The sequence below is a fragment of the Streptomyces cyslabdanicus genome (assembly GCF_052663305.1).
This window is the reverse complement of sequence record NZ_JBQRUW010000063.1, coordinates 1-55855: the sequence shown is the minus strand read 5'-3', so window position 1 is coordinate 55855 and position 55855 is coordinate 1. Positions and strand designations below refer to the sequence as shown.

Annotated in this window: 53 protein-coding genes and 2 pseudogenes (1 of these 55 cut by a window edge); 18 read left to right on the top strand and 37 right to left on the bottom strand. The window is 71.5% G+C overall.

What is annotated here, in order from left to right:
• From ACTYVM_RS32230 to ACTYVM_RS32220, 3 genes are all read right to left on the bottom strand, one after another.
• On the bottom strand, window positions 1-475 hold the start of the coding sequence (locus ACTYVM_RS32230; RefSeq protein ID WP_445529362.1) for a serine/threonine kinase C-terminal domain-containing protein. Its footprint begins 2267 nt before the window's first position; only the first 475 of its 2742 coding nucleotides appear in the window; it begins with the start codon at window positions 473-475; its stop codon lies off the left edge, out of view.
• A 182-nt stretch (window positions 476-657) separates the two neighbouring features.
• Window positions 658-2592 (bottom strand): serine/threonine-protein kinase, encoded by a 1935-nt coding sequence (locus ACTYVM_RS32225; RefSeq protein WP_445529361.1) that lies wholly within the window; start codon window positions 2590-2592, stop codon window positions 658-660.
• A 255-nt stretch (window positions 2593-2847) separates the two neighbouring features.
• Window positions 2848-4554, bottom strand: coding sequence for a glycerol-3-phosphate dehydrogenase/oxidase (locus ACTYVM_RS32220; protein ID WP_445529360.1), 1707 nt, complete (start codon window positions 4552-4554; stop codon window positions 2848-2850).
• 300 nt (window positions 4555-4854) lie between these two features.
• On the opposite strand from ACTYVM_RS32220, the gene ACTYVM_RS32215 reads away from it, so the two are divergent.
• A complete protein-coding gene (locus tag ACTYVM_RS32215) occupies window positions 4855-6063 on the top strand; it encodes a nucleotide sugar dehydrogenase (RefSeq protein ID WP_445529359.1) in 1209 nt (402 codons plus the stop codon).
• A gap of 214 nt (window positions 6064-6277) precedes the next feature.
• Here the strand turns inward: ACTYVM_RS32215 and ACTYVM_RS32210 are convergent, their stop codons facing one another.
• From ACTYVM_RS32210 to ACTYVM_RS32195, 4 genes are all read right to left on the bottom strand, one after another.
• On the bottom strand, window positions 6278-7402 hold the full coding sequence (locus ACTYVM_RS32210) for a GuaB3 family IMP dehydrogenase-related protein (RefSeq protein ID WP_445529358.1): 1125 nt from the start codon (window positions 7400-7402) through the stop codon (window positions 6278-6280).
• A gap of 105 nt (window positions 7403-7507) precedes the next feature.
• Window positions 7508-9010, bottom strand: coding sequence for an IMP dehydrogenase (gene guaB / locus ACTYVM_RS32205; RefSeq protein WP_445529357.1), 1503 nt, complete (start codon window positions 9008-9010; stop codon window positions 7508-7510).
• A gap of 223 nt (window positions 9011-9233) precedes the next feature.
• The gene (locus ACTYVM_RS32200) at window positions 9234-9821 is read right to left on the bottom strand and encodes a sigma-70 family RNA polymerase sigma factor (RefSeq protein ID WP_100569800.1); all 588 of its coding nucleotides are present in this window, start codon (window positions 9819-9821) and stop codon (window positions 9234-9236) included.
• Between the two features lie 451 nt (window positions 9822-10272).
• Window positions 10273-10884, bottom strand: a complete 612-nt coding sequence (locus tag ACTYVM_RS32195; RefSeq protein WP_003948568.1) for a response regulator transcription factor — start codon at window positions 10882-10884, stop codon at window positions 10273-10275.
• A gap of 380 nt (window positions 10885-11264) precedes the next feature.
• Here ACTYVM_RS32195 and ACTYVM_RS32190 point away from each other — a divergent pair, with 380 nt between their 5' ends.
• Entirely contained in the window at window positions 11265-11594 is a 330-nt protein-coding gene (locus ACTYVM_RS32190) for a WhiB family transcriptional regulator (protein ID WP_358733963.1), read from the top strand.
• A 95-nt stretch (window positions 11595-11689) separates the two neighbouring features.
• Here ACTYVM_RS32190 and ACTYVM_RS32185 read toward each other — a convergent pair whose 3' ends face one another.
• On the bottom strand, window positions 11690-12586 hold the full coding sequence (locus tag ACTYVM_RS32185) for a LysR family transcriptional regulator (RefSeq protein ID WP_445529356.1): 897 nt from the start codon (window positions 12584-12586) through the stop codon (window positions 11690-11692).
• A gap of 81 nt (window positions 12587-12667) precedes the next feature.
• Between ACTYVM_RS32185 and ACTYVM_RS32180 the strand changes: the two genes are divergently transcribed.
• The 3 genes from ACTYVM_RS32180 (at window position 12668) to ACTYVM_RS32170 (ending at window position 15065) form a co-directional block, all read left to right on the top strand.
• On the top strand, window positions 12668-13384 hold the full coding sequence (locus tag ACTYVM_RS32180) for an MOSC domain-containing protein (protein WP_445529355.1): 717 nt from the start codon (window positions 12668-12670) through the stop codon (window positions 13382-13384).
• Window positions 13385-13486: 102 nt separating this feature from the next.
• Window positions 13487-14260, top strand: coding sequence for an SDR family NAD(P)-dependent oxidoreductase (locus ACTYVM_RS32175; protein ID WP_445529354.1), 774 nt, complete (start codon window positions 13487-13489; stop codon window positions 14258-14260).
• Between the two features lie 97 nt (window positions 14261-14357).
• On the top strand, window positions 14358-15065 hold the full coding sequence (locus ACTYVM_RS32170; RefSeq protein WP_445529353.1) for an ester cyclase: 708 nt from the start codon (window positions 14358-14360) through the stop codon (window positions 15063-15065).
• Between the two features lie 31 nt (window positions 15066-15096).
• Here the strand turns inward: ACTYVM_RS32170 and ACTYVM_RS32165 are convergent, their stop codons facing one another.
• From ACTYVM_RS32165 to ACTYVM_RS32145, 5 genes and pseudogenes are all read right to left on the bottom strand, one after another.
• Window positions 15097-15813 carry an MBL fold metallo-hydrolase gene (locus tag ACTYVM_RS32165; RefSeq protein ID WP_445529352.1) on the bottom strand — a complete coding sequence of 239 codons (717 nt, stop codon included), beginning with the start codon at window positions 15811-15813 and terminating at the stop codon, window positions 15097-15099.
• 158 nt (window positions 15814-15971) lie between these two features.
• The gene (groL, locus tag ACTYVM_RS32160) at window positions 15972-17597 is read right to left on the bottom strand and encodes a chaperonin GroEL (protein WP_445529351.1); all 1626 of its coding nucleotides are present in this window, start codon (window positions 17595-17597) and stop codon (window positions 15972-15974) included.
• Window positions 17598-17723: 126 nt separating this feature from the next.
• Window positions 17724-18032, bottom strand: a complete 309-nt coding sequence (groES, locus tag ACTYVM_RS32155) for a co-chaperone GroES (protein WP_100569792.1) — start codon at window positions 18030-18032, stop codon at window positions 17724-17726.
• A gap of 343 nt (window positions 18033-18375) precedes the next feature.
• Window positions 18376-19211, bottom strand: a pseudogene (locus ACTYVM_RS32150) (polysaccharide deacetylase family protein).
• Window positions 19208-20146 carry a polysaccharide deacetylase family protein gene (locus ACTYVM_RS32145; protein WP_445529350.1) on the bottom strand — a complete coding sequence of 313 codons (939 nt, stop codon included), beginning with the start codon at window positions 20144-20146 and terminating at the stop codon, window positions 19208-19210. The pseudogene ACTYVM_RS32150 and the gene ACTYVM_RS32145 overlap by 4 nt, the downstream one beginning before the upstream one ends.
• Before the next feature lie 90 nt (window positions 20147-20236).
• Between ACTYVM_RS32145 and ACTYVM_RS32140 the strand changes: the two genes are divergently transcribed.
• Window positions 20237-21430, top strand: coding sequence for a class I SAM-dependent methyltransferase (locus ACTYVM_RS32140; protein ID WP_445529349.1), 1194 nt, complete (start codon window positions 20237-20239; stop codon window positions 21428-21430).
• A 6-nt stretch (window positions 21431-21436) separates the two neighbouring features.
• Here the strand turns inward: ACTYVM_RS32140 and ACTYVM_RS32135 are convergent, their stop codons facing one another.
• A complete protein-coding gene (locus ACTYVM_RS32135) occupies window positions 21437-22573 on the bottom strand; it encodes an LCP family protein (protein ID WP_445529348.1) in 1137 nt (378 codons plus the stop codon).
• 94 nt (window positions 22574-22667) lie between these two features.
• The gene (locus tag ACTYVM_RS32130) at window positions 22668-23693 is read right to left on the bottom strand and encodes a LacI family DNA-binding transcriptional regulator (protein ID WP_445529347.1); all 1026 of its coding nucleotides are present in this window, start codon (window positions 23691-23693) and stop codon (window positions 22668-22670) included.
• 131 nt (window positions 23694-23824) lie between these two features.
• On the opposite strand from ACTYVM_RS32130, the gene ACTYVM_RS32125 reads away from it, so the two are divergent.
• Genes ACTYVM_RS32125 through ACTYVM_RS32110 form a run of 4 tightly spaced genes read left to right on the top strand, consistent with a single transcriptional unit; the run spans window position 23825 to window position 29318 of the window.
• Window positions 23825-25132, top strand: coding sequence for an ABC transporter substrate-binding protein (locus tag ACTYVM_RS32125; protein ID WP_445529346.1), 1308 nt, complete (start codon window positions 23825-23827; stop codon window positions 25130-25132).
• Window positions 25129-26025: a carbohydrate ABC transporter permease gene (locus ACTYVM_RS32120; RefSeq protein WP_445529345.1), complete on the top strand. Its 897-nt coding sequence runs from the start codon at window positions 25129-25131 to the stop codon at window positions 26023-26025. The genes ACTYVM_RS32125 and ACTYVM_RS32120 overlap by 4 nt, the downstream gene beginning before the upstream one ends.
• Before the next feature lie 4 nt (window positions 26026-26029).
• Window positions 26030-26935 (top strand): carbohydrate ABC transporter permease, encoded by a 906-nt coding sequence (locus tag ACTYVM_RS32115; protein ID WP_445529344.1) that lies wholly within the window; start codon window positions 26030-26032, stop codon window positions 26933-26935.
• Window positions 26936-26993: 58 nt separating this feature from the next.
• A complete protein-coding gene (locus ACTYVM_RS32110; protein ID WP_445529343.1) occupies window positions 26994-29318 on the top strand; it encodes a beta-xylosidase/alpha-l-arabinosidase in 2325 nt (774 codons plus the stop codon).
• 10 nt (window positions 29319-29328) lie between these two features.
• Here ACTYVM_RS32110 and ACTYVM_RS32105 read toward each other — a convergent pair.
• The 5 genes and pseudogenes from ACTYVM_RS32105 to tsaB all read right to left on the bottom strand — a co-directional run.
• Window positions 29329-29760 (bottom strand): annotated as a pseudogene (locus ACTYVM_RS32105) (IS200/IS605 family accessory protein TnpB-related protein); the annotation flags it as partial.
• A gap of 279 nt (window positions 29761-30039) precedes the next feature.
• Window positions 30040-30306 (bottom strand): hypothetical protein, encoded by a 267-nt coding sequence (locus ACTYVM_RS32100; RefSeq protein ID WP_445529342.1) that lies wholly within the window; start codon window positions 30304-30306, stop codon window positions 30040-30042.
• Window positions 30303-31421, bottom strand: coding sequence for a tRNA (adenosine(37)-N6)-threonylcarbamoyltransferase complex transferase subunit TsaD (gene tsaD, locus ACTYVM_RS32095; protein WP_445529341.1), 1119 nt, complete (start codon window positions 31419-31421; stop codon window positions 30303-30305). Before tsaD ends, ACTYVM_RS32100 begins: the two co-directional genes overlap by 4 nt.
• Window positions 31414-31944, bottom strand: a complete 531-nt coding sequence (gene rimI / locus ACTYVM_RS32090; RefSeq protein ID WP_445529340.1) for a ribosomal protein S18-alanine N-acetyltransferase — start codon at window positions 31942-31944, stop codon at window positions 31414-31416. Before rimI ends, tsaD begins: the two co-directional genes overlap by 8 nt.
• Window positions 31941-32594 (bottom strand): tRNA (adenosine(37)-N6)-threonylcarbamoyltransferase complex dimerization subunit type 1 TsaB, encoded by a 654-nt coding sequence (gene tsaB / locus ACTYVM_RS32085; protein ID WP_400032866.1) that lies wholly within the window; start codon window positions 32592-32594, stop codon window positions 31941-31943. Before tsaB ends, rimI begins: the two co-directional genes overlap by 4 nt.
• Before the next feature lie 112 nt (window positions 32595-32706).
• Between tsaB and ACTYVM_RS32080 the strand changes: the two genes are divergently transcribed.
• Window positions 32707-33264 (top strand): hypothetical protein, encoded by a 558-nt coding sequence (locus ACTYVM_RS32080; RefSeq protein WP_445529339.1) that lies wholly within the window; start codon window positions 32707-32709, stop codon window positions 33262-33264.
• Window positions 33265-33399: 135 nt separating this feature from the next.
• Here ACTYVM_RS32080 and ACTYVM_RS32075 read toward each other — a convergent pair whose 3' ends face one another.
• The 9 genes from ACTYVM_RS32075 to ACTYVM_RS32035 all read right to left on the bottom strand — a co-directional run bounded on the left by ACTYVM_RS32075 (window position 33400) and on the right by ACTYVM_RS32035 (window position 40946).
• Entirely contained in the window at window positions 33400-33600 is a 201-nt protein-coding gene (locus tag ACTYVM_RS32075; protein ID WP_445529338.1) for a hypothetical protein, read from the bottom strand.
• 127 nt (window positions 33601-33727) lie between these two features.
• Window positions 33728-34249 (bottom strand): tRNA (adenosine(37)-N6)-threonylcarbamoyltransferase complex ATPase subunit type 1 TsaE, encoded by a 522-nt coding sequence (tsaE, locus tag ACTYVM_RS32070; protein ID WP_445529337.1) that lies wholly within the window; start codon window positions 34247-34249, stop codon window positions 33728-33730.
• Window positions 34215-35471 carry an alpha/beta fold hydrolase gene (locus tag ACTYVM_RS32065; protein WP_445529336.1) on the bottom strand — a complete coding sequence of 419 codons (1257 nt, stop codon included), beginning with the start codon at window positions 35469-35471 and terminating at the stop codon, window positions 34215-34217. The genes tsaE and ACTYVM_RS32065 overlap by 35 nt, the downstream gene beginning before the upstream one ends.
• A 131-nt stretch (window positions 35472-35602) precedes the next feature.
• Complete coding sequence (gene alr, locus ACTYVM_RS32060; protein ID WP_445529335.1) at window positions 35603-36829, bottom strand: alanine racemase; 1227 nt, start codon at window positions 36827-36829, stop codon at window positions 35603-35605.
• A gap of 298 nt (window positions 36830-37127) precedes the next feature.
• The gene (locus ACTYVM_RS32055; protein ID WP_445529334.1) at window positions 37128-38582 is read right to left on the bottom strand and encodes an NAD(P)H-hydrate dehydratase; all 1455 of its coding nucleotides are present in this window, start codon (window positions 38580-38582) and stop codon (window positions 37128-37130) included.
• 69 nt (window positions 38583-38651) lie between these two features.
• Window positions 38652-39023, bottom strand: coding sequence for a holo-ACP synthase (locus ACTYVM_RS32050; protein WP_445529333.1), 372 nt, complete (start codon window positions 39021-39023; stop codon window positions 38652-38654).
• Window positions 39024-39134: 111 nt separating this feature from the next.
• Window positions 39135-39599: a type II toxin-antitoxin system VapC family toxin gene (locus tag ACTYVM_RS32045; protein ID WP_445529332.1), complete on the bottom strand. Its 465-nt coding sequence runs from the start codon at window positions 39597-39599 to the stop codon at window positions 39135-39137.
• A complete protein-coding gene (locus tag ACTYVM_RS32040; protein ID WP_445529331.1) occupies window positions 39586-40362 on the bottom strand; it encodes a hypothetical protein in 777 nt (258 codons plus the stop codon). Before ACTYVM_RS32040 ends, ACTYVM_RS32045 begins: the two co-directional genes overlap by 14 nt.
• A 170-nt stretch (window positions 40363-40532) precedes the next feature.
• Window positions 40533-40946, bottom strand: coding sequence for an ATP-binding protein (locus tag ACTYVM_RS32035; RefSeq protein ID WP_445529330.1), 414 nt, complete (start codon window positions 40944-40946; stop codon window positions 40533-40535).
• A gap of 236 nt (window positions 40947-41182) precedes the next feature.
• Between ACTYVM_RS32035 and ACTYVM_RS32030 the strand changes: the two genes are divergently transcribed.
• From ACTYVM_RS32030 to ACTYVM_RS32015, 4 genes are all read left to right on the top strand, one after another.
• Window positions 41183-42034 (top strand): helix-turn-helix domain-containing protein, encoded by an 852-nt coding sequence (locus tag ACTYVM_RS32030; protein ID WP_445529329.1) that lies wholly within the window; start codon window positions 41183-41185, stop codon window positions 42032-42034.
• 9 nt (window positions 42035-42043) lie between these two features.
• Complete coding sequence (locus tag ACTYVM_RS32025) at window positions 42044-42244, top strand: DUF397 domain-containing protein (RefSeq protein WP_445529328.1); 201 nt, start codon at window positions 42044-42046, stop codon at window positions 42242-42244.
• A gap of 8 nt (window positions 42245-42252) precedes the next feature.
• Entirely contained in the window at window positions 42253-42936 is a 684-nt protein-coding gene (locus ACTYVM_RS32020) for a formylglycine-generating enzyme family protein (protein ID WP_510187052.1), read from the top strand.
• Window positions 42937-43183: 247 nt separating this feature from the next.
• The gene (locus ACTYVM_RS32015; RefSeq protein WP_445529376.1) at window positions 43184-43654 is read left to right on the top strand and encodes a DIP1984 family protein; all 471 of its coding nucleotides are present in this window, start codon (window positions 43184-43186) and stop codon (window positions 43652-43654) included.
• 535 nt (window positions 43655-44189) lie between these two features.
• Here ACTYVM_RS32015 and glmS read toward each other — a convergent pair.
• Both glmS and ACTYVM_RS32005 read right to left on the bottom strand, forming a co-directional pair.
• Entirely contained in the window at window positions 44190-46037 is a 1848-nt protein-coding gene (gene glmS, locus ACTYVM_RS32010) for a glutamine--fructose-6-phosphate transaminase (isomerizing) (protein WP_445529327.1), read from the bottom strand.
• A 100-nt stretch (window positions 46038-46137) separates the two neighbouring features.
• Entirely contained in the window at window positions 46138-46920 is a 783-nt protein-coding gene (locus ACTYVM_RS32005; protein ID WP_445529326.1) for a hypothetical protein, read from the bottom strand.
• Between the two features lie 218 nt (window positions 46921-47138).
• On the opposite strand from ACTYVM_RS32005, the gene coaA reads away from it, so the two are divergent.
• Both coaA and ACTYVM_RS31995 read left to right on the top strand, forming a co-directional pair.
• The gene (gene coaA / locus ACTYVM_RS32000) at window positions 47139-48107 is read left to right on the top strand and encodes a type I pantothenate kinase (protein WP_445529375.1); all 969 of its coding nucleotides are present in this window, start codon (window positions 47139-47141) and stop codon (window positions 48105-48107) included.
• Window positions 48108-48123: 16 nt separating this feature from the next.
• Window positions 48124-49077 carry a DUF389 domain-containing protein gene (locus tag ACTYVM_RS31995; protein ID WP_445529325.1) on the top strand — a complete coding sequence of 318 codons (954 nt, stop codon included), beginning with the start codon at window positions 48124-48126 and terminating at the stop codon, window positions 49075-49077.
• A gap of 212 nt (window positions 49078-49289) precedes the next feature.
• On the opposite strand, the gene glmM is transcribed toward ACTYVM_RS31995, so the two are convergent.
• The 3 genes from glmM to rplM form a co-directional block, all read right to left on the bottom strand.
• Complete coding sequence (glmM, locus tag ACTYVM_RS31990) at window positions 49290-50648, bottom strand: phosphoglucosamine mutase (RefSeq protein WP_445529324.1); 1359 nt, start codon at window positions 50646-50648, stop codon at window positions 49290-49292.
• A gap of 204 nt (window positions 50649-50852) precedes the next feature.
• Window positions 50853-51365 (bottom strand): 30S ribosomal protein S9, encoded by a 513-nt coding sequence (rpsI, locus tag ACTYVM_RS31985; RefSeq protein WP_445529323.1) that lies wholly within the window; start codon window positions 51363-51365, stop codon window positions 50853-50855.
• A gap of 42 nt (window positions 51366-51407) precedes the next feature.
• Window positions 51408-51851, bottom strand: a complete 444-nt coding sequence (rplM, locus tag ACTYVM_RS31980) for a 50S ribosomal protein L13 (protein WP_030173943.1) — start codon at window positions 51849-51851, stop codon at window positions 51408-51410.
• A gap of 390 nt (window positions 51852-52241) precedes the next feature.
• On the opposite strand from rplM, the gene ACTYVM_RS31975 reads away from it, so the two are divergent.
• Entirely contained in the window at window positions 52242-53120 is an 879-nt protein-coding gene (locus tag ACTYVM_RS31975) for a hypothetical protein (RefSeq protein WP_445529322.1), read from the top strand.
• A 69-nt stretch (window positions 53121-53189) separates the two neighbouring features.
• Here the strand turns inward: ACTYVM_RS31975 and truA are convergent, their stop codons facing one another.
• The 3 genes from truA to ACTYVM_RS31960 form a co-directional block, all read right to left on the bottom strand.
• Window positions 53190-54044 (bottom strand): tRNA pseudouridine(38-40) synthase TruA, encoded by an 855-nt coding sequence (gene truA / locus ACTYVM_RS31970; RefSeq protein ID WP_445529321.1) that lies wholly within the window; start codon window positions 54042-54044, stop codon window positions 53190-53192.
• A gap of 91 nt (window positions 54045-54135) precedes the next feature.
• A complete protein-coding gene (gene rplQ, locus ACTYVM_RS31965) occupies window positions 54136-54627 on the bottom strand; it encodes a 50S ribosomal protein L17 (RefSeq protein ID WP_445529320.1) in 492 nt (163 codons plus the stop codon).
• A 206-nt stretch (window positions 54628-54833) separates the two neighbouring features.
• Window positions 54834-55853 (bottom strand): DNA-directed RNA polymerase subunit alpha, encoded by a 1020-nt coding sequence (locus tag ACTYVM_RS31960; protein WP_445529319.1) that lies wholly within the window; start codon window positions 55851-55853, stop codon window positions 54834-54836.
• Window positions 55854-55855: the final 2 nt, after the last annotated feature.

Below are 55855 nucleotides of genomic sequence, written 5' to 3'. Positions count from 1 at the left end.
CGGCCCGGTACGGCGTCAGCGGCTTCTCGGCGAGCAGCGCGGCCAGCGGCCGCGCGGCGACCAGTTCACTGACGACCCACAGCGAGCCGCCCTCCGCGAACACGTCGAAGACCTGGTCGAGCCGGGGATGGTCGGGGATCCGCGCCGCGGCCTGCGCGGCCTCCACCGCCCGCCGCACCGCCGGATCGGCGGGCCGCCGCGACGCCGTACGCGCACCGCGCGCCTCGCCCGCCGAACGCCCGCTACGGGCCGGTCCCCGCCGAAAGGCTCCGTCGCGCGCGGTGAAACCGTCGGGCAGCCCGTCCGCGTCGAGCACCTCCGCCTCGACCACCTCGGGCAACGGCACCTGCCGCAGGAGGACTTCCTGTCCGCTGTAGGTGTCGAAGGCCCGGGTCTCGGTCAGTTCGTACTCGTCGGACGGAGGCAGCGGCAGGCGGTAGCGGTCGGCGAGAACCCGACCCGCATAGTCGTCCACGTTGCCTCCCCCGGCCGCACGGTCGGTCAATTCCGTTCGCCACGCGTCCCGTTCCCGATGCTTACGGTCCGCAACCACTCACGATACGTGCCGGAGGCAACCCGCAATGACGGGATGCCGGATCTCGCACGCCGAACCCGGGGCCGGGGCCCCGGGGGTGGGCGGCGGGACCGGTCCGCTCACTACTTCTTCGGCTGGAAGGTCTCCGTCAGCGTCTTCCAGGTGCTCTTGCGCAGGTCGCTGTCCCATGCCGCGGCCTTCGCGCCGTACATCAGCGCGTACCCGAGGTGGTCGTTCACCACGAACCCGCGGTCTATGGTGCGGTACTTGGTCCCGCCGTCGACGTAGGTGAACTCCCAGTCGGCGGTGTTCCAGTCGCGGTAGTCCACCTTCTCTATGCGCACCCGCTTGTACTGGGAGCGCACCATGTACTTCTCCTGGTTGGTCCAGTCGGCGACCGGGTCGCCCTTGGGCGTGGACGTCCAGGCGACGAGCAGCCGCTGCCCGTCGGGGCCGGTGAAGCGGACCCCCGCGGAGTCGGTGCTCGCGTAACTCCAGCCCGCGGGCAGCCCGATGGAGAAGCCCTGGGCACCCTTGTACGTCGAGGCCACGGGGGCACCGCCGTCGTCCCCGGACCTGTCCCCGCCGGACCCGGAGCTGGAATCGGAGTGGGAACCGGAATCGGAACCGGAAGGGGAGTCCTCACCCGACGTCCCGGCGTCGGCGGCCGTGGCCGGCGTGCCACTGGAGCCGTCGGCCTCCGTCGCGGAGCCGGACCGGTCCCCGCCCGTGCGGGCACCGTCGGTCGCGTCCTGCCGGGTGGAGGCGTCCGCGGACGCACCGGCGGTGGCGGCCGTACGACCGGCCGCGTTCTTGTCGTCGCCGCCCTTGTCGTCACCGCCGAGCGTGAAGGCCAGCACGGCGCCGACCACGGCGAGCACCACGACCACCGCGACGATCAACAGCGTCCGCCGCGGCACCACGTCGGTGAGCGACGCCCTGGGCGCCGGGCGCGGCGGCAGGTCCAGGTCCGGCGGGGTCATCACGGGCCACCCGGAACTGGGCCGCCCGGCCCGGTCGCCCGCCTCCTCGCCCCGCCTGCCTCCGGAACCCGAACCGGAGCCGGAACCCGAACCGAAGCCCGCCGAACCGCCCTTGCGGGTACGCCGGTCCGGCTGCGCGGGCAGCGGGACGACCTTGGTCGCGTCCGCGGGCGGCTCCGGCTCGTCGTCCTTCGACTCGGGCGCGTTGACGACGGCGTTGAGCATGGCCCGGGCGCCCGCGTCGTCGAGCCGCTCGACCGGGTCCTTGTTGAGCAGGCCGTGGATGACGTCCCTGAGCGGACCGGCGTTCCTGGGCTCCCCCAGCGGTTCGGTCATCACCGCGGTCAGGGTGGCGATCGCCGAGCCCTTGTCGTACGGCGGCGTGCCCTCCACCGACGCGTACAGCAGGCCGCCGAGCGACCACAGGTCGGCCGCCGGGCCGGGCTTGTGCCCGCGGGCCCGCTCCGGGGAGATGTAGGAGGGGGCGCCGACGAGCATGCCGGTGGAGGTGATGGACGGGTCGCCCTCGACCTGCGCGATGCCGAAGTCGGTGAGGACGACCCGGCCGTCGTCGGCGATGAGCACGTTGGACGGCTTCACGTCGCGGTGCAGGATGCCCTGGGCGTGCGCGGAGCGCAGCACGTCGAGGACCGCGAGCCCGACCTCGGCCGCCCGCCGCGGCTCCAGCAGCCCGTCCTCGCGGATGACTTCGGCGAGCGACTTGCCCTCGACGAGTTCCATCACGATCCACGGGCGGTCGTCCTCGTCGACCACGTCGAAGACGGTGACCGCGCTGGTGTCGCGGATGCGCGCGATCGCCTTGGCCTCGCGCAGCGTGCGCGTGATCAGCCGCCGCTTCTCGTCCTCGTCGATGTTCGACGGGAACCGCAGCTCCTTGACGGCGACGGTCCGGCCCAGGGTCTCGTCCTCGGCCCGCCACACCGTGCCCATGCCGCCGCGGCCGAGCACGTCCCCCAGTCGGTAGCGCCCGGCGAGAAGGCGCTTGCTCCTGTCCTGCAGAGAGTCCTGACGAGTGTCCTGACGGGGTGTTCCCGCCCGCTCCGCGTCCGACATGCGTCCCCTCATGCAACCCGCCCTGACAGAGCCTTCATTCTCTCTCACCCGGCGAGCACGCGACGCCCAGGGGGCCCTGGGGAAACCGTCCGGGCAGGGTCGAACAGCCTTTGACACGCGCGAGAATGACGGACCGTGACAACAGGGAAGCCAAGGGTGTCGACCCTTCGGACCATTCCTGCCATAAGCGCGCCGGGGGCCTCGCAGCACGTGTCGTGCGTCTCGTGCGGGGCGGTGGGCCGGCCCCCGGCGGGTTCACAACGGCACGATGTCCGGTGCTCCCAGCCGGGCCGCGTCGGCCGTCAGGTCGTCGGGCTGGCGCTGCGACTCCCGCTCGGCCTCCACCCGCTTCTCGTAGTGCTCGATCTCGCGTTCGATCTGGTCCTTGTCCCAGCCCAGCACCGGCGCCATCAGCTCGGCGGCCTCCCGGGCGCTGCGCGTGCCCCGGTCGAAGGTCTCGATGGATATGCGGGTGCGCCGGGTCAGCACGTCGTCCAGATGCCGGGCGCCCTCGTGGGAGGCGGCGTAGACGATCTCGGCGCGCAGATAGTCGTCGGCGGCCTTGAGCGGGGCGCCCAGCGTCGGGTCCTCGGCGACGAGGGCGAGGACCTCCCGCGCCGCCGACCCGAACCTCCTCAACAGGTGCTCCACGCGCACCGCGTGGAGGCCGTTCTCGGCGGCGATGCGTGCCCGCGCGTTCCACAGGGCCGGATAGCCCTCGGCGCCGAGCAGCGGGATCTCCTCGGTGACGCAGTCGGCGACGCGCATGTCGAGGCCGCGCACCGCCTCGTCGACGGCGTCCTTGGCCATCACCCGGTAGGTCGTGTACTTGCCGCCCGCGACCACGACGAGGCCGGGCACCGGATGGGCCACGGTGTGCTCGCGCGACAGCTTGCTGGTGGCGTCGGACTCGCCGGCCAGCAGCGGCCGCAGGCCGGCGTACACGCCCTGCACGTCGTCACGGCCGAGCGGCACCGCCAGTACCGAGTTGACGCGGTCGAGGAGGTAGTCGATGTCGGCGCTGGAGGCGGCCGGGTGGGCTTTGTCGAGGTCCCAGTCGGTGTCGGTGGTGCCGACGATCCAGTGCCGGCCCCAGGGGATCACGAAGAGCACGGACTTCTCGGTGCGCAGGATCAGCCCGCTGCCGGAGTTGATGCGGTCCTTGGGCACGACGAGGTGGATGCCCTTGGAGGCCCGGACGTGGAACTGGCCGCGCTCCCCCACCATCGCCTGGGTGTCGTCGGTCCATACCCCCGTGGCGTTGACGATCTGCTGTGCGCGGATCTCGTACTCGCCGCCGCCCTCCACGTCCCGCACCCGCGCGCCGACGACCCGCTCGCCCTCGCGCAGGAATCCGGTGACGCGGGCGCGGTTGGCGGCCTGCGCGCCGTACGACGCCGCCGTGCGCACCAGGGTGGCCACGAAGCGGGCGTCGTCCATCTGGGCGTCGTAGTACTGAAGGGCGCCGACCAGGGCGTCCTTGCGCAGGCAGGGAGCCACCCGCAGCGCGTGACGGCGGGTCAGGTGGCGGTGCATGGGCAGGCCCCGGCCGTGACCGCGGGCCATCGACATGGCGTCGTACAGGGCGACGCCGGACCCGGCGTACAGGCGCTCCCAGCCGTGGTGCTGGAGCGGGTAGAGGAACGGCACCGGGCGGACCAGGTGAGGGGCGAGGCGTTCGAGGAGCAGGCCGCGCTCCTTCAGCGCCTCCCGGACCAGCGCGAAGTCGAGCATCTCCAGATAGCGCAGTCCGCCGTGTATCAGCTTGCTGGACCGGCTCGACGTACCCGACGCCCAGTCACGTGCCTCCACTATCCCGGTGGCCAGACCGCGGGTGACGGCGTCCAGGGCGGTGCCGGCTCCGACCACGCCTCCGCCCACGACCAGGATGTCCAGCTCCCGTTCGGCCATTGCCGCCAGTGCCTCGGCGCGCTGCGCCGGCCCCAGAGTCGCTGTCCTCACCGCTGCCTCCCGCTGTCGCTCGCGCCGGCCGCACCCGTCGGGCGAAGCCCGTTCCCGTCCCCCATGCCTCTAGCGTGTCCCCCCGCCTCCTCCCCATGCCCAAATTCTGACCGGGTTGCCCGCCTTCAGCCACCAGTCGCCCCCGCCCTGTGGACAACTCCGCGGGTGGACCGAGAAACACGCTGGTCAATCCCACATAACGGTCATATTTACTCCTAGTCTGACATTGCGCTCGCTCGTCCTGTCCACAGGACTTGCGCGCCTGCCACGCCTCGGTTATCGGGAAGGACCGCCCACGCCATGCCCGCAGATCTCGCCGTCATCGGACTCGGCCCGCTCGGCCTGCCCCTGGCCCAGGCCGCCGTCTGTGCCGGCATCCCCACCCTCGGGTACCGCACCGGGAACGAGTCCGGCTCCCTCAGCCCCGCCGAACTGCGCCGGATGCTCTCGGGGGGCTTCCGGCCGGCCACCGATCCGGCCGAACTCGGCCGGGTGCGCACCGCGGTGATCTGCGCGCCGACCCCGCGGGGCGCGGACGGCGGGCTCGACCTGAGCCAGGTGGAGGCCGCCGCCCGCACGCTCGCCGGGCAGATGCGCCCGCACACCACCGTGATCCTGGAGTCGCCCGCGCACCCCGGAACCACGGAGGAGTTCCTGCTCCCGCTCCTGGAGAAGGGATCGGGGCTGCGGGCGGGCCGCGACTTCCACCTCGCCTACTCGCCCAGCCGCGTGGACCCCGGCAACCGCGACGTCACCCCGGCCAACACCCCCAAGGTGATCGGCGGCCTCACCCCGGCGTGCACCGAGTCGGCCGCGGCCTTCTACGGGCGGCTGACCGACAAGGTGGTACGCGCACGGGGGCTGAGGGAGGCGGAGACGGTCCAGCTCCTGGAGACCAACTACCGGCACGTCAACATCGCCCTGGTCAACGAGATGGCCGTGCTCTGCCACGACCTGGGCGTCGACCTGTGGGACGTCGTGCGCTGCGCGGAGACCAAGCCGTACGGCTTCCAGGCCTTCCGCCCCGGCCCCGGCGTCGGCGGGCACGGCCTCCCGCAGGACCTGGCCGGCCACGCGGGCTGCGGGCTGCGCATGGTGGAACTCGCCGAACAGGTCAACGGCCGCATGCCGCGCTACGTCGTCCAGCGCGCCGCCGCCCTGCTGAACGAGCACGGCAAGTCGGCCCGCGGCGCCCGGGTCCTGCTGCTCGGCGTCACGTACAAGGCCGACCTCGCCGACCTCCAGGGCACGCCCGCCGAGGAGATCGCCGTCCGGCTGACGGGCCTCGGCGCCTCGGTCAGCTACCACGACCCGTACGTGCCCGCGTGGAGCGTGCGTGACCAGCCGGTGCCCCGCGCGGACGGCCTGTACGAGGCGGTCGCCGACGCCGACCTGACGATCCTGCTCCAGCAGCACCGCACGTACGACCTACAGGGCCTCTCGGTGAAGGCCCAGCTACTCCTGGACACCTGCGGAGCCGCGCCCACGGGGGCGGCGCATCGGTTGTGAAGGGGGCGCATGCGTCGTCTGCGAGCTTCCAGCGCTGGTGGCGTGAGGTTCCGCGGCGTACCCCGCGTATTCGCCCCGAAGGCAACCGTGCGCCTCCGCCCCGCTCTACGCGCCCCCACCTGCACGGACGCCGGCATACGCGAAGGGGCCCGGTCGCCCGCGTGAGCGAGTGACCGGGCCCCTTTTGTGGACCGTGACCGTGACCGCGGTGTGGCTACCGCTTGTGCTGCGAGTCGCCCACCGTCACCTCGACCCGCTGGAACTCCTTGAGCTCGCTGTAGCCGGTCGTGGCCATGGCGCGGCGCAGGGCGCCGAAGAAGTTCATGGAGCCGTCGGGGGTGTGCGAGGGGCCGGTGAGGACCTCCTCGATGGTGCCGACCGTGCCGAGGTCGACCTTCTGGCCGCGCGGCAGCTCCGCGTTCACGGCCTCCATGCCCCAGTGGTGGCCCTTGCCGGGCGCGTCGGTGGCGCGCGCCAGCGGGGAGCCCATCATCACGGAGTCGGCACCGCAGGCGATCGCCTTGGGCAGGTCGCCGGACCAGCCGACGCCGCCGTCCGCGATCACGTGCACGTACCGGCCGCCGGACTCGTCCATGTAGTCACGGCGGGCGGCGGCCACGTCGGCGACCGCGGTGGCCATGGGGACCTGGATGCCGAGCACGTTGCGCGTGGTGTGCGCGGCGCCGCCGCCGAAGCCGACCAGGACGCCGGCCGCGCCGGTGCGCATCAGGTGCAGGGCCGCGGTGTAGGTGGCGCAGCCGCCGACGATCACCGGGACGTCGAGCTCGTAGATGAACTGCTTGAGGTTCAGCGGCTCGTGCGAGGACGACACGTGCTCCGCCGAGACCGTCGTACCGCGGATGACGAAGATGTCCACGCCCGCGTCCACGACGGCCTTGGAGAACTGGGCGGTGCGCTGCGGGGAGAGCGCGGCCGCGGTGACCACGCCCGAGTCGCGCACCTGCTTGATCCGCGCGCCGATCAGCTCTTCCTTGATGGGAGCGGCGTAGATCTCCTGGATGCGGCGGGTCGCGGCCCCGGCGGGCAGCTCCGCGATCTCGTCGAGCAGCGGCTGCGGGTCCTCGTACCGCGTCCACAGGCCCTCGAGGTTGAGCACGCCCAGGCCGCCCAGCTCGCCGATCCGGATGGCCGTGGCCGGGGAGACGACCGAGTCCATGGGGGCGGCCAGGAAGGGAAGCTCGAAGCGGTAGGCGTCGATCTGCCAGGCGATCGAGACCTCCTTCGGGTCCCGCGTACGGCGGCTGGGGACGACGGCGATGTCGTCGAAGGCGTACGCCCGGCGGCCGCGCTTGCCGCGCCCGATCTCGATCTCAGTCACGTCTGTGGCCTTTCCCTGATGCGTTGCAGCGTCTTCCAGTATCGCCGACACCCATGGCAAGGGCGGCTCCGGATGCTCCCGGAGCCGCCCTGCACGGCCTGCCGCCTACTTGCTGCTGTAGTTCGGCGCCTCGACCGTCATCTGGATGTCGTGCGGGTGGGACTCCTTCAGGCCCGCCGAGGTGATCCGGACGAAGCGGCCCTTGGACTCCATCTCCTCGATGGTGGCCGCGCCCACGTAGCCCATGGTCTGGCGCAGGCCGCCGACGAGCTGGTGCAGGACGTTGGCCAGCGGGCCGCGGTAGGGCACCTGGCCCTCGATGCCCTCGGGCACGAGCTTGTCGTCGGAGGCGACCTCGGCCTGGAAGTACCGGTCCTTCGAGTACGACCTGGCCTGGCCGCGGGACTGCATGGCGCCGAGCGAGCCCATGCCCCGGTAGGACTTGAACTGCTTGCCGTTGATGAAGAGCAGCTCGCCGGGCGACTCCTCGCAGCCCGCGAGCAGGCTGCCCAGCATGACCGTGTCGGCGCCGGCGGCGAGTGCCTTGCCGATGTCGCCGGAGTACTGCAGGCCGCCGTCGCCGATCAGCGGGATACCCGCCGGGCGGGCGGCGAGGGACGCCTCGTAGATGGCGGTGACCTGCGGGACGCCGATGCCGGCAACCACGCGCGTGGTGCAGATCGAGCCGGGGCCCACGCCCACCTTGATGCCGTCGACACCGGCGTCGATCAGGGCCTGCGCGCCGTCGCGCGTGGCGACGTTGCCGCCGATCACGTCGACGGACACGCTCGACTTGATCTTCGACATCCAGCTCAGCGCGTTGCTGTTGTGGCCGTGCGAGGTGTCGACGACCAGGAAGTCCGCCCCGGCCTCGGCGAGCGCCTGGGCGCGCTCCAGGGCCTCGGGGCTGGCACCCACCGCGGCACCGACGAGCAGCCTGCCCTCGGAGTCCTTGGCCGCGTTCGGGTACTGCTCCGCCTTGACGAAGTCCTTGACGGTGATCAGGCCCTTGAGGATGCCCTGGTCGTCGACGAGCGGCAGCTTCTCGATCTTGTGCTTGCGCAGCAGCTGCATGGCGTCGACGCCGGAGATGCCGACCTTGCCGGTGACCAGCGGCATCGGCGTCATCACGTCGCGCACCTGGCGGCTGCGGTCGGTCTCGAAGGCCATGTCACGGTTGGTGACGATGCCAAGGAGCCTGCCGGCCGGGTCGGTGACGGGCACGCCGCTGATGCGGAACTTGGCGCACAGGGCGTCCGCCTCGGCGAGCGTCGCCTCCGGGTGCACCGTGATGGGGTCGGTGACCATGCCGGACTCGGACCGCTTGACCAGGTCGACCTGGTTGACCTGGTCCTCGACCGAGAGGTTGCGGTGCAGCACACCGACACCGCCCAGGCGGGCCATCGAGATCGCCATGCGGGACTCGGTCACCTTGTCCATCGCCGCCGAGAGCAGCGGGATGTTGACCCGGACGTTGCGGGAGATACGGGACGATGTGTCGACCGCGTTGGGGAGCACCTCGGATGCACCCGGCAGGAGGAGCACGTCGTCGTAGGTCAGCCCGAGTGTCGCGAATTTCTCGGGCACTCCGTCGACGTTGGCAGTCATGACACCTTCCCCAGATGGCCTTGATCGGTGCGGATGTCCATGCTAACGGGAAGCACGCGTTGCTCATTCCACGATTCCGGGCGGCTCCGCACTTCGTACCTTCGTACGGAATCGTCCCGCCATGCACCCCCGCACGAGCCTCGGCACGCGTCCCGGCGTGCCCGCCCGCACGAGCCCCGGTACGCGTTCGTCCGGAGCGGTGGGCGAAGGGCGGGACCGCCGCCTACTGTTCGGCCAGGGCACGCAGCCGGCTGAGCGCCCGGTGCTGGGCCACCCGAACCGCGCCTGGTGACATTCCCAACATCTGTCCCGTTTCCTCCGCGGTCAACCCCACCGCGATGCGCAGCAGCAGCAGTTCGCGCTGGTTCTCCGGGAGGCTGGCCAGCAGCTTCTTGGCCCACTCGGCGTCGCTGCTGAGCAGGGCACGCTCCTCGGGGCCGAGGGAGTCGTCCGGGCGCTCCGGCATCTCGTCCGAGGGCACGGCCGTCGAGCCCGGGTGCCGCATGGCGGCGCGCTGGAGGTCGGCGACCTTGTGAGCGGCGATGGCGAAGACGAAGGCCTCGAAGGGACGGCCGGTGTCCTTGTAGCGGGGCAGTGCCAGCAGGACCGCGACGCAGACCTCCTGGGCCAGGTCCTCGACGAAGTGCCGGGCGTCGCCCGGGAGCCGGGACAGCCGGGTGCGGCAGTAGCGCAGCGCCAGCGGGTGCACCCGGGCGAGCAGGTCGTGTGTGGCCTGCTCGTCACCGTCGACGGCGCGGTGGACGAGCGCACCGATCGCCCCTTGGGCAAGTGCCGCCTGGTCGTCGCGCATCGGTCCATGGTGCCTTGACGTCGTCCGTTCCGTGGCACCGCCTTCGTGGTTGTGCACCGAAGCGTTATGAGCAGGTGCGCCGAAGCTCATCCCCTGCGCCCTCCCCTTCCGCTCGACCAACTCGTCCGCGAGGAACTCCACACCCTCAAGGATGCGTCATCCGCGACGAAACGAGCAGCAGGCGCCGGGCGGGGCGCTTTGCCACCGGCGTCCGCGATGCGGTATGGCACGTCACGCGCGGTCCGGGCCCACGTTCTCACAGGGCCGCGACGGCCGCTCGCCGCCTCCCGGCCGCCCGGGGCCGGAGAGCGGGACCCGTGCGGAGAGGTACGAGCGGCACGGATCCGCATGACCGGCCGGCGGACGCCCCCCACGCTCGTCGCCGTGCGTGGGGGGCGTCGCGTTCCAGTACGCCGGTCCGGGGCGGCCCGGACCGGGATCCGCGCGCGTCCTAGCGGACCAGGCCCCAGCGGAAACCGAGGGCCACCGCGTGCGCGCGGTCCGAGGCGCCGAGCTTCTTGAACAGCCGGCGGGCGTGGGTCTTGACGGTGTCCTCGGAGAGGAACAGCTCACGACCGATCTCCGCGTTGGAGCGGCCGTGGCTCATGCCCTCCAGGACCTGGATCTCCCGCGCGGTGAGCGTGGGCGCGGCACCCATCTCGGCCGAACGCAGCCGACGCGGGGCGAGCCGCCAGGTGGGGTCGGCGAGGGCCTGTGTCACCGTGGCCCGCAGCTCCGCACGGGAGGCGTCCTTGTGCAGGTACCCGCGGGCGCCCGCGGCCACGGCGAGCGCCACGCCGTCGAGGTCCTCGGCGACGGTGAGCATGATGATGCGCGCGCCGGGGTCCGCGGACAGCAGGCGCCGGACGGTCTCGACGCCCCCCAGTCCGGGCATGCGCACGTCCATGAGAATGAGGTCGGAGCGGTCGGCGCCCCAGCGGCGGAGGACTTCCTCGCCGTTGGCCGCCGTCGTCACGCGCTCGACGCCGGGCACGGTCGCGACCGCGCGACGCAGCGCCTCTCGGGCAAGCGGGGAGTCGTCGCAGACGAGGACGGATGTCATGGCCGTCCTCCGCAGCTGATGCGCGTCACCTTGAGCCTCCAGGCTGGTACGGAATCGTCACCTGTGCGGTCGACCGTCTCGGACGCCCGCCCGAGCGCTTGTGTTCTCAACCGCCTCCGCACTCTCAACGACGGTCACTCGAAAGAGTTACGGGGCTGTACGCCGTCTTCGGCACTCTACGTGAGGGAACGGACACAGAGCAGACATGAACGTCAGACCCTCAACTTTTCATCACAAGCTATGCCCCATTTAGCCCCTTTTCTTCCCGTTTCTCGGTGTCTAGGGCTAGATTCGCAATGAGTCATATTTTCATCTCCTTAGATCGGAGATGTACGGTCGTTGCCACGTATCCGCCACGAACGGCTACAAGGGGTCACGTAATGGCAGATTTCTCCCGCCTTCCCGGACCGAACGCGGACCTGTGGGACTGGCAGTTGCTGGCTGCCTGCCGTGGGGTCGACAGCTCGCTCTTCTTCCATCCCGAGGGCGAGCGCGGGGCGGCTCGGAGCGCTCGAGAGAACTCGGCCAAGGAGGTCTGCATGAGGTGCCCCGTCCGTGCGGAGTGCGCGGCGCACGCCTTGGCGGTGCGCGAGCCGTACGGAGTGTGGGGAGGCCTGACCGAGGACGAGCGCGAAGAGCTCATGGGGCGGGCACGGAACCGGCTGGTGTCGGCGTCGTCGACCAGCGGGGACACCGCCTCGGACAACTGAAGGAACGTTTTTTCTTATCCGTTCGCGTCAAGCCGCAGCAGGGCACGCGCCACGCGTGCCCTCGCGCCAGCCGATCCCCTTGTGCCGGCTTGTTCTCAGCGGGCCCCGGCCCGCACCAGCTCCTCCAGCGTCGCCGCCACCGCCGGCACCTGTGCCAGGTCGGGCAGCGTGAGGGCGACGATCTCCCGCCGCACCGCCGGTTCCAGCTCCACGGTGCGCGCGCCCCTGGGCCGTACCGACTCGACCGCGAGCTGGGGCAGGACCGCGACCCCCAGTCCCGCACCCACCAGGCCGACCACCGCCGGGTAGTCGTCGGTCGCGAAGTCGATACGGGGCGTGAAGCCGGCGCCCTCGCACACCTGGACGAGCTGGCCGCGGCAGCGCGGGCAGCCCGCGATCCACGGATCGCCCGCGAGCTCGCCGATGGCGACGGACCCCGCGCGGGCCAGCCGGTGCCGCTCGGGCACCAGCCCCACCAGCCGGTCGGTCAGCAGCGGCCGTACGACGAGGTCCTCCCACTCCCCGGCGTCCGCGGCCCCCTCGTAGCGGAAGGCGAGCGCCACGTCGCAGTCGCCCTGGCGCAGCAGTTCGACGGACCTCGGCGGCTCGGCCTCCTCCAGGGACACCCGGGTGCCGGGGTGCGCGGCGCGCAGCGCGGCGAGCGCGGTGGGCACGAGCGTGGAACTTCCGCTGGGGAAGGAGACGAGCCGTACCCGCCCGGCCCGCAGCCCGGCGATGGCGGCGATCTCCTCCTCGGCGGCGGTGAGCCCGGCGAGGATGCCGGTGGCGTGCCGGACGAGCGCGTCGCCGGCCTGGGTCAGGCGCATCTCGCGGCCGGCCCGGACCAGCAGCGGGGTGCCGACGGCCGCCTCGAGGGCCTTCATCTGCTGGCTGACAGCCGGCTGGGTGCAGCCCAGTTCACGCCCCGCCGCGGAGAAGGAACCGGTGGTGGCCACGGCACGCAGTACACGGAGATGACGAGCCTCGATCACACCACCGAGCATAAGTGAAACTTGGACGGGCGGTGAATTGTCACGTCGACACTTTGACCGCCGTTCGCCTACGGTGCCCGCATGGAGCTTCTGTCAGTGAACCTGGGCCGCGCCGAGGCCGTGCCGTACACCGACCAGCCGGAGGGCGTGACCGGCATCGGCAAGCGGCCGGTGGACGGGCCGGTCGAGGTGTCGGCGCCGGGGCCGAAGGGGATCGGCGGGAGCGGGCTGGCCGGGGACGCGGTGTGCGACACGCGGCACCACGGCGGCGACGACCAGGCGGTGTACGCGGTGGCGCGCGAGGACCTCGACGCCTGGGAGGGCGAGCTGGGCCGGCCCCTGGCCAACGGCGCCTTCGGCGAGAACCTCACCACGCTCGGGCTGGACATCACCGGCGCGCGGATCGGCGAGCGCTGGCGCATCGGCTCGCCGCTCGGCCCCTCGGTGCTCCTGGAGGTCACCAGCGGGCGGATTCCCTGCCGGACCTTCCAGGGCCATCTGGGTGAGAAGGGGTGGGTGAAGCGGTTCACGCGCAGGGCTGCGCCGGGCGCGTATCTGCGGGTGATCGAAGCCGGTGAGATCCGGGCGGGCGACCCCGTCGAGGTCGTGCACCGCCCGGACCACGACGTGACCGTGGGCCTGGAGTTCCGGGCCATGACGACCGAGCGCCCGCTGCTGCCCCGGCTGCTCGCGGCGGGTACGGCGCTGCACCCGGAGGCGCTGGCGACGGCCGAGAAGTACGTGCGGGAGCACGCGCGGAAGCATGCGTCCGGGCACGCGCCGGACCAGGTGGGCTGACCTGACCGCGTGTCACCGTCTTGACGGTCACCTGTCCGTCACCGATCGGGAGGGCCTGTGCAGAGATCGGGACGGGGCCCCGTGGACCACTAATCTTTCGCCATGACAACGGCTCTGATTACGGGATCGACCGCGGGCATCGGCGCCGCCTTCGCGCGGCGGCTGGCGGCCGACGGGCACAACCTCGTGCTGGTGGCGCGCACCACCGAGCGTCTGACGGAGCAGGCCACGGAACTGCACGACCGGCACGGCATCGAGGCGGAGGTGCTGACGGCCGACCTGGCGACGGACGCGGGCATCGAGGCGGTCGCCGCCCGGCTGGGCGACCGCAAGGACCCCGTGGACCTGCTGGTCAACAACGCGGGCTTCGGCAACAAGGGCCGTTACCTGGACGTGTCGATGGCCGACGAGCTCCGGATGCTCAAGGTGCACGTCGAGGCGGTGCTGCGGCTGACGTCGGCGGCGACCGCGGCGATGCGCGAGCGCGGCCGGGGCGGCGTGGTGAACGTGGCCTCGGTGGCCGCCTTCGTGCCGCGCGGCACGTACGGCGCGTCGAAGGCGTGGGTCGTGCAGTTCACCCAGGGCGCGGCGCGCGACCTGGCCGGCAGCGGCGTACGGCTGATGGCGCTGTGCCCCGGCTTCGTGCGCACCGAGTTCCACGAGCGGGCCGGAATGGGCACGGACAACATCCCGAACTGGATGTGGCTGGACGCGGACAAGCTGGTCGCGGCGGCGCTGACGGACCTGGCCCACGGCAAGACCCTGTCCGTCCCGGACCCGCGGTACAAGGCGCTGATGGGCCTGGTGAAGGTGGCACCGCGCGGCCTGCTGGGCGGGATCACCTCGAAGACGGGCCGCAAGTACGGACCGCAGTGACGGTACGCGGGTGACGGTGCGGAGGTGACGGAGGCGCCCCGGTGGGAAAATGGCACCGACGGAACACCAGACCGGGCCAGGGGACCGGAGGCGCGTCATGACCTTCGTACAGCTCATCGACTGCAGGACGAGCCGGTTCGAGGAGATGAACCGGCTGCTGGACGACTGGGTCGAGAAGACCGGGGGCAGGCGGACCGCGACGCACACGGTCGTCGGCAAGGACCGGTCGGACGGGGCCCACGTCGTCGAGCTGGTGGAGTTCCCGTCGTACGAGGAGGCGATGCGGAGCTCGAACCTGCCGGAGACCGACGAGATCTTCCGGGGCCTGGTCGCCCTGTGCGACGAGATGCCCACCTTCACGGACCTGGACGTGGTGCGGGACGAGCAGCTCCACGAGATCGCCGTGCGCCGTTTCTACGGCACCCTGACGGCCGCCGGTGAGCTGCCGCCGCTCAACGACCTGATCGACGAGGACTGCCACAGCCACGACCCCGTCAACCCCCAGGTCACCATCGGCCTGGACGCCATCCGCCGCGACTTCCGGATGTGGCGCGACGCCTTCGACGCCTCGTTCACGGTCGAGGACCTGATGGCGCAGGGCAGCCGGGTCTGCGCCCGCTGGACCTGGACCGCCACGCACCGGGGCGAGTTCCTCGGCATCGCGCCCACCGGCCGGCAGGTCACCATGACCGGCATGACCGTCTTCCGCTTCGGCGACGACGGCAAGGTCGCCGAGGTGTGGTGGCAGCACGACCAACTGGGGCTGCTGCAACAACTGGGGGCGCTGGACGAGTTGGAGCAGTAGGCGGAGATCGTCACGGGGCGGGGGCCGAAGGTCACGCCGGGACGCTGTCGTGTGGCGGTTCCCAGACCGAGCAGTCGTGGGCGAAGAGCACGCGGCGGGGATCGAAGTCGATGAGCCGGTCCAGCCAGGGCCGGTAGGCGGGAAGCGGTGGTTCGGCGCCGGTGAGCACGGCTCGGCGAGCCAGGTGGTCCGACGCGAACTCGGACGCGAAGTCGTGTGCCTGACCGGCGAGGACCACGGTGCCGTCGCCTTGGCGGAGCACCAGGGACTGGTGGCCCTCGGTGTGGCCCGGAGTCGGAACGATCCAGACGCCCGGCCGGATCTCGGCCTCGCCGGTGAGTTCCTCGTAGGTCGCGCCGGGGAAGTCGATCAGCTCGTCGAAGGTGTGGCCGCCCCGGCGGGCCGTGGCCAACTCCGCGTCCTGGACCAGGATGGGCTTGCCCCTCAGCAGGGGATTCCCGCCGCAGTGGTCGAAGTGCAGGTGGCAGTTGACCACGAGTGAGATGTCCCCGGGGGCTGCTCCGGCCGCCGCCAGGGCCTCCGGCAGCGCACGGCGTCGGGGCCGGTAGTGCGCTTCGGTCTCACCGTCCGCGGAGCCCATACCCGTGTCGAAGAGGATCAGACCCTGGTCGTGCCGCACGAGGTAGGCCAGCACGGGCTCCACGCGCGGTTGCGCGGTCCCCGTCTCGACCGCGGGCCGGATGAAGTACCCCAGGTCCAGCCGGCGCACGGGCATGTTCTTCCTCATGCCGCCATTCTGACGGGCTGTCACCCGCTGTCCTGCCGCTCTCTGCCGACAGCAGATTCGGCCGTGCCTCCCGGACGTCGGGCACGTCGACGCACCGGTGCCCGGCGCCCCCGTAGGGGCGCCGGGCACCGGTGGTTCGGCTCAGCTCAGCTCAGCGCTCAGTGGGCGTGGCCGTGGCCGTGGCCCGCGGCGGCCGGCTCTTCCTCTTCCTTCTTCTCGACGACCAGGGTCTCGGTCGTGAGCAGGAGGGAGGCGATGGAGGCGGCGTTCTCCAGGGCGGAGCGGGTGACCTTGACCGGGTCGATGACGCCGGCCTTGATCAGGTCGCCGTACTCGCCGGTGGCGGCGTTGTAGCCGCTGCCCTTCTCCAGCTCCGCCACCTTGGAGACGATGACGTAGCCCTCGAGGCCGGCGTTCTCGGCGATCCAGCGCAGCGGCTCGACGGCGGCGCGGCGGACGACCGCGACACCCGTGGCCTCGTCGCCGGTCTTGTCGAGGTTGCCCTCCAGGACCTTCACGGCGTGGACGAGCGCGGAGCCACCACCGGAGACGATGCCCTCCTCGACCGCGGCGCGGGTCGCGGAGATGGCGTCCTCCAGACGGTGCTTCTTCTCCTTCAGCTCCACCTCGGTGGCGGCGCCGACCTTGATCACGCACACGCCGCCGGCCAGCTTCGCGAGGCGCTCCTGGAGCTTCTCACGGTCCCAGTCGGAGTCGGTGTTCTCGATCTCGGCCTTGATCTGGGAGACGCGACCCTCCACGTCCTCCTTGTTGCCGGCGCCGTCGACGATCGTGGTGTCGTCCTTGGTGACGGTGACGCGGCGGGCGGAGCCGAGGACGTCGAGACCGGCCTGGTCGACCTTGAGACCGACCTCCTCGGAGATGACCGTGGCGCCGGTGAGGACCGCCATGTCCTGGAGCATCGCCTTGCGGCGGTCGCCGAAGCCGGGGGCCTTGACGGCCACGGCGTTGAACGTGCCGCGGATCTTGTTGACGACCAGGGTCGACAGGGCCTCGCCGTCGACGTCCTCGGCGATGATCAGCAGCGGCTTCGAGGCGTTGGCCTGGATGATCTTCTCGAGGAGCGGGAGCAGGTCCGCGATGGCGGAGATCTTGCCCTGGTGGATCAGGATGTACGGGTCGTCGAGGACGGCCTCCATACGCTCCTGGTCCGTGACGAAGTACGGGGACAGGTAGCCCTTGTCGAAGGCCATGCCCTCGGTGAAGTCCAGCTCCAGACCGAAGGTGTTGGACTCCTCGACGGTGATGACGCCGTCCTTGCCGACCTTGTCCATCGCCTCGGCGATGAGCTCGCCGACCTGCTGGTCCTGGGCGGACAGCCCGGCGACGGCGGCGATGTCGGACTTCTCGTCGATCGGGCGGGCCGAGGCGTGCAGATCGTCGGAGACGGCCTTGACCGCGGCGTCGATGCCCTTCTTCAGCGCGGCCGGGGAGGCGCCCGCGGCGACGTTCTTCAGGCCCTCGCGCACGAGCGCCTGGGCGAGCACGGTGGCGGTGGTGGTGCCGTCACCCGCGATGTCGTTGGTCTTGGTCGCCACCTCCTTCACCAGCTGGGCGCCGAGGTTCTCGTACGGGTCCTCGATCTCGACCTCGCGGGCGATGGTGACGCCGTCGTTGGTGATGGTGGGCGCGCCGAACTTCTTGTCGATGACGACGTTGCGGCCCTTGGGGCCGATCGTCACCTTGACCGTGTCGGCAAGCTTGTTGACGCCGCGCTCGAGGGCGCGACGGGCGTCCTCGTCGAACTTCAGGATCTTCGCCATGGCAGCGGGAGCCCTCTCGGAATCTGGTGGTAAGACACTGCGCCCCGGGCGCCCGGCTTCTTATCGGTCGCGGGGGGCCAGGGGCGCAGCTCAGAATTGCCTCTGCTTCGTGAAGAAGCGGGTGAACTACTTCTCGATGATCGCGAGGACGTCGCGAGCCGAGAGGACGAGGTACTCCTCGTTGTTGTACTTCACCTCGGTGCCGCCGTACTTGCTGTAAAGCACGACGTCGCCGACCTTCACGTCGAGCGGAAGACGGTTGCCGTCCTCGAAGCGGCCCGGGCCCACGGCCAGGACGACGCCCTCCTGGGGCTTCTCCTTCGCGGTGTCCGGGATGACCAGGCCAGAGGCCGTGGTCTGCTCGGCGTCCAGCGGCTGGACCACGATGCGGTCCTCGAGCGGCTTGATGGCAACCTTGGTGCTGGCGGTCGTCACGATCCGACCTCCCCCTTCGGAGATCTCACGGGGTTAACTGTCTGAGGTGGCGACCAGGTCGATCCGTCGTCGCGGGTGCCGGACCTGCCCGTCGCTGTGTTGGCACTCTCCAGGGGGGAGTGCCAGACCTGAGACTATGACCGTCGTTAGCACTCGGTCAAGCGGAGTGCCAATTGCCTCGTGGCGCGTCGGCGGTGGGGTGCGGTTTTTGCCCACGTCTGTGCAAGGTGCCCCCTGCTGTGGTGACCGGCCCTGGGGGCTGCGCCCCCAGACCCCCTTCGGCCTGGACAGCCTCGTCCTCAATCGCCGGACCGGCTCCTGATGCCGGACTCGGCCGAGAAGCTCAGAGGTAGTCCTGCAGGCGGCCCACCGTCAGGCCGCTCTCCTGGATTCTGCGGAGCAGGCGGGTCGTGCGGTCGCGCAGGGGCGGGCCGTCGAGGTCGTCGTCGCCCGAGGCGACGAGGAGGATGTCACCGGCGCGCAGTTCGTGGGGGCCGTGCCGGAAGCGCAGGCCGTTGTCGGTCGTGACGCCGCGCCACAGGACCACCGCCGAGACCCCGCAGTCGGCGGCGGCGCGCAGGGTCGTCCTGTCGTACCTGCCGTAGGGCGGGCGGAAGAGGCGGGGGCTGACGCCGAAGCGGGAGCGGATCCTGTCCCGCTGGCCGCAGATCTCGGCGCGCTGACCCCCGTAGGGCAGGCCGCGCAGCGAGGGGTGGTCCAGGGTGTGGTTCTGGAGGTCCGCGCCGACCGACATCAGGCGCGCGAAGTGCCCGTACCCGGCCCGACGACGCTGTCCGTGAGGAACATGCTGACCGGCAGCCTCAGTTCACGGACCATGTCGACGAACCGCGGGTCCTTCTCCGCGCCGTCGTCGTAGGTGAGGAAGACGACCGGGTCGGAGGTCGCGACGCGGTCCACGACCTCGGGCGGGCCGGCGGGCGGGGTGGCGCCCGCGGGCCGGGATGGACGGTCCGGCGGCTTCGGCGGCGCCGGCAGCGGCGCCTCGAGTCCCCAGCGCCGGTAGGTCCGGTCGGCCGACGGGCTCTGCGGTCGTACGCCCTGCGCCGCCTTGCGTCCGAGCCGTTCGATGGGGTCGACGGACGTGGCACAGCCGGCCAGCAGCGCGGTGGTGAGCAGGGCCGCGGCCAACTGCCACGGCCGGACGGGCCGCGGCCTCACAGGTAGTCCTCCAGCCGGGCCACCGCGTACCCGTCGGCCGTGACCCTGTCCAGGAACCGGCGCATGTCGTCGGCCATCGTGCCGTTCCACTGGCGGCGGCCCCGGAAGTGGGTGAGCACGATGTCGCCGGGCCGCAGCCGCTGGTCACCCTCGCGGAACTCCCAGTGGTCGACGAAGACCTCCTCGTTCCAGATGGGCGCGTACTCGATGCCGCAGGACTTGGCGGCGCGCAGGGTGTCCTGGTTGTAGTTGCCGTAGGGCGGGCGGAACATCCTCGGGCGCTTGCCGAACCGTTCCTCCATGATGTCCTGCATGCCGCAGATCTCGCTCTTCTGCTGGTCGTAGGACAGACCCGGCAGGTAGGGGTGGTGCAGGGTGTGGTTGTTGAGGGTGACCCCCTGGCCCTGCATCCTCCGGAAGTAGCCGTAGTCGCCCCTGATGAGGTCGTCGGTGAGGAACGCCGTGTAAGGGATCTTCAGGTCCCGCATCATCCGCAGGAACTCCGGGTCCTTCTCCGCTCCGTCGTCGATGGTGAGGAAGACGACCTTGTCCTTGGTGGGGACCGTCGTGAAGACCGGAGGCAGGTTCCAGTCCCGCTGGTGCCTCACCTCGAAACCGGCGCGGGCGGTGGCCCTCGGCTTCGTCCTGGGCGGCTGTGGGGGGATCAGCGGGACCCGCTCCAGGCTCCAGCGCCGGGCGACGGCCACCCGCTGCGCGTAGGCGGTGCGCAGACGGTCCGCGTAGGAGCCGGGGGCGGCGACGGGCGGCGCCTGGGGGTGCGGCGGGCCGGGGACCGGGCGTACCCGCGTGCCCGGCTGCGCGCAGCCGGCGGCGAGGGCGGCGACGGCGAGCACCGTGAGCCCGCCGCGGATCCGGGGTCGGCGAATCAAGAACCTTTCCGGGTAATTTTTATCATTTTGTACTACCACTCCCATGGTGCCGAATCCTCGCAGGCGACCGCCCCGAAGCCGGGGCGACACCGCGGCCGGAGGCACACCGTCCGCCGACTGGCCCACAATGAGCCGGTGAACGACCACCTCCACGCCTTCGCCTCGCTGCTCACCCCCGAGGGCCGCGCCCTCCTCGACGAGGTGCGCGGCACCGGACCCGCCGACGAACTCGCCGTCGCCACCCGGCTGCGCCGTGAGCACCCCGCCGAACTGGTGTCGGCGGCGCTCGGCCAGGCCCGGCTGCGGCAGCGGGCGGCCGCGAAGTTCGGGGCCGAGGACGCGGGGCGGATGTTCTTCACGCCGAACGGGGTGGAGCAGTCGACGCGGGCGAGCGTGGCGGCGTACCGGGCGGGCCGGCTGCGGGAGTCGGGGGTGGCCTCGGTCGCGGACCTGTGCTGCGGGATCGGCGGCGACGCGATCGCCCTGGCCCGCGCCGGGATCCGGGTGCTCGCCGTGGACCGGGACCCGCTGACCGCCGCCGCGGCCCGCGCGAACGCCGAGGCGCTGGGGCTGGCGGACCTGATCGAGGTGCGGGAGGCGGACGTCACGGAGGTCGACACGGCGCCGTACGACGCGGTGTTCGTGGACCCGGCCCGCAGAGCGGGCACAGGACGGGGCGGCGGCCGAATCTTCGACCCCGAGGCGTACTCGCCGCCGCTGTCCTGGGCCGTCGACGCCGCGCTCCGGGCGCCCCGAGCGGCCCTGAAGATCGCCCCCGGCATCCCGCACGAGGTGGTCCCGCCGCAGGCCGAGGCCGAGTGGATCTCCGACGGCGGGGACGTGAAGGAGGCGGTGCTGTGGTTCGGCACCGAGCCGGGCCTGATCCGGGCCACCCTGCTGCCCGGCCCGCGCACCCTGCGCGGCCGCGGCCTGCCCGACCCCCCGGTGCGCACCCCGGGCCGCTACCTGTACGAGCCCGACGGCGCCGTCATCCGCGCCCACCTGGTCGCCGAGGTCGCCCGGGAACTCGACGGCGGTCTGCTCGACGGGACCATCGCCTACGTGACCGCCGACGAGCTGCGCCCCACCCCGTACGCCTCGGCCTACGAGATCTCCGACCGGCTGCCCTTCAACGTCAAGAAGCTCAAGGCCCTGCTGCGGGAGCGGGAGGTGGGCACGCTGACCGTGAAGAAGCGGGGCTCGGCGGTCGAACCGGAGGAACTGCGCAGGAAGGTCCTGCCGAAGCCGCACGGCAGGAACGCGGTGACGGTGTTCCTCACCCGGGTCGCCGGGGCGCCGACCATGCTGCTCGGCCACCCGGCGGGCTGACGCCGCTCACCGCAGCGACGTCCACAGGTCGTCCGCGTCCGGCTCCTTCGCCACCACCCGGTTGGGGTTCCACGGGGCCGTCACCACCGGCATGGTCACCGTCTCCACGTTCTGCGCCGACAGCCCCCTGAGGCTCTGGCCGAGGGTCGTCAGTTCGCCCAGCGAGTCGAGTCCCGTGTCGGTGGTCAGGCTGCCGGTCACCGCGTCGGCGACCCGGTAGAGCCCGGCGGGGTCGTCCAGCAGGCCGGAGTCGGAGATCTCCTCCAGCAGCGCCTTGACCAGCGTCTGCTGGAGGCCTATGCGGCCCAGGTCGCTGCCGTCGCCCACGCCGTACCGGGTGCGGGCCAGGGCGAGGGCCTCGGTTCCCTTCAGGTGGTGGGTGCCGGCCTTCAGGTGCAGATGGCTCTTGTCGTCGTCGATGTCCTGCTCGGTGGTGACGGTGACCCCGCCCATCGCGTCCACCAGCTTCGCGAAGCCGGAGAAGTCGATCTCGACGTAGTGGTCCATGCGGATGCCGGTGAGCGTCTCGACCGTCTTGACCGCGCACACCGGTCCGCCCACCGAGTACGCGCTGTTGAACATGGTGTAGTGGGCCTCCGCCGTGGAGCCGCCGGACTCCAGCGGGCAGGACGGGCGGGTCACCAGCGTGTCGCGCGGGATGCTCACCACGGTGGCCGAGGTCCGGCCCGCGTCGATGTGCACGATCATCGCGGTGTCGGAGCGGGCGCCCTCGCTGTCGCCGCCGCCGAGTTGCTTGTTCTGCTTGCCGCTGCGCGAGTCCGAGCCGAGGACCAGGATGTTGAGGGCCCCGCTGGGCAGGGTGGCCGTCCCGGCCGACGGTGCCGTGGCCGCTCTCGGCGGGCGGTCGTCCCCGAGCGCGCTGTTGATGTCGACACTCTTGATGTTCTGGTTCAGGTGCCAGTAGGCCAGGCCCGCCGCGGCGACGCCCAGTGCCAGGACGCCCGCCAGGCCGAGGCCCACGGCCTTCAGGGCCCGTGACCGCCGGCCGGCCCCTCCGCCCGCGTCCCCTCCGCCCGCGTCCCCTCCGCCCGCGTCCCCTCCACCTGCGTCCCCGCTGTCGCCGTCGCCGTCGGCCCGACCGCTGTCATGTCCCCTGTTGTGTCCCCTCACGGGGAGGAACATACGTCCGACTCATGAGGAGCCCGACAGGGGGAGGCGCCCACGACCGATTTCTTCGGAAAATCTCATCTTCTTTGAAACTTTTGGCACTTGGGCCTCACTTCGCGGGCGGCGCCGTGCTGCTGCGCACCACCAGGGTCGTGGCCAGCTCCACCCGGGTCGCCACTGACGCCTCCTCGCGCCCGAGGTCCAGCACCAGCTTCGCCGCCGCCTCCGCCATCTCCGTCAGCGGCTGGCGCACGGTCGTCAGCGGCGGCCCGACCCAGTGCGCCACCGGCAGGTCGTCGAAGCCGACCACGCTCAGATCCTCCGGGACGCGCAGGCCCAGTTCGCGCGCCGCCTCGTACACGCCGAGCGCCTGGAGGTCGTTGCCCGCGAACACGGCGGTCGGCCGGTCCTCGCGGCGCAGCAGCTTCAGGCCCAGCCGGTAGCCGGCCTCGTGGTGGAAGTCGCCGGTCACGATCAGCGAGGGGTCCACCGGCAGTCCGGCCGTCTCCAGCGCGGCCCGGTAGCCGTCGACCCGGGCGCGGCTGCACATCATCCGGGAGGGCCCGCTGATCGCGCCGATGCGGGTGTGCCCGAGCTCCACCAGATGCCGGGTGGCGGCTAGACCGCCCTGCCAGTTGGTGGCGCCGATCGAGGGCACGTCGGCGCCGGGGTCACCGGCCGGGTCCATCACCACGAACGGGATGGAGCGGCTGGTCAGCAGCGCCCGCTGGGACTCGTCGAGCCCGGACAGCACCAGGATCACCCCGTGCGGGCGGCGGGCGGCGACCTGGTCGGCCCAGGTCCGCCCGGGGGTCAGCCGGCCCGCGCTCTCGGAGAGCACGACGCTCAGCCCCGCGTCCCGCGCCACGTTCTCCACGCCCCGGATGACCTCCATCGCCCAGGCGCTCTCCAGCTCGTGGAAGACCACGTCGATCAGGGGCGACCGGGTCGCCTCCGCCCGCCTGCGCCGGTAGCCGTGAGCGCGCAGCAGCTCCTCGACCCGAGAACGGGTGGTCGGGGCGACATCGGCACGGCCGTTGAGAACCTTCGAAACAGTCGGAGCCGACACCCCGGCCTCGCGGGCGATCTCGGCGAGCGTGGCAGTCTGCGTTGCTGCGGTCTTCGTCGGCTTCATGGCCGCGATCGTATCTCTGCGCGACCCCTTGACGAACCCCCTCCCCGGCCATAAGTTCCCGGAACATTCGAAGTACCACACGAAACATTCGGACATTCGGACACACGACATTCGTGAGAGGTGCCGTCAACATGGAGTCCTACAGCAGGCGCTGGTTCCTCGGCGCCGGCGCCACCACCCTCATCTCCGCCGGGCTCACCGCCTGCGGTTCCGGCAGCGGCTCCGGCAGTTCGGGCGACACGCTCACGGCGATCGTGTACGGCGACGACGAGGCGAAGCTGCAGGCCACGGCCGTCAAGCGGTTCAACGCCTCGGCCGAGGCCAAGAAGGCGAAGGGCACGGTCAAGCTGGAGAAGGTGCCGGCCTCGGACTACCCGGCCAAGCTGCGCACCGCGATGGGCTCGCCCCACGCCCCGGACATCTTCTTCAACTGGGGCGGCGGCTCCATCAAGGCGTACAAGGACGCCGGCCAGCTGATCGACCTCACCGACATCATCGAGTCCGACGCGGTCCTCAAGGACGGCTTCCTGCCCTCCGTGCTCGCGGCCGGCGCGCTCAGCGGACGCAACTACGGCATACCGATGCGCGGTATGCAGCCGGTGATGGTCTTCTACAACAAGACCCTCTTCGCCCAGCACAAGCTCCAGCCGCCCACCACCTGGGACCAGCTGCTCGACATCAACGCCAAGCTGAAGAAGGCGAACATCACCCCGTTCGCACTCGGCGGCGCCGACATCTGGCCCGAGCTGATGTGGCTCGAGTACCTCGTCGACCGCATCGGCGGTCCCGACGTCTTCGAGAAGATCAAGAACGGCGACTCCGCCGGCTGGGGCGACCCGGCCGTCCTCAAGGCCGCCGAGACGGTCAAGCAGCTCGTCGACGACGGCGCCTTCGGCAAGGGCTACAGCTCGGTGGCGTACAACGACCACGGCGCGCCCGCGCTCCTCGCCAAGGGCAAGGCGGCCATGCACCTGATGGGCTCGTGGGAGTACTCCACGCAGCTCGGCGTGTTCCCGGACTTCGCCAAGAAGGACCTGGGCTGGTTCGCGTTCCCGGAGTACGAGGGCGGCGCCGGCGACATCCGCAACGTCGTCGGCAACCCGACCAACTACTGGTCGGTGAACTCCCGTACGTCCAACAAGGACGCGGCGATGGCCTTCCTGCGGACGTGCGCCTCCGAGGAGTACGCCAAGGAGCTGATCGCCAACGGCAGCATCCCGACCACGTCCAACGCGGCCAACCTGCTGGACGCCTCCCCCAACCCCGAGTTCGCCAAGTTCCAGTACCAGATGGTGCAGCAGGCGCCCGCCTTCACCCTGAGCTGGGACCAGGCGGTCGACCCGAACGTCTCCACGCCGATGCTCACCGAGATCAACAAGCTGTTCGTGGGCAAGTCCAGCCCGAGCCAGTTCGTATCCGCGCTCCAGGGGCTGAAGTGAGCTTGACGGTCTCCACCCGGACGAAGGGCAGGCCCGGGAAGGGCGTGCGGGCAGGCCGCCCGCACGCCGCCTGGGCCCTGCCCGGCGTTCTGTTCTTCGCCTTCTTCGCCGTCGCCCCGATGGCCCTGGCCTTCTACCTGTCCTTCACCAAGTGGAACGGCCTGGGCGACCCCGAACCGGTAGGCCTGGACAACTGGCAGAAACTGCTGCACGACCCGCGTCTGAGCCAGTCGCTGACGGTGACCGTGCTGCTCACCGTCGTCAGCTGGGCCTTCCAGACGGTGATCTCGCTGCTGCTGGGCGTGTGGGCGGCGGGCCACCAGCGCAACCGGGCGGTGCTGTCGGCGATCTTCTTCACGCCGTTCCTGCTGTCCTCGACGGCGATCGCACTGCTGTTCTACGCCCTGCTCAACCCGAACTTCGGCATCATCCACGCCGACACGTTCGGCTCGACGTCCGGCGCCTTCCTCGCGATCGTCTTCGTCGGCGGCTGGCAGTTCATCCCCTTCCACACCCTGATCTACCAGGGCGGAGCGCGCCAGATCCCCGAGGTCCTCTACCAGGCCGCGGCCATCGACGGCGCCGGCCGCTACCGCCAGTTCTTCTCGATCACCCTGCCCCAGCTGCGCAACACGGCGACCACGTCCAGCGTGCTGATGATCGTCGGCTCGCTCACGTACTTCGAGACCGTCCTGATCCTGACCCAGGGCGGCCCGGGCACGGACACCGCGATCCTGCCGTACCTGATGTACGAGGCGGGCTTCAAGAGCTACGACTTCGGCTACGCGAGCGCCGTCGCGTCCTTCCTCGTCGTGGCCGCCACCGCGCTGTCGCTGCTGCTGGTCCGGCTGACCGGCTTCGGCGCCATGCGCAGCACCAGGGAAGGAATGTGACGCGATGTCACACGACACGCTGCCGCGCCCTGAGAAGCGGATCACCCGGACGCCGGTGACCGCGGGCCCCGCGCACCGGCGCCACCGCCACTGGACGAGGCGCCCCAACCCGCTGGCCGGCCTCGGCTCGGTCGTCTGGCTGGTCGTCGTGCTCATCCCGATCTACGCGATGATCGCGACGTCGCTGACCCACCAGGACGAGAGCCTGGGCGGCAACGCCCTCGACCCGCCCAGGCACCCGACCCTGGAGAACTACAACACCGTCCTGCACAACGGCTTCGGCCACCTCCTCGCCAACACGATGATCGCCGCGGCGGCGGTCGTGGCCATCGTCCTCGTGCTGTGCGTCCCGCTCGCCTACGTGGCCGTCCGCACCCGCAGCTTCTGGTCGGGGGCGGCCTTCCGGCTGTTCCTGCTCGGGGTCGCGATCCCGGCCCAGGCGGTCGTCGTCCCGCTCTATCTGATGATCGCCAAGCTGGACCTCTACGACAGCCTGCTCGCGGTCATCCTGCCGACGGCGGCGTTCGCGATGCCGGTCTCGACGCTCATCCTCACCGGCACCCTGCGGGACATCTCCGAGGAGATGTACGAGGCGATGGCCCTGGACGGCGCCTCCCCCACACGGATGCTGTTCCAGCTGGTCATCCCGATGTCCAAGGGCGGCATCAGCACGGTCGTCGTCTTCTCGGCCCTCCAGGCCTGGAACGGCTTCCTCTTCCCGCTGATCTTCACCCAGTCCGACGGCCCGCGCGTGCTGACCCTCGGCCTGTTCAACTACGTCAGCGAGTTCGGCGTGAACATCCCCGCCCTGCTCGCCTCGGTCGTCCTCTCCGGCATCCCGATCTTCGCCGTCTACCTGGTGGCCCGGCGGGCTCTCGTGGGCGGCCTGATGGGCGTGGGCGGCAAGTGAGCCAGGCCGGACCGGGGCGGCCGAATCCCCCCTCTGCAACAGACCCGACAGGAGTTTCATGACCACCGCCCCCTGGCGCGACCCCGCCCTGCCGGCCGCCACCCGCGTCGACGACCTGCTCTCCCGGATGACCCTCGAGGAGAAGGTCGCCCAGCTGTACGGCGTGTGGGTGGGTGCCGCGACGGACGGCGGCGGTGTCGCTCCGCACCAGGAGCAGATGAACACGGACTACGACTGGGACGAGCTGATCACGCTCGGCCTGGGCCAGCTCACCCGCTCCTTCGGTACCGCCCCCGTGGACCCGACGCTGGGCGCGCAGGCACTGGCCCGCGCCCAGCGCCGGATCACGGAGGCCGGCCGCTTCGGCATCCCCGCGGTCGCCCACGAGGAGTGCCTGGCGGGCTTCACGGCCTGGGGCGCGACCGCCTACCCGGTCCCACTGGCATGGGGCGCCACGTTCGATCCCGCGCTGGTGGAGGAGATGGCCGGCCGTATCGGCCGGGACATGCGCTCGGTGGGCGTGCACCAGGGGCTCGCCCCCGTCCTGGACGTGGTCCGCGACCTGCGCTGGGGCCGGGTCGAGGAGACCATCGGCGAGGACCCGTACCTGGTCGGCACGGTCAGCAGCGCCTACGTGCGGGGCCTGGAGTCGGCGGGCATCGTGTCCACCCTGAAGCACTTCGCCGGGTACGCCTCCTCCTCGGGCGCCCGCAACCTGGCCCCGGTCCGGGCCGGCACCCGGGAGTTCGCGGACGTCACGCTCCCGCCCTTCGAGATGGCGCTGCGCGAGGGCGGCGCGCGCTCGGTGATGGCCGCGTACACGGAGACGGACGGCGTCCCGGCCTCCGCGGACCCGTACCTGCTCACCGAACTCCTGCGCGATCAGTGGGGCTTCACCGGAACGGTGGTCTCCGACTACTTCGCCCTGGACTTCCTGCAGACCCTGCACCGGGTCGCCGGCACCCCCACCGAGTCCGCGCACCTGGCCCTGGCCGCCGGGATCGACGTCGAACTGCCGACGCTGAAGTGCTACGGCAAGGAGCTGGTGGCGGCGGTACGGGAAGGCACGGTCGCCCAGTCACTGGTGGACCGTGCGGCCCGCCGCGTACTGCTCCAGAAGTGCGAACTGGGCCTGCTGGACGAGGACTGGGCCGCGGACGCCCCGCCCGAGTCCGTCGACCTGGACTCGGCGGGGAACCGGGCCGTGGCCCGCCGCGTGGCCGAGGAGTCGGTGGTGCTGCTGGCCAACCCGGACGGCCTGCTGCCGCTGGCGCCGGAGACCCGGATCGCGGTGGTCGGCCCGCGGGCGGCGGACGCCCTGGCGATGCTGGGCTGCTACTCCTTCCCCTCCCACGTGGGCACCCAGCACCCCGAGGTGCCCATGGGCATCGAGATCCCCACCCTGCTGGACTCCCTGCGCGGCGAACTGCCCGACGCGAAGGTGACGTTCACGGAGGGCTGCGGCGTCCTGGAGCCGGACACCTCCGGCTTCGAGGAGGCGGTCGCCAGGGCGCGGGAGGCGGACGTGTGCGTGGCCGTCCTCGGCGACCGCTCGGGCCTGTTCGGCCGGGGCACGTCGGGCGAGGGCTGCGACGTGGCGGACCTCGCCCTGCCCGGCGTGCAGGGCGAGCTGCTGGACGCGCTGGTGGAGACGGGCGTCCCCGTCGTCCTCGTCCTGCTCACCGGCCGCCCCTACGCGCTCGGCCGCTGGGACGGCCGGCTCGGCGCGGCCGTCCAGGCGTTCTTCCCGGGCGAGGAGGGCGGCCCGGCGGTCGCGGGCGTCCTGTCGGGCCGCGTGAACCCCTCGGGCCGGCTGCCGGTGAGCGTGCCGCGCGGGCCCGGCGGCCAGCCGTGGACGTACCTCCAGCCGCCGCTGGGCCTGGCGGGCGAGGTGAGCAGCCTCGACCCGACCCCGCTGTACCCGTTCGGACACGGGGTGTCCTACACGACGTTCGCGTGGTCGGACTTCCAGGGCAACGATGTCATCGGGACCGGCGCGGAGATCGGCACGGACGGCTCGTACGACGTGTCGCTCGCCGTGCGCAACACCGGTGACCGGGCCGGGGCGGAGGTCGTGCAGCTGTACCTGCACGACCCGGTGGCCTCGGTGACCCGCCCGGACGTCCGCCTGGTCGGCTACCAGCGACTGGAGCTGGACCCCGGCGAGTCCCGCCGGGTGACCTTCCGCTTCCACGCCGACCTGTCGGCGTTCACCGACCGCACGGGCCGGCGGGTGGTGGAGCCGGGCGCCCTGGAACTGCGGCTGGCCACCTCGTCGTCGGACGTCCGCCACACGGCGCACCTGACCCTGACGGGTCCGGTGCGCGAAGTGGGCGCGGAGCGCCGCCTGCACTGCGAGACGGACGTCTCGCCGACGCCCTGACCCACCATTCCTACGGACTGAGCGGGAGTGAGTCCTGGTGCCAGGGCTCGTGCTCAGCCGTGTGCCCCGAACGGTTGTGAGCACTCCCCCAGCTTCGCCGGGGGGACCCCAGGTCGCCCGCTTTCGCTCCGCGTCCGGCGCCTGCGGATCGTGTCCGTGGTCCGGGGATGCGGGGGCGGGGTCCCTCACGCCCCGGGCTGCCCGATGCGGCCTGGACGGTCCGATGCCCCACCGCATCACTCCTGTGCGGTGGGGGCGGTGCCGTCCGTCGCCGGATCGGGCATCCCAGGGCGCGCCTTCCGATCGCCACGGCAGCAGCATCGTGCCGCGTGGGCTTGCGCGTCGTACTCGTGAGCGGTTTCTGCCAGTGCTGGGCGCCCCAGCGGCTGGTGTAGGCCGGGTCGACGGCGACGACGGTGACACCGAGCTCGGCGGCCATCGAGGGGTGCAGGGGGCAGAGCCCCCGCCGGGGCCTGGGGCGGGGCCCCGGGGGTGGGACCTCTCAGTCCACCGAGACGGGTGGGTGGGCGAGACCACAACGAAAAACCCCGCCCCGGACGAACCGGAGGCGGGGTTTCATCGAGCGCCGGGCAGGCCTTGCACCTGCATTTCCCCGCAGGAAGCGGGGCGTCTTTCCTTGGACCACCAACGCACTGCTCGCGGGCCTTTGTTGGCCGCTTGCGTGTCATGATCATAGCCCACCAGGAGGGCAGCAGGCCAATCAGCCGCCCTGGCCCCCGCCGACCGACTCGAACCGCCACCGATGCACGGCCCGCGTGACCAACTCACCGTCCGGCTCGGGAAGTTCCGGCAGGTCGGCGGTGAACTCCGCGTCCCACCAGGTGATGACCAGGACCCGGTCCTGCGGGGCACGGAAGGTCTCCCGTCGCAGGGGCGGCGGCGAGAGCTCCTGCCGCCGCGCCCAGGCGAGGAGTTCCTCCCCCCGACCCGCGGCCGCCCGCGCCTCCCACATCAGCGCCACCGTCACGGGTACAGGTTCTCCTTGCTGACCTCGTGCACATGGTCGTGCGTGTGCCCGGTGCCGTGCCCGGTGCCCGGCACATGCGGATCCGTCACGGGCAGGGACGAGTCCGCCGACAGGTCCCAGTCGGAGGCCGCACGGCCCCGGCTGACCATCTCCGCGCCCAGCGCCGCCACCATCGCGCCGTTGTCCGTGCACAGCTTGGGCCGGGGCACCCGCAGCCGGATCCCGGCCGCCTCGCACCGCTCCTGGGCCAGGGCCCGCAGCCGCGAGTTCGCGGCCACGCCGCCGCCGATCATCAGGTGGTCGACGCCCGCGTCCTTGCAGGCCCGTACGGCCTTGCGGGTCAGCACGTCCACCACCGCCTCCTGGAAGGACGCGGCCACGTCACGCACCGGCACCTCCTCGCCGGCCGCCCGCTTGGCCTCGATCCAGCGGGCCACCGCCGTCTTCAGACCGGAGAAGGAGAAGTCGTAGGCGGGGTCGCGCGGACCGGTCAGCCCGCGCGGGAAGGCGATCGCCCCCGGGTCGCCCTCCCGTGCGTACCGGTCGATGACCGGCCCGCCCGGGAAGCCCAGGTCCAGCACGCGCGCGATCTTGTCGAAGGCCTCGCCCGCCGCGTCGTCGATCGTCGCCCCCATGGGCCGTACGTCCGCGGTGATGTCCGTGGACAGCAGCAGCGAGGAGTGCCCGCCGGACACCAGCAGCGCCATCGTGGGCTCCGGCAGCGGGCCGTGCTCCAACTGGTCCACGCAGATGTGCGAGGCGAGGTGGTTGACACCGTACAGCGGCTTGCCCAGGGCGTAGGCGTACGCCTTGGCCGCCGAGACGCCGACGAGCAGGGCGCCGGCCAGACCGGGTCCCGCGGTGACCGCGATGCCGTCCAGGTCACGGGCGCTGACCCCCGCCTCCTTCAGCGCGCGCTCGATGGTCGGCACCATCGCCTCCAGATGGGCCCGGGACGCCACCTCCGGGACGACCCCGCCGAACCGCGCGTGCTCGTCCACGCTGGAGGCGACCGCGTCGGCCAGCAGGGTGGTGCCGCGGACGATGCCGACGCCGGTCTCGTCGCAGGAGGTCTCGATGCCGAGGACGAGCGGCTCGTCCCTCAAGTCAGTCATGGATCTCGGTTCCTTGTACACCGTTGACGGAGGTTGCCGGGTCGGACAGGCGCATCACCACGGCGTCCACGTTCCCCGGCTGGTAGTAGCCGCGCCGGAAGCCGATGGGCTCGAAGCCGAAGCGCTCGTAGAGCTTCTGCGCGCGGACGTTGTCCACGCGGCACTCGAGCATCACCTCCGCGCACTCGAAGGCGGTCGCGGCCCGCAGCAGCTCGGTCAGCAGCCGGGCGCCGAGCCCGGTGCCCCAGTGGTCGCGGGCGACGGCGATGGTCTGCACGTCGCCCTGCCCGCCGGAGGCGACCAGTCCGGCGTACCCGACGAGCCGGCCGTCCTCCTCGGCCACCAGGTAGCGCCGGGTCGCCTCCGGGCCCCTGGAGTGCGCCAGCTCGGACCAGAACATGCCCCTGGACCAGGCGTCCTCGGGGAACAGGGCCTTCTCCAGTTCCAGCACCGGGTCGATGTCCCACCAGCGCATCTCGCGCAGCACGCACCGGGCAGACCCGGTCGTCGTCTGTCCCGTCACTTCGGGGTGACCACCTTGTAGTTCTTGGGCACCTGGGCGTCCGGCCTGCGCAGGTACAGCGGCCGGGGCGCGGGCAGCTCCTGCCCGGCGGCCAGCCGCTCGGCGGCCAGCGAGGCGAGGGCGGCGGCCGACACGTGCTCGGGCTCGTGCGCCTGCGGGAAGGTCTCGGGGTACAGCAGCGCGCCCGCGCCGACCGCGGGCAGTCCCCTGACCCGGTCGGCGATGTCGGCGGGCCGGTCCACGGCCGGGTCGGTGACCCGGGTGCGCGAGTCGGTGTAGCGGGCCCAGTAGACCTCCTTGCGGCGGGCGTCGGTCGCCACGACGAAGGGGCCGGGGAGGTCGGCCGCGTAGGCGAGGCCGTCGAGCGTGCAGACGCCGTACACGGGCACGCCGAGGGCGAGTCCGAGGGTGTCGGCGGTCATCAGGCCGACGCGCAGGCCGGTGTACGGACCGGGTCCGACGCCGGCGACGACGCCCGTGACGGCGTCCAGCTTGAGCCCGGCCTCGGCGAGCACCCGGTCGACGGCCGGCAGCAGGAGCTCTCCGTGCCGGCGCGCGTCCACCTGGCTGGAGGAGGCGATGACGGCCGTACCGTCGTGCAGGGCGACGGTGACGGCGGGGGTGGCGGTATCCAGAGCGAGCAAGAGCACGCAAACAGCCTACGGCTCCCGCGCCCGCGGCACGGCCGCCCCGGTCGGGCGGATCGCGGCTGCTACGGTCGCCGCGAGGCAGCTCGCACGACCGAGGCGGAGGTGGACGACCGTGGCACGGAGCAGTTCGGGGTTCGTGGCCGGGCTCACCGCCGCGGCCGTCGTCGTGGTCGGCTTCCTCGGCCACGAGGCGCGGGCGAACGCTCCGCGGAGCCTGAGCGGCCGGCCCGGCCCGACGGCGACGCACGCGGCGGGCGCCTCCAAGGCACCCCGGGACGAGCGGCACGCGGCCGCCCTGCCCGACGGCTCCGGGACCGGCGAACGGGTCGTGTACTCGCTGGACGACGACCGGGTGTGGCTGGTCGGCGCGGACGGGACGGTCCAGAACACCTTCGGGGTCAGCCCCGGCAACGTCGACCCGGCGCCGGGGACCTACGCGGTCGCGTCCCGTTCGAAGTCGATCACCGGGACGGACGGCGTCCCGGTGGAGCACGTCGTGCGCTTCACCAGCGCGGACGGTGTGGTCGTCGGCTTCAGCGCGGCGGTGCACGGCTCCTTGCCGACGCCCGACCCGGCGCTCAAGACCGGCGGCATCCGTGAGTCCCGGACGGACGGCGAGACGATGTGGATGTTCGCGACGATCGGCCAGAAGGTCGTCGTCATCCGCTAGGTCCTGTCACGACCAGCCACCGGATCAGAGCCCCCACTGGAGCGCGCCGGCCGCCGGTTCGGACCCCCTCGAGCGCGCGGCGCCCGCCGGGCACGCCGCCGCCGGGGCCCGTCGGCCGACAGTCATCCGATCGGGTTACGCCGCTTCACGGGTCTCCTCCGCCGTGCGGGGACCGGCCGGCTCGGCCGGGTCCGGGGCGCGCGGCGGCAGGGAGACCGCGTCGGCGGCGGCGCAGGAGGCCAGCAGGTCCCGCATGGACACACCGCCCGCCGGATACGGCCGCGGTTTCGGCTGGTGCCGCCGCTGCTGCCGCTCGTTGTTCTCCATGGCCGACATGGACGCCTCCTGGGGCCGGGGGCGGACGTGGTTAGGCACGCCTAACCACGAACTGAACACCATGTGACCACGCCCGGAGCACGCGCGCAAGGATTTGCCGACGTCCTGTCGGAAAGTCCGGCGGCGCTCAGGCGGTCAGAACGCCCAGGTCGGCGGTGACCCAGCGGTCCCCGATCCCCGTCACCGTCACGTGCCGCACCTCGTCGGTGGTGTCCCCGACGGCCCGGTGGATCAGGACCTGGAGCCGCTCGTCGGTCAGTTCCTCGACCTTGCCCTCGCCCCACTCCACGACGACCACCGAGTCCGGCAGCGACACGTCGAGGTCGAGGTCCTCCATCTCGTCGAGCCCGCCGGACAGCCGGTAGGCGTCGACGTGGACGAGCGGCGGCCCGTCGCCCAGCGACGGGTGCACACGGGCGATCACGAAGGTCGGGGAGGTGACGGCGCCGCGCACGTCCAGCCCCTCGCCGAGGCCGCGGGTCAGCGTGGTCTTGCCCGCGCCCAGCTCCCCGCTGAGCATCACGAGGTCGCCCGCGCGCAGCAGCTTGGCCAGACGGCGGCCCAGCTCGCGCATCTGCTCGGGGGCGTTGACGGTGATCTCCACGGCCCCGGGGTCAGCCGGGCTGTGCGGTGCTGCTGGTGCTTCCATGGTCCCCCACGGTAGTGCCTGCCGGGACCGCACCCGCGCGGGCGAGCAGGTCGGCGAGGCGGTCCGTGACGACCTCCGGACGCTCCAGGATCACCAGGTGCCCGGCGTCCGGGACCAGGACCAGCTCCGCGTCGGGGAGCAGTCCCGCGATGGCCTCGCTGTGCTCGCTGGGCGTGACCAGGTCCTGCACTCCGGCCAGGACCAGCACCGGCATGTCCGCGAAGAGGGCGAGGGCCTCGGTCTTGTCGTGGTCGGTGAAGGCCGGGTAGAACTCGGCGACCACGTCGATCGGCGTGCTCTCGATCATCCGCTCGGCGAACCGGGCGACCGCCGGGTCGATGTCGCGTCCGGCGAACGAGTACCGCTTGATGATGCCGGCGAACAGGTCCGCGGTGGCCCGCCGTCCCCTCTCCACCAGCTCGGCGCGCTGCCCGAGCGCCTTGAGCACGCCGGGGAGCACCCTGCGCACCGCGTTGACGCCGGCCACCGGCAGTCCGAAGTTGACCTCGCCGAGCCGCCCGGAGGAGGTGCCGACGAAGGCGGTGGCGACGACCCGCTCGCGGATCAGCTCGGGATACTGGTCGGCCAGCGCCATCATCGTCATGCCGCCCATGGAGTGCCCGACCAGCACGATCGGCCCCTCGGGCGCGGCGGCGTCGATGACGGCCTTCAGGTCGCGGCCGAGCTGGTCGATGGTCAGTTCCACGCCGTCGCGCGTCTGGGCCACGCCGCGCCCGGACCGGCCGTGGCTGCGCTGGTCCCAGTGCACGGTGCGGACGACGCCGCGCAGGGCGGCGCGCTGGAAGTGCCAGGAGTCCTGGCCGAGGCAGTAGCCGTGGCTGAAGACGACGGTGACGGGGGCGGGGGCCTTGCGGCCGAAGAGCCGCCGGCGGCGCGGGCCGAGGTTCGCGGTGGAGTCGGGGTCGATGTCGTCGACCTCGTAGTGGAGCTCGGTGCCGTCGTCGGCCAGGGCCTTGCCGGGTGTGCCGCGCAGGGCGCCGTAGGGGCCCACCGAGTCCAGGGCGAGCCGGGCCCTGCGCCGTATGCCGCGGCCGACGGTCATCCGCTCGATGGCGACCCCGGCGGCGGCGCCCGCCGCCACCACGCCTATCGCGGCGCCCGCGATGCCGGTCGCCCGCCGCCAGCCGCCGGCCGCCTCCGCGGCAGAGGCGACGGCCGCCGTGGCGGCTCTCGCGACGCCCCCCGCACTGCTCTCGCTCACGTACCGCTCCTCTGTTGCCGTCCTGCTGCCGTACTGCTGTTCGCTTCCGTGGCCGGCACCGGTCCCGGTGGGTGGGGAGGGTGCCGCCGCCCCGCGCGGGGTGCCGTGCCGCGGCCGGGTGTCCGCGTGGTTCAGCCGTCCCGCGTGTCCCGCTCCCCGCCCTCTGCCCGCTCCGGCCGCTCGCCGGCCTCGTCGACCTCGTTGACGTAGACGCGGGGGACGCGCGTGCCGATGCGCGTGACGATCTCGTACGCGATGGTGCCGGCGGCCTGCGCCCAGTCCTCGGCGGTGGGTTCGCCGCGGTCGCCGGGGCCGAAGAGCACGGCCTCGGAGCCGATCTCCGGCTCGTCCCCGCCCAGGTCGACCACGAACTGGTCCATGGCGACCCGTCCCGCGACCGTACGCCACTTGCCGCCGACCAGGACCGGCCCGGTGCCGGAGGCGTGGCGCGGGACGCCGTCCGCGTAGCCGACGGGCACCAGGCCGAGGGTGGTCTCGCCGGGGGTGGCGTAGTGGTGCCCGTAGCTGATGCCGTGGCCGCCGGGCACGTGCTTCACGAGGGCCAGTGAGGCGGACAGGGTCATGGCCGGGCGCAGCCCGAAGTCGGCCGGGGTGCCGAGTTCGGCGCTGGGCGAGACGCCGTAGACGGCGATCCCGGCGCGGACGAGGTCGAAGTGGCTCTCGGGGAGGGTGAGCGCGGCGGGCGAGTTGGCGATGTGCCGCACTTCCGGGCGCAGACCGCGCTGTTCGGCGTGGGCGATCATGTCGCGGAAGAGGGCGAGCTGCGCGGCGATGGAGGGGTGGCCCGGTTCGTCGGCGCAGGCGAAGTGGGACCACAGCCCGGTGACCCGGATGAGCCCCTCGGCCTCGGCGCGCAGCGCCTCGGCGACGAGTTCGGGCCAGTCGGCGGGCTGGCAGCCGTTGCGGCCGAGTCCGGTGTCGGCCTTCAGCTGCACGCGTGCGGGACGGCCGGCCTGCCGGGCGGCCTCCCGGACCTCCGCGAGGGCCCACATGCCGCTCACGGACAGGTCGAGGTCGGCCTCGATCGCCTCCCGCCAGGGCCCGCCCGGCGTCCACAGCCAGCACATGATCCGTGCCCGCGCGGGCGACAGACCGGCGGCGCGCAGGGCCAAGGCCTCCTCCGGCGTGGCGGTGCCGAGCCAGGTCGCCCCGGCTTCTACGGCCGCACGGGCGCACGGGAGCGCGCCGTGGCCGTAGGCGTCGGACTTGACGACGGCCATGACGGCGGCACCTGCCACGCGGCCGCGCAGGGCCCGCACGTTGGCGCGCACGGCGGCCAGATCGATCTCGGCACGGGCACGCAGCGGCGCCGTCGGTGGGTGTGCTGTGTCGTTCATCGCGCCCCCAGTGTCTCAGAGCCACCGGACGGCCTTTCGAGAACCGGGTCGGTGACCAACCCGCCCGCGTACCGCAAGTCGCCCCTTCGACCCACCGTCACACCCCGTCGGCACCACGTCCGCGGCCCGTCCGCAGCTCAGCCCCGCACATCCGCGGCCCGTCCGCAGCTCAGCCCCGCACATCCGCGGCCCGTCCACACCCCGCCCGCGACTCGGGCCCGCACGTGCGCGACCCACCCACGCCCCGCCCGCGATCCAGCCCCGCCCGTCCGCGGCCCGTCCGCGGCCCGTCCGCGGCTCAGTCGCGCACGTCCCGCACGTCCCGCACGTCCCGCCAGGCCAGCGGGATGGCCTCCGCCACGTCGTGGGCGCCGATCGGGGCGCCGTGGGCGGCGAGACGTCCGGCCAGCCCGTGCAGATAGGCCGCCGCGCTGCCCGCGTCGCGGGCGTGGAGACCGGCGGCCAGCAGGGAGCCGGAGAGGCCTGACAGGACGTCACCGCTGCCGGCGGTGGCGAGCCACGGCGTGCCGGTCGGGTTGACCCGTACCGGGCCTCCGTCCGGGTCGGCGACGAGTGTGGTGGAGCCCTTGAGGAGCACCGTGGCCCGGTAGCCGGCGGCGAGTTCGCGTACGGAGGCCAGCCGGGCGCCCTCGACCTGCTCGCGGGACACGCCGAGCAGGGCGGCGGCCTCCCCGGCGTGCGGGGTCATCAGGGTCGGGGCGGTACGGGCGCGTACGGCGTCGCGGTCGGCCAGCCGCAGCCCGTCCGCGTCGATCAGTACGGGCACGTCGGTCTCCAGCACCTCGGCGACGGTGGCCGCGTCGTCCCCGGCGCCCGGTCCCACCACCCACGCCTGCACGCGGCCCGCCTTGTGCGGCCCCTGGTCGGACACGAGCGTCTCCGGGAAGCGGGCGATGACCGCGTGCCCGGCCGGCCCGACGTATCGCACCGCGCCCGCCCCGCCGCGCAGCGCGCCGGACACGGCGAGCACGGCCGCGCCCGGGTAGCGGGCCGAGCCCGCCGCGATGCCGACGACGCCCCGCCGGTACTTGTCGCTCTCGGCGGCGGGCCGCGGCAGCAGCGCGGCCAGGTCGGCGTGCTGGAGCGCCTCCAGTTCGGCTTCGGCGGGCAGCTCGGGGCCCAGGCCGATGTCCACGAGGCGGACGGTGCCGGCGTACTCGCGGGCCGGGTCGACGAGCAGCCCGGGTTTGTGGGTGCCGAAGGTGACGGTCAGGTCGGCGCGCACGGCGGCGCCCAGCACCTCGCCGGAGTCCGCCTCCACCCCGCTCGGCAGGTCCACGGCGACGACGGCCGCCCCGGAGCGGGCCGCGCGCTCGGCCAGCGGCGCGGCATCGGCGCGCAGGCCGCCCTTGCCGCCGATGCCGACGATGCCGTCGACGACGAGGTCGGCCCGGTCGATCGCCTCCTCGGCGCCGCCGGCCCGGGCCACGCTCCCGCCCGCCCGGCGCAGCGCGGCGAGGCCCGCGGGATGGGTGCGGTCGGGCGCGAGCAGCACGGCGGTCACCCCGGCGCCGCGCCGGGCCAGCCGGGCCCCGGCGTACAGCGTGTCGCCGCCGTTGTCGCCGCTGCCGACCAGCAGCACCACCCGGCGCCCGTACACCCGCCCGAGCAAGTCCGCGCTCGCGGCGGCGAGTCCGGCGGCGGCCCGCTGCATGAGGGCGCCGTCGGGGAGCCTCGCCATGAGCGCGCGCTCGGCTGTCCTGACCGTCTCAACGCTGTACGCGGTACGCATGCCGTCGAGTCTGCCCCGGATCCGTCCGGTCCCGCACGCGGACCCGGCGGGCGCGCCGGCGCCGGGACGTCAGCCCTCCGCGACCACCACGGCCGAGGCCACTCCCGCGTCGTGGCTCAGGGACACGTGCCAGGAGCGGACGCCCAGTTCCGCGGCCCTGGCGGCGACCGTGCCGGTCACCCGCAGCCTTGGCCGGCCGGAGTCCTCGACGTACACCTCCGCGTCGGTCCACAGCAGCCCGGCCGGCGCGCCGAGCGCCTTGGCGAGCGCCTCCTTGGCGGCGAACCGGGCGGCCAGCGACGCCATGCCCCGGCGACCCCCGCTGGGCAGCAGCAACTCGCTCTCCACGAACAGCCGCGCCGCCAGCCCGGGCGTCCGCTCCAGCGACGCCGCGAACCGATCGATCTCGGCCACGTCGATACCGACCCCGATGATGCTCATGCGGAGCACCTTACGGGCCGCCCCTCACCTGCCGCGGCCCTCCCGAAGCGTGTGCGCCACCGGGACGTCGGCCTGCCCGTGCCCGGCGTTCACCACGTCACGTCCTCACTGTCAGTCGACTTCAGAGACCGGGAACAGCCCTGCGCCGCCGAACTCGAACGGCGTCCGCAGCAACACGCCCCCGCACACGTCTCCGGGTGTGAAGTCGCGGAAGTTGCGCGACACGTAGACCTCTGCCCGGGCGAAGATCGCGCACCCCAGGTGGATGGCGTCGAGCCCCTTGATCTTCGGCTTCTCGGCCGTGATGTCGTTGGCGATGAGGCCCACTCGACGGGTCACTTCCACCAGCGTGATGTAGGGCTCCTGGAGCAGGGTCCGGATATGGAGCCGATGGACACTGGCGGTGGTGCCACGCGCCTCGGCAAGAGTGACAGCGGACGTGTAGAGCCGTACATACCCGGCTTTGGCGGCCCGCAGCATGCTTTCGGCCTCGCGCGCGCTGCCCGTGCCCTGCGCCCAGTCGATGAAGCAGTTGCTGTCCAAGTAGACCGACTCGGGGCGGTCAGTTTCCCCCACGCAGAGCCTCCACATAGTCCACCGCGTCCTGGCCACCGGTCATGTCCGGCCAGAACCCCGCCCGCAGCTCGTCGTCCGAGAGCTGCGGCTCTGTCGGAAGGAGTTCGATCTCCGTCGCGCGCACCTGCACCACCTGCCCCTGTGCGTTCTCGGTGATCTCGCCGGTGACCTCCACCCGGTCACGCCGCCAGGCCCGCCGCAGCTCGGTGTCCAGATCATCACCGAAATAGACGGGAATCACTTCCCCGCCGACCTCGGTGCGCAGCACCGCCCGGGGACGGCGATGCTTTCCCTCCACCAGGCCGCTGAGACGTCCCCGCCGCGAACCGAACACTCGCAGGCGGGCACGCGTGGCGGCTTGCAGGTTGAACGCGGTCCTCTGTGTGACCTCAGCCGTCCGGACTTCGACGCCGTCCGCACGTACCGCGACGAACATGCCGACATCGGGCGATGCTCCGAGGGAGCGGGCAACCTGCCGCCCCAGCGACGCCGCACGGGCGGTCCACCCAACCGGGATGCGCTCTGCGGTCTCGGCTTCGCCCAGCCCGGCCACGGCGGTACGCAGCACCCGTTCCACGACCTGGTAGTCGGAGTGTTCGGCGATGCGCAGGGGCTCGAGGACACAGGTCACGCTGCCCAGCCTGAGCTCGTTGAAGGACCAGCGGGTGCCATGGCGGCTCGACTGCGCGGTCTCGCTGTTCTCCAGCTCGCGTAGCAGCGACAGCACACTCTGCACGGTGCGCAGCGACTCCTGGGCGTCCATGCCGGCGTGCGGACCTCGTAGCCTCAGTTCGAGCTCAACACTCATGCCGCACCTCCTCCCCCTCATGGGCCAGCGACGTCACGGTACTCAGAGCCCGACTCCATGGTGCCGCTCACGCTCCACGTTTTCACCCGGAAGAGACGCCGTCGAGGAGGGGAGACGGAGCTCCACTACGCGGCGACCAGTTCGCACCACACGACCTTGCCACGATTGCCCTCCCGCGCCAGCGGTTGCCAGCCCCACAGGTCCGCGCAAGCCCGGACCAGTGCCAGCCCCCGCCCCTCCTCCGACTCGGCCACCCGCTCCAAGGGCACTGGCGGCTCCGGCGGCGCGGGGTCGGCGTCCCACGCCCCGATCCGCAGCACCCCCGCGGCCCACCGCAGCCGGAGCGCGGCGGGCCCCTTGGTGTGCCGTACGGCGTTGGAGACCAACTCGGTCGCGAGCAGCTCGGCCACGTCGACGAGCCGGATCAGCCCGTGCATGGTGAGGATCAGCCGGAGGGTACGTCGGCTGACGGTGACGGCGCGGAGGTCGTTGGGGATGTAGAGGCAGTATTCCCAGGGCTCCGTCATGTCTTCGGACATGGCTCAACTCCGTTCGAATGGAGGATGGTTGTGGTCTACGGCGGAGTCGCGGGCGGTGGCGTTGCCGCAGCCGTCGTGGCAGGACGGGGCGGTGCGCTTCCGGACCCCTGGGACTCCGCAACGTATGCGTCGCGTCACTGACGGTAGGTCATAGATTTATTCCATCGCAAGTCGATCGCGTAATCTGGCCCCGAACGAGGCACTCACAACGGGCCGTTGAAGGCGAGGAGGAAGCCATGCCGCCCAGACGGCAACCCACCGCACGCCAGACGCGCCTGGGCGCAGAACTACGGAAGCTACGTGAAGCTGCGGGCCTCAAGGCGACCGAGGCGGCAAGCCTGCTCGGAGTGAACTCCGTCCAGGTGAGTCAGATCGAGTCCGGGATCGCAGGCGTCAGTGAGGAGCGCGTACGGCGCCTGGCATCTCATTACGCCTGCGCGGACGCGGATTTGATCATGACACTGGCCGCCATGGCGACCGACCGGACGCGCGGCTGGTGGGAGCAGTTCAGGGGCTTTCTGCCGACATCGTTCCTGGACATTGCCGAACTGGAACACCACTCAACGTACCGACGCGACGTAGAGTTCTTACTCATTCCCGGTCTGCTTCAGACGGACGCATACGCCCGCGCCGCCTTCTCGTCCAGAATCCCCGAGCTGACCAACGAGGAACTCGACCTGCGCGTCCATCACAGGATGCAGCGCAAGGTGATCCTCGAAGGACCGAGCCCCATCCCGTACGAAGCGATCATCCACGAGGCGGCCCTACGCATCAGGGTGAGCGACCGCGCCGTCTCCCAAGCCCAACTCGACCGGGTCCTGGAGTTGTCCGAGCCGGAGCACGTCACCGTGCGTGTCATCCCTTTCGACCTGGACGGCTTCGGAGGCGCGTGGAGCGCCATGATGCTCGCGGGCGGCGCCGTCCCCAGGCTGGACACAGCCGTGCGCGACGCGCCTCACGGCACGGCATTCATCGACTCCGAGGCTCAACTCAACGTTTTTCGAACGCTCTTCCGTAGACTGCAGGACGTGTCACTCGACCCCGAACGCTCCCGCGCATTCATCCATCAACTCGCAAAGGATCTGTGAGGCGCCCCCGTGACCACCCCCGACAACTGGCGAAAGTCGTCCTACTCCGGCGGCGGCGACGGCAACAACTGCGTCGAGGTCGCCCACTCCCCCACCCACATAGCCATCCGTGACTCGAAAGCCCCCACCAGGGCCACCCTCTCCTTCCCGGCCGGTGCGTTCACCGCCTTCGTCAAGGACCTGAAGAGCACCAGCGCCCCGGAGAGCTGAGACCCGCCGTGGGGACGCACACGGGCAGTGAGATGGTCGATGTCCCGCCGGGGCGGGTGACGCTGTCGGACCGCCGGACACAGCGGAGTTGGCCGGTCGACGTCGCGGCGTTCCGGATGTCGGCGTTCCCGGTCACCCAGGCGCTGTACGCACAGGTCACCGGTGAACGGCCGAGCACCACCCGCGACGACCGGCTGCCCGTCGAGGGTGTGTCCTGGTGGGACGCGGTCCGGTTCTGCAACGCCCTGTCCCGGCGCGAGGGGCTGACACCCGCCTATCAACTGAGCGTCCAGGACGACGAGGCGGTCGCATGGGACGCCTCCGCCGACGGGTACCGGCTGCCGACCGAGGCCGAGTGGGAGCACGCGTGCCGCGCCGGGACCACGGGCCCGCGGTACGGCCCGCTCGACGAGGTCGCCTGGTACCGGGGGAACTCGGGCGAGCGGATCCACCCGGTGGGCGGCAGGCGACCCAACGCGTGGGGCCTGTACGACATGCTGGGCAACGCGTGGGACTGGTGCTGGGACTTCTACGACGCCGAGGTGTACGGCGCCTACCGGGTGCTCCGCGGCGGCGGCTGGTCCGACGCGCACTGGAGCTGCCGGGCCTCCGTACGGCGCCGCAGCCACCCCACCTTCCGCATTGACGACGTGGGCTTCCGCCTCGCACGCAGGCCGGTCCCGCGAGAATGAGTGGATGATCGCCACGTCGCCTCAGGGACCCGTCAAGCATCCTTTCGGCCGAGGCGGCACACCTGCGCTGGTCGGATTCCCACTTGTTCTCGTTCGTGCTGTCGGATTCTCTTTCGTGGCGCTCTGAGCGGCTGTCCGCTCTCACTCCAGTGGCTGGTCAGGGCTCCGGCGGAGCAAAATCCGGGTGCGTATGAGCTGGTTCGCGCTCGTATACTCGTGCGAGCTCATGGAGGGGGAGGTGGAGACAGTGAAGCTTGCTGAGGCACTGGCAGAACGTGCGGAGGCGACGCGCCGTGTAGAGCAGCTGCGAGCGCGTGTCGTCAGCAGTGCGCGGTACCAGGAGGGGGAGACACCCGCCGAGGATGCAGCTCAGCTGTTGGCTGAGGCCGGTGCGGTGCTGGACACCCTGGAAACGTTGATCCGACGGATCAACCGGACCAATGCCACCGTGGAGATGGGTCCGGACGGCACGCTCACCGATGCCCTCGCACGCCGGGATGTCCTGCGGTTGCGTCACTCTGTGGTCACCGCGGCGGCGGACGCGGCGGCGGGTACGAGCGAGCGGGGATACGGCCGGCAGCTTCGGTCCGAGCTGATGATGCTTTCCGCGCTTCCGGTCGCGGAACTGCGCGGTCAGGCCGATGCACTCGCCCGGGAGATCCGCGAGGTCGATGTGCGGATCCAGCGTACGAACTGGGAGGTCGATCTGCTGGACTGAGTAGTCCAGCAGGCTGGAACGATGTGGAGCAGGTAGCAGCTTCGGAGGCGTGCACACACCGAGGGCCGGCGGTTTTCCAGCCCACTCCTGGTGCGTGAAGGGCAACGCGGGGGTTCAATTCCCCATCAACAGAGCAGCTCAGCACCGCGCACAGGTAACGGTGCACATCGCACAGCACATCACCACGTGCAGATCCGAGGCGGCGAGGGCGGGTTCGGGGCTTTCCACATCGCGGCACCATGGAGAACGGCGATCTCCGGCGGATACTGTTGGCGATTTTGGTGGTGCTCCTGCATCTGTCGCGAACGAGACTTCCGCGAAAGCCAGGTCAGCAGCCCACCACACGCCAGACGCAGTGCGACAGGCGGGAAGTGGCCTGCAGGCACCTCCCGCCAGCGGACGGGATCCATGCCGACCGGCTCGTGGTCTGCCGCTGCGGATGGCGACGCTATGGCCGTGTGCGGCCTCCGTCCGTGGCCGTAACGTCACATCGCGCCCGATGTCGCCGACCGCAGGGGGAGCTGGCCCGGCTCGGTCACTCCACCGTGACCGACTTCGCCAGGTTGCGCGGCTGGTCCACCTCGTTGCCCCGCGCGGTGGCGAGTTCGCAGGCGAAGACCTGCAACGGGACCGTGGCGACCAGCGGCTGGAGCAGCGTCGGGGTGGCCGGGATGCTGATCAGGTGGTCGGCGTACGGGGCGACCGCCTCGTCGCCCTCCTCCGCGATCACGATCGTGCGGGCGCCCCTCGCGCGGATCTCCTGGATGTTGGAGACGATCTTGTCGTGGAGGAGGGACCGGCCCTGCGGGGAGGGCACCACCACGACCACCGGCAGGTCCTCGTCGATCAGCGCGATCGGCCCGTGCTTCAGCTCGCCCGCCGCGAAGCCCTCGGCGTGCATGTACGCCAGCTCCTTGAGCTTCAGGGCGCCTTCGAGGGCGACCGGATAGCCCACGTGCCGGCCGAGGAACAGCACCGTGTCCTTGTCCGCGAGCGAGCGCGCCAGTGCCCGCACCGGCTCCATCGTCTCCAGGACCCGCTCCACCGCGCCGCCGATCTGCGACAGGTCGCGGATCACCACCTGGATCTCGTCGCCCCACTTGGTGCCGCGGACCTGGCCGAGGTACAGCGCCACCAGGTAGCAGGCGACCAGCTGGGTCAGGAAGGCCTTGGTCGAGGCGACCGCGACCTCCGGGCCCGCGTGGGTGTACAGGACCGCGTCCGACTCGCGCGGGATGGTGGAGCCGTTGGTGTTGCAGATGGCCAGCACCTTGGCGCCCTGCTCCCGGGCGTGCCGAAGCGCCATCAGCGTGTCCATGGTCTCGCCGGACTGGGAGATGGCGATGACGAGGGTCTGGGCGTCCAGGATCGGGTCCCGGTAGCGGAACTCGCTGGCGAGTTCCACCTCGCACGGGATCCGCGTCCAGTGCTCGATGGCGTACTTGGCGATCATGCCCGCGTGGAAGGCCGTACCGCAGGCGATGATGACGACCTTGTCCATCTCGCGCAGCTCGGCGGCGGAGATGCGGACCTCGTCCAGCGTCAGGAAGCCGGCCGCGTCGATGCGGCCGAGCAGCGTGTCGGCGACCGCCTTGGGCTGCTCGGCGATCTCCTTGAGCATGAAGTAGTCGTAGCCGCCCTTCTCCGCGGCCGCCGCGTCCCAGTCGACGTCGTAGGAGCGGACCTCGGCGGGCCGCCCGTCGAACCCGGTGACCGTCACCCCGTCCCGGCGCAGCTCCACGACCTGGTCCTGGCCCAGCTCGATCGCGGAGCGGGTGTGGGCGATGAACGCGGCGACGTCGGAGGCGAGGAAGGCCTCGCCCTCGCCGACCCCCACGACCAGCGGGGAGTTGCGGCGGGCGCCCACGACCACGTCCGGCGCGTCGGCGTGCACGGCGACCAGGGTGAACGCCCCCTCCAGGCGGCGGCACACCAGCCGCATGGCCTCCGCGAGATCGGCGCTCGACGAGAACTCCTCGGCGAGCAGGTGCGCCACGACCTCGGTGTCGGTCTCGGAGTACAGTTCGTGCCCGCGCTCGGTCAACTCGGCCCGCAGCGCGGCGAAGTTCTCGATGATGCCGTTGTGGACGACGGCGACCCGACCGGAGTTGTCCAGGTGCGGGTGGGCGTTGCCGTCGGTGGGCCCGCCGTGGGTGGCCCACCGGGTGTGCCCGATGCCCGTGGAACCGGTCGGCAGCGGCCGGTCCGCGAGTTCCTTCTCCAGGTTGACCAGCTTGCCGGCCCGCTTCGCCGCCGCCAGCCCGCCGTCGGCGAGCACGGCGACACCGGCCGAGTCGTAGCCCCTGTACTCCAGGCGCTTCAGACCGGCCGTCACGACGTCGAGCGCCGACTGCGTCCCCACGTATCCCACGATTCCGCACATGGGCGGCAGCCTACGGGCCCACTCCCGTCGAAAGCGGCTACTTCGTGCCCGAAATCGGAAATTCCCACCGGGGCAGGAAGGGCCCCGGTGGGTCTCCCGGTCACTTCAGCTTGGCGAGCTGCGCGTCGACGATCTCCGTGGGGAAGTCGAAGTCCTCGCCCGAGGCGAGCGACGCGAGGTTGACGGCGGGGAAGTAGGCCAGGGTGGCGCCCTTGCGGACGACGACGCCCTGCACCGGCGCCTTGACGCCCTCGGCGTTCAGGGTCTGCGTCACGGCGAACGCCTCGTCGGCGCCCCCGGGCGCCTGGGTCACGGCCACCTTGTCGATCCCGGTCTTGTTGCCGGCCGCGGTGTAGGAGTACCCGCCGGCGCACTTCCCGGCGGCCGTCCGAAGGTCCTTCATCGCCTGCTCGGCGCCACCGTCGTCGTAGGAGGCGAGGGTCACGACGACCTTCGACCGGTCGAGTCCGGCCAGCAGGACGGCCTGGGGGTCGGCGCCCGCCGCGGGCTTCTGCGCGTCGCCCAGCCACGACCGCTTCACGGTGGCCGCGGGCGTGCCCACGTAACTGCCGGCCTGGAGGAGGGCGAGCGGCGTGCAGGCGGTGTCGCCGGTCGTCACCTTGTCCTGTGCGACGTCGTCCGTCGCCGGTACCTTGACGGTGACCTTGCCGGTCCTGACGTCCGCCTGGGTGAGCGCGGCCTTCTCCAACCCGGTGGCGTCGAGCGCCTTGGCCGGGGCGGCGGTCTTGTCGGCCTGCGCGGTGCTGCCGTCACCGGCCTTCCCGTCTCCGCTGCCGGAGGAACCGCCGCAGGCGGTGGCGAGCAGGACCAGAGCGGCGGTGGACGCGGCGAGCGCGGTACGGCGAACCACGGGGGAACTCACGGAAGGACACTCTTTCTCTTCACGACCGGCGGACGGTCTCCGCGGCGGGTTACCGCGCACCCTACGTGCCGCGAACCCGACGATGATCATGAATCGGCCGCCCGGTGCCCGACCGTGACACCGACGTGACCCGCGCTCCCCCGCCGACGTGACACACCCCACCCCGCACGCCGTTCAAACTCCGTTAACAATGGAATGTGATCTCTCCGGTCTCCTCGATGCCCCGGAGCGCCCACCGGTCCCGGCCGGAGGCGACTCCCTACGTCGACCTCACCCGCGCCGAATGGAGCGCGTTGCGTGACAAGACGCCACTTCCCCTCTCCGCCGCGGAGGTCGAACGGCTGCGCGGTCTCGGCGACGTGATCGACCTCGACGAAGTGCGCGACATCTACCTCCCGCTGTCCCGGCTGCTCAATCTCTACGTCGGCGCCACGGACGGGCTGCGCGGCGCGCTGAACACCTTCCTCGGCGAAAAGGGGTCCCAGTCGGGCACGCCCTTCGTGATCGGCGTGGCCGGTTCGGTCGCCGTGGGCAAGTCGACCGCCGCCCGGCTGCTCCAGGCCCTGCTGTCCCGCTGGCCCGAGCACCCCCGGGTCGAGCTGGTCACCACCGACGGGTTCCTGCTGCCCACACGGGAGTTGGAGGCGCGGGGGCTGATGTCGCGCAAGGGGTTCCCGGAGTCGTACGACCGGCGGGCCCTGACCCGGTTCGTCGCCGACATCAAGGCCGGCAAGGACGAGGTGACCGCGCCCGTCTACTCCCACCTCATCTACGACATCGTCCCCGACGAGAAGCTGACCGTACGGCGGCCCGACATCCTGATCGTCGAGGGCCTGAACGTCCTCCAGCCCGCCCTGCCCGGCACGGACGGCCGCACCCGGGTCGGACTCGCCGACTACTTCGACTTCAGCGTGTACGTCGACGCGCGCACCGAGGACATCGAGCGGTGGTACCTGGACCGGTTCGGCACGCTGCGCACGACGGCCTTCCAGGACCCGTCCTCGTACTTCCGCAGGTACACCCAGGTGTCCGAGGCGGAGGCCCTCGACTACGCCCGCACGATGTGGCGGACGGTCAACAAGCCGAACCTGGTGGAGAACATCGCCCCCACCCGGGGGCGTGCCACGCTCGTGCTGCGCAAGGGCCCCGACCACAAGGTGCAGCGGTTGAGCCTGCGCAAACTGTGACGTCTACGCTGCCGCCATGCTGCATCTGCGCCTGATCACACCGTCCGAACAGACCGACGACGTGGTGCGTCTGATCGAGACAACGGTCGGCACCGCGCACCTCGTCGTGCTGCCCTCCGCCGCCCGCAACCCGGCCGGTGACGTGGTCCTGTGCGACGTCGCGCGCGAAGCCGGCGACGAACTCCTCGACGGGCTGCGGGCCTTGGGGATCGAACGGAGCGGCTCCATCTCCGTCGAGAGCCCCGATCTGACGCTCTCCGACCAGGCCGAGCGGGCGGAGAAGGCCGCCCCCGGCGAGGCCGCGGACGCGGTGCTGTGGGAGGAGCTGACCGAGGCCACGCACGAGGAGTCGACCCTGTCGGTCACCTACCTCGCGTTCCTCACGCTGGCCACCATGATCGCCGCCTGTGGCGTGGTGCTCGACAACGCCGTCCTGATCGTCGGCGCGATGGCCGTGGGACCCGAGTTCGGCCCTCTGGCGGGCATCGGCACGGCACTCGTGCAGCGGGCCCCGCGGCTGGCCCTGCGCTCGCTGATCGCCCTGCTGGCCGGGTTCGCGCTGGCCATGGCGGTCACGGCGGGCTTCGCCGTGTTCATGGACGCCGTCGGGCTGTTCAGCAAGGCGAAACTGGAGGGCGCCCGGCCCAACACCGCCTTCGTCTACGCCCCCGACGCGTTCTCCTTCGTCGTGGCCGTCCTCGCCGGAGCCGCCGGCACGCTCTCGCTGACGTCCGCCAAGTCCGGCGCCCTGATCGGCGTGGCCATCTCGGTGACCACGGTCCCGGCCGCCGCCAACGCGGCCGTCGCGCTCGCCTACGGCGACACCGCCCAGACCAGGGGCTCGACGGTCCAGCTCCTGCTGAACATGCTCGGCATCGTCCTGGCCGGCACGCTCACACTGCTCGCCCAGAAGTGGTTGTGGGCGAGGCAGCGCGAGCGCCTGGCCAGGGCCGGCCAGAGCATGCCCTGAGACCGGCGGGGACTGCTAGTGCTGCGACCGGAAAGGTTCACCGGCTCGCGGCGCCCGGCACGGCACCTCGCCGCGTTGTCGCATCACCCGAGTACATCCAGTACGCGGGCGATGCTCCGCCTTGCGATGCTCCCCCACTGCCTGAACGGCGTGGGAGGTACCCCCAGCACCGGACGCCGCGAGCTTCCCGGCAAACCTTTCCGGTCACAGCACTAGCCAAGCGCCGACTTCACCGAATCGGCCAGGCGGCCCGCCACCGAGCGGGCCTGCTCGATGTCCGCGGCCTCGACCATCACCCGGACCAGCGGCTCGGTGCCCGACGGGCGCAGCAGCACCCGGCCGGTCCCGCCCAGCTCCCGCTCCGCCTCGACGACCGCGGCGGCGAGGTCGGCGGAGGTCTTCACCCGGGTCCTGTCCACGTCGGGGACGTTGACGAGGATCTGCGGCAGGCGCTCCATCACGGAGGACAGCTCCCGCAGCGTGCGGCCGGTCCCGGCGACCCGGGCGGCCAGCATCAGGCCGGTGAGCGTGCCGTCGCCGGTGGTGGCGTGGTCCAGGATGATGACGTGGCCGGACTGCTCACCGCCGAGGGCGTAGCCCTTGTCCTTCATCTCCTCCAGGACGTAGCGGTCGCCGACGGCGGTCTGCACGAGTTGGATGCCCTCGCGCTCCATGGCCAGCTTGAAGCCCAGGTTCGACATCACGGTCGCGACGACGGTGTCGCAGCGCAGCGCGGAACGCTCCCGCATCGCCAGCGCGAGCACGGCCAGGATCTGGTCGCCGTCGACCTCCTCGCCGGTGTGGTCCACGGCCAGGCAGCGGTCGGCGTCGCCGTCGTGCGCGATGCCGAGGTCCGCGCCGTGCTCGACGACGGCGGCCTTGAGCTGGTCGAGGTGGGTCGAACCGCAGCCGTCGTTGATGTTGAGGCCGTCCGGGTCGGCGCCGAGGGTGACGACGTCGGCCCCGGCCTGCCGGAACGCCTCCGGGGAGACGCCGGACGCGGCGCCGTGCGCCTCGTCGAGCACGATCTTCAGGCCGTCGAGCCGGTTCGGCAGGGCGCCGACGAGGTGGGCGACGTACCGGTCGAAGCCCTCGTCGTAGTCGCGGACCCGGCCCACGCCGGCGCCCGTCGGGCGGCTCCAGGGCGCGCCGGTGCGGTGTTCCTCGTAGACGGACTCGATCCGGTCCTCCAGCTCGTCGGCGAGCTTGTGACCGCCCCGGGCGAAGAACTTGACACCGTTGTCCGGCATGGCGTTGTGGCTGGCCGACAGCATCACGCCCAGGTCGGCGCCGAGCGACCCGGTCAGATACGCCACCGCGGGCGTCGGCAGCACGCCGACCCGCAGGACGTCCACACCCGCGCTCGCCAGACCCGCGACCACGGCCGCCTCCAGGAACTCCCCGGACGCGCGCGGATCCCGCCCGACCACCGCGGTCGGCCGATGGCCCTCGAAGGTGCCCGCCTCGGCCAGCACGTGCGCCGCGGCGACCGAGAGGCCGAGCGCCAGCTCGGCGGTCAGGTCCGCGTTGGCGACACCACGGACGCCGTCCGTGCCGAAGAGTCGTCCCACTTGTCCTCCTGAGGAAGCGTCAGTTCGAGAAGAGGGCCGGTCCGTGGGCCGGTCCATGGCATTCGACGCTCCGGGCATCCGATCACACCAGCCGTTGAGCACCTTGTGCCGTTATACGCCCCAGCTTTGCGATAAACGAACGCCCCGGAGGCACATAGGCGTGCCGCCGGGGCGTTCGGAGTACGTGCAGGGGCGCCGTGGAGATTAGCGCTTGCTGTACTGCGGGGCCTTGCGGGCCTTCTTCAGACCGGCCTTCTTGCGCTCGACCGCACGGTCGTCACGACGCAGGAAGCCGGCCTTCTTCAGCGCGCCGCGGTTGTTGTCGACGTCGGCCTCGTTCAGGGCACGGGCGACACCGAGGCGGAGGGCACCGGCCTGACCGGAGACGCCGCCACCGGCGATGCGGGCCACGACGTCGTAACGGCCCTCGAGCTCGAGCACCTTGAAGGGCTCGTTGACTTCCTGCTGGTGCACCTTGTTCGGGAAGTAGTCCTCGAGGGTGCGGCCGTTGATCTTCCACTTGCCGGAGCCCGGGATGATCCGGACGCGGGCAATGGCGTTCTTGCGGCGGCCCAGGCCGGCGGCCGGCTGCGGCTCGCCGAAGTGGGAGGCCATCGACTCCGAGGTGTACTCGCCCTCGACGGGGACCTCGGACTCGGTGGTGTAGCTGTCGATGTCAAGCTCTTCGAGCGGCTGCTCGGCAGTGGTCTCGGCCACGATTCTCCTCAGATTCTCTTCAGTCTTAGGGGGTGGCCGGACTTACTGCGCGACCTGGGTGATCTCGAACGGCACCGGCTGCTGGGCGCCGTGCGGGTGCTGGTCACCCTTGTAGACCTTCAGCTTCGAGAGCATCTGACGGCCCAGGGAGTTCTTGGGGAGCATGCCCTTGACGGCCTTCTCGATGGCCTTCTCCGGGTTCTTGTCGAGCAGCTCGTCGTAGCGGACGGAGCGCAGACCACCCGGGTAGCCGGAGTGACGGTACGCCATCTTCTGGGTCCGCTTGTTGCCGGAGAGGTGGACCTTGTCCGCGTTGATGATGATGACGAAGTCACCAGCGTCGACGTGCGGCGCGTAGATCGGCTTGTGCTTGCCCCGCAGAAGGGTGGCGGCGGTGGACGCCAGGCGACCCAGGACGACGTCCTGGGCGTCAATGACGTGCCACTGGCGCGTGATGTCGCCGGGCTTGGGGCTGTACGTACGCACGGTTCGTAGCCTTCGCTATCTTCAGTGAGTGGTCCTGACAAGGTCACCGAAGACGATCACGACAGCCCTGACCGCACAGCGGTGACGCAAACCGCGTGCTGGTCGCTGGTCATCGGCCCGGTGGACCGGTGTAAGGGCCCGTCCCGTGAGAATGAGCAAGCCAATACACAACGAAGATGCAGGATACCCGCGGCGCCCTGGCCGGGTCAAAACGGTGCGCGACCGCGGGTCCCGCCGGTTCCCGCCCGTGTTCCCCACGGGCATTACCGGCCGCCCGGCAACCGGTATCGGCCTTCGCCGCGCCGCTTTGTACCGCCGTGCACCTAAGGCCCCGGGCGGCCCGGCGGCAGGCGGGCCGGGGGCCCTTCGACCCCGTCTAAGATGCGCCCCATGAGTTATGGGCAGGGGGGCTCGCAGTCCCAGTGGGATCCCTGGAAACCGAATTCTGAGCAGTCCTCGAACAGCGGTGGCAGCGGCCAGACCCCGGACTGGGCCGCGCTCGCCGAGGCCTCGGAGCAGCGGAACAGAAGGCGCCGGCTGCTGTACCTCGGCGGTGGCGTACTGGCCACCGCCGGGATCGGCGCGGCCGTCACCATGGCCGTGATGTCGGCGAGCAGCGACAACGACGCGTCGGACGCCTCGAGCCGGCTGCCCGGCACCGCCGCCCTGCCGAGCGAGTCCGCCACGTCGCCGTCCTTCGCCCCGACCACCGCCCCGCCCCCGCTGGATCCGAAGGACTTCATATCCAGCGCGAAGAAGGACACGGCCCCGCTCAGCACGGACACCCTCTTCCCGGGCACCCAGCTGACCATGGGCGAGACCGTGTACAAGAAGGGCCCCACGGACGACAGCAAGAGCTGCGCCACGGCCGCCCAGGGCACGCTCGTCAAGGCCCTCACGGACAACGACTGCACCCGTCTGCTGCGGGTGACCTACAGCCAGGGCGGCGTCGCGGTCACCGTAGGCATCGCCGTCTTCGACACCGAGGCGCAGGCGCTCAAGGCGAAGAGCGAGACGGACCAGAAGAGCATCATCAAGCCGCTGTCCGGCAGCGGCGTCAAGGCCTTCTGCAACGGTGCCGTCTGCCGCTCCACGACCAACTCCTACGGCCGCTACGCCTACTTCACCCTCACCGGTTTCGCCAACGGCACGAACGTGACGAAGGACGACACCGCGGCGTTCCGGGCCGGCGACGACCTCGCCGAGTTCTCCTTCCAGCAGATCCGGCGGCGCGGCGAGACGCAGGCGTCGGCCGCGGCCAACCAGTAGCCGACCGGCCCGTCGCCGTATGGCGAAGGACGGCGACGGACGGCCCACGGGAGGACGGCGGACGGCGGCTCAGCAGCAGCCGGCCGCCGGCAGGGACCGCTTGTTGCGCGCCTCCCGGCTCCGCGCGGCCAGCAGCTCGTCGGCCGGGTAGCCGACCTCCTCCAGGGTCAGCCCGTGCGGCCGCACGACGTGCACGGCCGAGTCCCGCACCCCCGCCGCCAGCACCTTCCCGGGCCAGTCCGGCGCACGGTGCCCGTCACCGACGAACAGCAGCGCCCCGATGAGCGAGCGCACCATGTTGTGGCAGAACGCGTCGGCCCGGACCGTGGCCGTGATGACACCGTCGGCGCCGCGTTCGAGGCTCAGCTCCTGGAGCGTGCGGATGGTGGTCGCGCCCTCGCGCCTCTTGCAGTAGGCGGCGAAGTCGTGCTCGCCCAGCAGCCGGCGCGCGGCCTCGTTCATGGCGTCGATGTCGAGCGGCCAGTCGTGCCACAGGACGTGGCCGCGCAGCAGCGGGTCGACGCCGCCGGGGTTGTCGGTGACGCGGTAGGCGTAGCGGCGCCAGACGGCCGAGAACCGGGCGTTGAAGCCGCTGGGCGCGGGCCGCAGCGCCCACACCCGCACATCCCTGGGCAGCCGCCCGGCGAGCCGCTTGAGCAGCTTCTCGTGGTGCTCGCGCCAGACGCGCTCGGGCAGGTCCACGTGGGCCACCTGGCCCCGCGCGTGCACCCCGGCGTCGGTCCGTCCGGCCACGGTCAGCTCGTACGTCTCCCCGGACCGCGTGACCGTGCGCAGCGCGTCCTCGATCTCCCCCTGCACGGTGCGCCGGCCGCCGGCCTGCTTGGCCCAGCCGTGGAAGGCGGTGCCGTCGTAGGACAGGTCGAGGCGGACACGGACATGACCGGGCTGTACTTCGTCACTCACGTGCAGATCCTCTCAGGGCGCATCCCCTGCGGGAAACGCGGAAGCGGGCCCGCCCCGAAGGGCGGACCCGCTTGCGACGTCAGGCAGGGCCTCAGGCGTCCTTGGACTCCTCGGCCGGAGCCTCGGCGTCCTCGGCCTTGGTCTCCTCGACCTTGGCCTCCTCGGCCTCCTTGACCGCACGCTTGGTGGCGGCCTCGGCCTCACCCACGGCGTTCTGCTGCACCGTCAGCGCCTCGACCAGCTCGATCACGGCCATGGGCGCGTTGTCGCCACGACGGTTACCGATCTTGGTGATGCGGGTGTAGCCACCGGGACGGTTCTCGTACCGCGGGCCGATCTCGGTGAAGAGCGTGTGGACGATGCCCTTGTCCGTGATGACCTGGAGCACCTGACGGCGGTTGTGAAGGTCGCCCTTCTTCGCCTTGGTGATCAGACGCTCGGCGTACGGGCGCAGGCGGCGGGCCTTCGCCTCGGTGGTGGTGATGCGGCCGTGCTCGAACAGCGCCTTCGCGAGGTTCGCGAGGAGCAGCTTCTCGTGCGCGGCGCTGCCGCCCAGACGGGCACCCTTGGTGGGCTTCGGCATGGTTCTTCTCCTAGGTGTCTGCCCCGGCCGTACTAGGTACCGGGGTCAGTATCTGAGCAGACGGTTGTCTGTCAGAGATCCGGACAGAGCCCCGAAGGGGCCTGTCCGGAAGGGGCGCGGGGCCTGTCCATGTGCGGCTCCGCCGCGTGGGCGGCGACCAGTCACAAACCGGCCCGCAGACACAGTACGGCCTCCCCGCGGAGCGCTCAGTACTGCTCGGTCTCGACGAAACCGGCGTCCGCGTCGTCGTCGGCGCCGAAGGCGTCCGCGGCGGCGGTCGGGTCGAATCCGGGCGGGCTGTCCTTCAGAGCCAGGCTCATCCCGGCCAGCTTCGCCTTGACCTCGTCGATGGACTTCGCACCGAAGTTGCGGATGTCCAGCAGGTCGGCCTCGGAGCGGGCGACGAGCTCACCCACGGAGTGGATGCCCTCGCGCTTGAGGCAGTTGTAGGAGCGGACCGTGAGCTCCAGCTCCTCGATCGGCAGCGCCAGGTCGGCGGCCAGGGCGGCGTCCGTCGGGGACGGACCCATGTCGATGCCCTCGGCGTCGATGTTCAGCTCGCGCGCGAGACCGAACAGCTCCACCAGGGTCTTGCCGGCCGACGCCATCGCGTCACGCGGACGCATGGCCTGCTTGGTCTCGACGTCGACGATCAGCTTGTCGAAGTCGGTGCGCTGCTCGACACGGGTCGCCTCGACCTTGTACGTGACCTTCAGCACCGGCGAGTAGATCGAGTCGACCGGGATACGGCCGATCTCCTGGCCCACCTGCTTGTTCTGCACCGCGGAGACATAGCCGCGACCGCGCTCGACGGTCAGCTCCATCTCCAGCTTGCCCTTGCCGTTCAGCGTGGCGAGGACGAGATCGGGGTTGTGCACCTCGACACCGGCCGGCGGCGCGATGTCGGCGGCGGTGACCAGACCCGGACCCTGCTTGCGCAGGTACATCACAACCGGCTCGTCGTGCTCCGAGGAGACGACCAGCTGCTTGATGTTGAGGATCAGGTCGGTGACGTCCTCCTTGACACCCGGCACGGTGGTGAACTCGTGCAGGACACCGTCGATGCGGATGCTGGTGACAGCAGCGCCGGGGATCGACGACAGGAGGGTGCGGCGGAGGGAGTTGCCGAGGGTGTAGCCGAAGCCCGGCTCCAGCGGCTCGATCACGAACCGGGAGCGGAACTCGTCGACGACCTCTTCGGTCAGTGACGGACGCTGAGCGATCAGCA

Bases quoted from the DNA above. Each gene is read 5' to 3' on its own strand.
- ACTYVM_RS32130 (WP_445529347.1), bottom strand. From the start codon at position 23,693: ATGAAGCCGACGAAGACCGCAGCAACGCAGACTGCCACGCTCGCCGAG.
- groL (WP_445529351.1), bottom strand. From the start codon at position 17,597: ATGGCGAAGATCCTGAAGTTCGACGAGGACGCCCGTCGCGCCCTCGAG.
- ACTYVM_RS32135 (WP_445529348.1), bottom strand. From the start codon at position 22,573: ATGTTCCTCCCCGTGAGGGGACACAACAGGGGACATGACAGCGGTCGG.
- ACTYVM_RS32035 (WP_445529330.1), bottom strand. From the start codon at position 40,946: ATGTCCGAAGACATGACGGAGCCCTGGGAATACTGCCTCTACATCCCC.
- ACTYVM_RS32110 (WP_445529343.1), top strand. From the start codon at position 26,994: ATGACCACCGCCCCCTGGCGCGACCCCGCCCTGCCGGCCGCCACCCGC.
- tsaD (WP_445529341.1), bottom strand. From the start codon at position 31,421: ATGACTGACTTGAGGGACGAGCCGCTCGTCCTCGGCATCGAGACCTCC.
- ACTYVM_RS32115 (WP_445529344.1), top strand. From the start codon at position 26,030: ATGTCACACGACACGCTGCCGCGCCCTGAGAAGCGGATCACCCGGACG.
- ACTYVM_RS32165 (WP_445529352.1), bottom strand. From the start codon at position 15,813: ATGAGGAAGAACATGCCCGTGCGCCGGCTGGACCTGGGGTACTTCATC.
- ACTYVM_RS32175 (WP_445529354.1), top strand. From the start codon at position 13,487: ATGACAACGGCTCTGATTACGGGATCGACCGCGGGCATCGGCGCCGCC.
- rplQ (WP_445529320.1), bottom strand. From the start codon at position 54,627: ATGCCGAAGCCCACCAAGGGTGCCCGTCTGGGCGGCAGCGCCGCGCAC.
- ACTYVM_RS32215 (WP_445529359.1), top strand. From the start codon at position 4,855: ATGCCCGCAGATCTCGCCGTCATCGGACTCGGCCCGCTCGGCCTGCCC.
- ACTYVM_RS32055 (WP_445529334.1), bottom strand. From the start codon at position 38,582: ATGCGTACCGCGTACAGCGTTGAGACGGTCAGGACAGCCGAGCGCGCG.
- ACTYVM_RS31995 (WP_445529325.1), top strand. From the start codon at position 48,124: ATGCTGCATCTGCGCCTGATCACACCGTCCGAACAGACCGACGACGTG.
- ACTYVM_RS32200 (WP_100569800.1), bottom strand. From the start codon at position 9,821: ATGCGCGACGACCAGGCGGCACTTGCCCAAGGGGCGATCGGTGCGCTC.
- ACTYVM_RS32040 (WP_445529331.1), bottom strand. From the start codon at position 40,362: ATGGACGCCCAGGAGTCGCTGCGCACCGTGCAGAGTGTGCTGTCGCTG.
- tsaE (WP_445529337.1), bottom strand. From the start codon at position 34,249: ATGGAAGCACCAGCAGCACCGCACAGCCCGGCTGACCCCGGGGCCGTG.
- glmS (WP_445529327.1), bottom strand. From the start codon at position 46,037: ATGTGCGGAATCGTGGGATACGTGGGGACGCAGTCGGCGCTCGACGTC.
- ACTYVM_RS32030 (WP_445529329.1), top strand. From the start codon at position 41,183: ATGCCGCCCAGACGGCAACCCACCGCACGCCAGACGCGCCTGGGCGCA.
- ACTYVM_RS32190 (WP_358733963.1), top strand. From the start codon at position 11,265: ATGGCAGATTTCTCCCGCCTTCCCGGACCGAACGCGGACCTGTGGGAC.
- guaB (WP_445529357.1), bottom strand. From the start codon at position 9,010: ATGACTGCCAACGTCGACGGAGTGCCCGAGAAATTCGCGACACTCGGG.
- coaA (WP_445529375.1), top strand. From the start codon at position 47,139: ATGCCCCGGAGCGCCCACCGGTCCCGGCCGGAGGCGACTCCCTACGTC.
- ACTYVM_RS31975 (WP_445529322.1), top strand. From the start codon at position 52,242: ATGAGTTATGGGCAGGGGGGCTCGCAGTCCCAGTGGGATCCCTGGAAA.
- ACTYVM_RS32195 (WP_003948568.1), bottom strand. From the start codon at position 10,884: ATGACATCCGTCCTCGTCTGCGACGACTCCCCGCTTGCCCGAGAGGCG.
- ACTYVM_RS32125 (WP_445529346.1), top strand. From the start codon at position 23,825: ATGGAGTCCTACAGCAGGCGCTGGTTCCTCGGCGCCGGCGCCACCACC.
- ACTYVM_RS32225 (WP_445529361.1), bottom strand. From the start codon at position 2,592: ATGTCGGACGCGGAGCGGGCGGGAACACCCCGTCAGGACACTCGTCAG.
- alr (WP_445529335.1), bottom strand. From the start codon at position 36,829: ATGAACGACACAGCACACCCACCGACGGCGCCGCTGCGTGCCCGTGCC.
- ACTYVM_RS32145 (WP_445529350.1), bottom strand. From the start codon at position 20,146: ATGGGAGTGGTAGTACAAAATGATAAAAATTACCCGGAAAGGTTCTTG.
- ACTYVM_RS32180 (WP_445529355.1), top strand. From the start codon at position 12,668: ATGGAGCTTCTGTCAGTGAACCTGGGCCGCGCCGAGGCCGTGCCGTAC.
- ACTYVM_RS32050 (WP_445529333.1), bottom strand. From the start codon at position 39,023: ATGAGCATCATCGGGGTCGGTATCGACGTGGCCGAGATCGATCGGTTC.
- ACTYVM_RS32075 (WP_445529338.1), bottom strand. From the start codon at position 33,600: ATGTCGGCCATGGAGAACAACGAGCGGCAGCAGCGGCGGCACCAGCCG.
- ACTYVM_RS32170 (WP_445529353.1), top strand. From the start codon at position 14,358: ATGACCTTCGTACAGCTCATCGACTGCAGGACGAGCCGGTTCGAGGAG.